Source organism: Klebsiella sp. A-Nf5 (assembly GCF_002810545.1).
GTDB classification, from domain to species: Bacteria; Pseudomonadota; Gammaproteobacteria; order Enterobacterales; family Enterobacteriaceae; genus Klebsiella; species Klebsiella variicola.
This window is the reverse complement of the sequence record NZ_PIOG01000155.1, coordinates 57672-112945: the sequence shown is the minus strand read 5'-3', so window position 1 is coordinate 112945 and position 55274 is coordinate 57672. Positions and strand designations below refer to the sequence as shown.

Annotated in this window: 59 protein-coding genes and 1 tRNA gene (2 of these 60 cut by a window edge); 38 read left to right on the top strand and 22 right to left on the bottom strand. The window is 56.8% G+C overall.

Annotated elements, in window-relative coordinates; translation table 11 throughout:
* Window positions 1-573: the end of an alpha-keto acid decarboxylase family protein gene (locus CWM53_RS16440; RefSeq protein WP_074387911.1), read on the top strand. 1089 nt of this gene lie to the left of the window's left edge; the window shows 573 of its 1662 coding nt (coding positions 1090-1662); its start codon lies off the left edge, out of view; it ends in the stop codon at window positions 571-573.
* Here the strand turns inward: CWM53_RS16440 and CWM53_RS16435 are convergent.
* Entirely contained in the window at window positions 570-1805 is a 1236-nt protein-coding gene (locus CWM53_RS16435; RefSeq protein WP_074388006.1) for an ion channel protein, read from the bottom strand. The two genes, CWM53_RS16440 and CWM53_RS16435, sit on opposite strands and share 4 nt — an antisense overlap.
* Before the next feature lie 263 nt (window positions 1806-2068).
* Here CWM53_RS16435 and glk point away from each other — a divergent pair, with 263 nt between their 5' ends.
* Window positions 2069-3034: a glucokinase gene (gene glk / locus CWM53_RS16430; protein ID WP_012540954.1), complete on the top strand. Its 966-nt coding sequence runs from the start codon at window positions 2069-2071 to the stop codon at window positions 3032-3034.
* A gap of 52 nt (window positions 3035-3086) precedes the next feature.
* Here glk and CWM53_RS16425 read toward each other — a convergent pair whose 3' ends face one another.
* Together CWM53_RS16425 and CWM53_RS16420 are read right to left on the bottom strand one after the other, a co-directional pair.
* Window positions 3087-3824, bottom strand: coding sequence for a LytR/AlgR family response regulator transcription factor (locus CWM53_RS16425; protein WP_012967486.1), 738 nt, complete (start codon window positions 3822-3824; stop codon window positions 3087-3089).
* 11 nt (window positions 3825-3835) lie between these two features.
* Window positions 3836-5533 (bottom strand): sensor histidine kinase, encoded by a 1698-nt coding sequence (locus CWM53_RS16420; RefSeq protein ID WP_061153743.1) that lies wholly within the window; start codon window positions 5531-5533, stop codon window positions 3836-3838.
* Here CWM53_RS16420 and CWM53_RS31150 point away from each other — a divergent pair.
* Window positions 5532-5648 (top strand): hypothetical protein, encoded by a 117-nt coding sequence (locus CWM53_RS31150; protein ID WP_162677109.1) that lies wholly within the window; start codon window positions 5532-5534, stop codon window positions 5646-5648. The genes CWM53_RS16420 and CWM53_RS31150 overlap by 2 nt on opposite strands.
* 267 nt (window positions 5649-5915) lie before the next feature.
* A complete protein-coding gene (alaC, locus tag CWM53_RS16410; protein WP_008803894.1) occupies window positions 5916-7130 on the top strand; it encodes an alanine transaminase in 1215 nt (404 codons plus the stop codon).
* A 70-nt stretch (window positions 7131-7200) separates the two neighbouring features.
* Here alaC and ypdK read toward each other — a convergent pair whose 3' ends face one another.
* The 3 genes from ypdK to CWM53_RS16395 form a co-directional block, all read right to left on the bottom strand.
* On the bottom strand, window positions 7201-7272 hold the full coding sequence (gene ypdK / locus CWM53_RS16405) for a membrane protein YpdK (RefSeq protein WP_099119320.1): 72 nt from the start codon (window positions 7270-7272) through the stop codon (window positions 7201-7203).
* 338 nt (window positions 7273-7610) lie between these two features.
* On the bottom strand, window positions 7611-8807 hold the full coding sequence (locus CWM53_RS16400; RefSeq protein ID WP_100631055.1) for a cyanate transporter: 1197 nt from the start codon (window positions 8805-8807) through the stop codon (window positions 7611-7613).
* Complete coding sequence (locus CWM53_RS16395; RefSeq protein WP_100631056.1) at window positions 8804-9262, bottom strand: nucleoside deaminase; 459 nt, start codon at window positions 9260-9262, stop codon at window positions 8804-8806. Before CWM53_RS16395 ends, CWM53_RS16400 begins: the two co-directional genes overlap by 4 nt.
* A 132-nt stretch (window positions 9263-9394) precedes the next feature.
* On the opposite strand from CWM53_RS16395, the gene cynR reads away from it, so the two are divergent.
* The gene (gene cynR, locus CWM53_RS16390) at window positions 9395-10303 is read left to right on the top strand and encodes a transcriptional regulator CynR (protein ID WP_100730102.1); all 909 of its coding nucleotides are present in this window, start codon (window positions 9395-9397) and stop codon (window positions 10301-10303) included.
* Window positions 10304-10333: 30 nt separating this feature from the next.
* On the opposite strand, the gene CWM53_RS16385 is transcribed toward cynR, so the two are convergent.
* The 4 genes from CWM53_RS16385 to CWM53_RS16370 all read right to left on the bottom strand — a co-directional run bounded on the left by CWM53_RS16385 (window position 10334) and on the right by CWM53_RS16370 (window position 13387).
* Window positions 10334-11191: a hypothetical protein gene (locus CWM53_RS16385; RefSeq protein WP_100750813.1), complete on the bottom strand. Its 858-nt coding sequence runs from the start codon at window positions 11189-11191 to the stop codon at window positions 10334-10336.
* A gap of 366 nt (window positions 11192-11557) precedes the next feature.
* Window positions 11558-12040, bottom strand: coding sequence for a WbuC family cupin fold metalloprotein (locus tag CWM53_RS16380; RefSeq protein ID WP_074387917.1), 483 nt, complete (start codon window positions 12038-12040; stop codon window positions 11558-11560).
* Window positions 12041-12294: 254 nt separating this feature from the next.
* Window positions 12295-12369 (bottom strand) — tRNA-Arg (locus CWM53_RS16375).
* Window positions 12370-12457: 88 nt separating this feature from the next.
* The gene (locus CWM53_RS16370; protein ID WP_074387918.1) at window positions 12458-13387 is read right to left on the bottom strand and encodes a formate/nitrite transporter family protein; all 930 of its coding nucleotides are present in this window, start codon (window positions 13385-13387) and stop codon (window positions 12458-12460) included.
* 289 nt (window positions 13388-13676) lie between these two features.
* On the opposite strand from CWM53_RS16370, the gene mlaA reads away from it, so the two are divergent.
* On the top strand, window positions 13677-14438 hold the full coding sequence (gene mlaA, locus CWM53_RS16365; protein ID WP_008803901.1) for a phospholipid-binding lipoprotein MlaA: 762 nt from the start codon (window positions 13677-13679) through the stop codon (window positions 14436-14438).
* Window positions 14439-14498: 60 nt separating this feature from the next.
* Here mlaA and fadL read toward each other — a convergent pair whose 3' ends face one another.
* Window positions 14499-15821, bottom strand: coding sequence for a long-chain fatty acid transporter FadL (fadL, locus tag CWM53_RS16360; protein ID WP_061153750.1), 1323 nt, complete (start codon window positions 15819-15821; stop codon window positions 14499-14501).
* Between the two features lie 373 nt (window positions 15822-16194).
* Here fadL and CWM53_RS16355 point away from each other — a divergent pair, with 373 nt between their 5' ends.
* The 4 genes from CWM53_RS16355 to sixA all read left to right on the top strand — a co-directional run bounded on the left by CWM53_RS16355 (window position 16195) and on the right by sixA (window position 20786).
* Window positions 16195-16479 carry a YfcZ/YiiS family protein gene (locus tag CWM53_RS16355; RefSeq protein ID WP_012967491.1) on the top strand — a complete coding sequence of 95 codons (285 nt, stop codon included), beginning with the start codon at window positions 16195-16197 and terminating at the stop codon, window positions 16477-16479.
* A 157-nt stretch (window positions 16480-16636) separates the two neighbouring features.
* Window positions 16637-17947: an acetyl-CoA C-acyltransferase FadI gene (fadI, locus tag CWM53_RS16350; RefSeq protein WP_008803904.1), complete on the top strand. Its 1311-nt coding sequence runs from the start codon at window positions 16637-16639 to the stop codon at window positions 17945-17947.
* On the top strand, window positions 17947-20091 hold the full coding sequence (fadJ, locus tag CWM53_RS16345) for a fatty acid oxidation complex subunit alpha FadJ (RefSeq protein ID WP_100730103.1): 2145 nt from the start codon (window positions 17947-17949) through the stop codon (window positions 20089-20091). Before fadI ends, fadJ begins: the two co-directional genes overlap by 1 nt.
* A 209-nt stretch (window positions 20092-20300) precedes the next feature.
* A complete protein-coding gene (gene sixA, locus CWM53_RS16340; protein WP_008803906.1) occupies window positions 20301-20786 on the top strand; it encodes a phosphohistidine phosphatase SixA in 486 nt (161 codons plus the stop codon).
* An 18-nt stretch (window positions 20787-20804) separates the two neighbouring features.
* Here the strand turns inward: sixA and smrB are convergent, their stop codons facing one another.
* Window positions 20805-21356 carry an endonuclease SmrB gene (smrB, locus tag CWM53_RS16335; RefSeq protein WP_100676072.1) on the bottom strand — a complete coding sequence of 184 codons (552 nt, stop codon included), beginning with the start codon at window positions 21354-21356 and terminating at the stop codon, window positions 20805-20807.
* 167 nt (window positions 21357-21523) lie between these two features.
* Here smrB and prmB point away from each other — a divergent pair, with 167 nt between their 5' ends.
* The 6 genes from prmB to CWM53_RS16305 are packed head-to-tail and all read left to right on the top strand — an operon-like array spanning window position 21524 to window position 26080.
* On the top strand, window positions 21524-22456 hold the full coding sequence (gene prmB / locus CWM53_RS16330; protein WP_074387921.1) for a 50S ribosomal protein L3 N(5)-glutamine methyltransferase: 933 nt from the start codon (window positions 21524-21526) through the stop codon (window positions 22454-22456).
* Between the two features lie 41 nt (window positions 22457-22497).
* Window positions 22498-23583, top strand: coding sequence for a chorismate synthase (gene aroC, locus CWM53_RS16325; protein ID WP_061153754.1), 1086 nt, complete (start codon window positions 22498-22500; stop codon window positions 23581-23583).
* A 2-nt stretch (window positions 23584-23585) separates the two neighbouring features.
* On the top strand, window positions 23586-24410 hold the full coding sequence (gene mepA / locus CWM53_RS16320) for a penicillin-insensitive murein endopeptidase (RefSeq protein WP_074387922.1): 825 nt from the start codon (window positions 23586-23588) through the stop codon (window positions 24408-24410).
* The gene (locus tag CWM53_RS16315) at window positions 24410-25219 is read left to right on the top strand and encodes a sulfite exporter TauE/SafE family protein (RefSeq protein ID WP_008803911.1); all 810 of its coding nucleotides are present in this window, start codon (window positions 24410-24412) and stop codon (window positions 25217-25219) included. The genes mepA and CWM53_RS16315 overlap by 1 nt, the downstream gene beginning before the upstream one ends.
* Window positions 25219-25767 (top strand): elongation factor P hydroxylase, encoded by a 549-nt coding sequence (locus CWM53_RS16310; RefSeq protein ID WP_100676073.1) that lies wholly within the window; start codon window positions 25219-25221, stop codon window positions 25765-25767. The genes CWM53_RS16315 and CWM53_RS16310 overlap by 1 nt, the downstream gene beginning before the upstream one ends.
* Window positions 25768-25798: 31 nt before the next feature.
* Entirely contained in the window at window positions 25799-26080 is a 282-nt protein-coding gene (locus tag CWM53_RS16305) for a YfcL family protein (RefSeq protein WP_008803913.1), read from the top strand.
* Between the two features lie 61 nt (window positions 26081-26141).
* Here CWM53_RS16305 and mnmC read toward each other — a convergent pair whose 3' ends face one another.
* The gene (mnmC, locus tag CWM53_RS16300) at window positions 26142-28130 is read right to left on the bottom strand and encodes a bifunctional tRNA (5-methylaminomethyl-2-thiouridine)(34)-methyltransferase MnmD/FAD-dependent 5-carboxymethylaminomethyl-2-thiouridine(34) oxidoreductase MnmC (RefSeq protein WP_100676074.1); all 1989 of its coding nucleotides are present in this window, start codon (window positions 28128-28130) and stop codon (window positions 26142-26144) included.
* A gap of 158 nt (window positions 28131-28288) precedes the next feature.
* Between mnmC and fabB the strand changes: the two genes are divergently transcribed.
* Both fabB and CWM53_RS16290 read left to right on the top strand, forming a co-directional pair.
* On the top strand, window positions 28289-29509 hold the full coding sequence (gene fabB / locus CWM53_RS16295; RefSeq protein WP_008803915.1) for a beta-ketoacyl-ACP synthase I: 1221 nt from the start codon (window positions 28289-28291) through the stop codon (window positions 29507-29509).
* A gap of 209 nt (window positions 29510-29718) precedes the next feature.
* Window positions 29719-30900, top strand: coding sequence for an MFS transporter (locus CWM53_RS16290; protein WP_100676075.1), 1182 nt, complete (start codon window positions 29719-29721; stop codon window positions 30898-30900).
* 1 nt (window position 30901) lies between these two features.
* Here the strand turns inward: CWM53_RS16290 and CWM53_RS16285 are convergent, their stop codons facing one another.
* On the bottom strand, window positions 30902-31639 hold the full coding sequence (locus CWM53_RS16285; protein WP_061153761.1) for a GntR family transcriptional regulator: 738 nt from the start codon (window positions 31637-31639) through the stop codon (window positions 30902-30904).
* Window positions 31640-31834: 195 nt separating this feature from the next.
* Between CWM53_RS16285 and CWM53_RS16280 the strand changes: the two genes are divergently transcribed.
* The 4 genes from CWM53_RS16280 to CWM53_RS16265 all read left to right on the top strand — a co-directional run bounded on the left by CWM53_RS16280 (window position 31835) and on the right by CWM53_RS16265 (window position 35636).
* A complete protein-coding gene (locus CWM53_RS16280; protein ID WP_100676076.1) occupies window positions 31835-32149 on the top strand; it encodes a PTS sugar transporter subunit IIB in 315 nt (104 codons plus the stop codon).
* 108 nt (window positions 32150-32257) lie between these two features.
* Window positions 32258-33604 (top strand): PTS sugar transporter subunit IIC, encoded by a 1347-nt coding sequence (locus tag CWM53_RS16275; protein WP_061153763.1) that lies wholly within the window; start codon window positions 32258-32260, stop codon window positions 33602-33604.
* On the top strand, window positions 33591-33902 hold the full coding sequence (locus CWM53_RS16270; protein WP_061153764.1) for a PTS lactose/cellobiose transporter subunit IIA: 312 nt from the start codon (window positions 33591-33593) through the stop codon (window positions 33900-33902). The genes CWM53_RS16275 and CWM53_RS16270 overlap by 14 nt, the downstream gene beginning before the upstream one ends.
* A gap of 60 nt (window positions 33903-33962) precedes the next feature.
* The gene (locus tag CWM53_RS16265) at window positions 33963-35636 is read left to right on the top strand and encodes a carbohydrate porin (RefSeq protein WP_100676077.1); all 1674 of its coding nucleotides are present in this window, start codon (window positions 33963-33965) and stop codon (window positions 35634-35636) included.
* A gap of 58 nt (window positions 35637-35694) precedes the next feature.
* Here CWM53_RS16265 and flk read toward each other — a convergent pair whose 3' ends face one another.
* Window positions 35695-36675 (bottom strand): flagella biosynthesis regulator Flk, encoded by a 981-nt coding sequence (gene flk, locus CWM53_RS16260; RefSeq protein WP_100676078.1) that lies wholly within the window; start codon window positions 36673-36675, stop codon window positions 35695-35697.
* Window positions 36676-36785: 110 nt separating this feature from the next.
* Here flk and pdxB point away from each other — a divergent pair, with 110 nt between their 5' ends.
* The 10 genes from pdxB to CWM53_RS16210 all read left to right on the top strand — a co-directional run bounded on the left by pdxB (window position 36786) and on the right by CWM53_RS16210 (window position 46613).
* The gene (gene pdxB, locus CWM53_RS16255) at window positions 36786-37922 is read left to right on the top strand and encodes a 4-phosphoerythronate dehydrogenase PdxB (protein ID WP_074387930.1); all 1137 of its coding nucleotides are present in this window, start codon (window positions 36786-36788) and stop codon (window positions 37920-37922) included.
* A gap of 63 nt (window positions 37923-37985) precedes the next feature.
* Window positions 37986-38999, top strand: coding sequence for an aspartate-semialdehyde dehydrogenase (locus CWM53_RS16250; RefSeq protein WP_100676079.1), 1014 nt, complete (start codon window positions 37986-37988; stop codon window positions 38997-38999).
* The gene (gene truA, locus CWM53_RS16245) at window positions 38999-39811 is read left to right on the top strand and encodes a tRNA pseudouridine(38-40) synthase TruA (protein ID WP_100631064.1); all 813 of its coding nucleotides are present in this window, start codon (window positions 38999-39001) and stop codon (window positions 39809-39811) included. The genes CWM53_RS16250 and truA overlap by 1 nt, the downstream gene beginning before the upstream one ends.
* Window positions 39812-39837: 26 nt before the next feature.
* Entirely contained in the window at window positions 39838-40497 is a 660-nt protein-coding gene (locus tag CWM53_RS16240) for a DedA family protein (RefSeq protein ID WP_061153770.1), read from the top strand.
* Window positions 40498-40683: 186 nt separating this feature from the next.
* Window positions 40684-41604, top strand: a complete 921-nt coding sequence (accD, locus tag CWM53_RS16235; RefSeq protein ID WP_061153771.1) for an acetyl-CoA carboxylase, carboxyltransferase subunit beta — start codon at window positions 40684-40686, stop codon at window positions 41602-41604.
* 75 nt (window positions 41605-41679) lie between these two features.
* Entirely contained in the window at window positions 41680-42948 is a 1269-nt protein-coding gene (gene folC, locus CWM53_RS16230) for a bifunctional tetrahydrofolate synthase/dihydrofolate synthase (protein ID WP_100631065.1), read from the top strand.
* Window positions 42938-43636, top strand: a complete 699-nt coding sequence (gene dedD / locus CWM53_RS16225) for a cell division protein DedD (protein WP_100631066.1) — start codon at window positions 42938-42940, stop codon at window positions 43634-43636. Before folC ends, dedD begins: the two co-directional genes overlap by 11 nt.
* Before the next feature lie 216 nt (window positions 43637-43852).
* Complete coding sequence (gene cvpA, locus CWM53_RS16220; RefSeq protein ID WP_002913214.1) at window positions 43853-44341, top strand: colicin V production protein; 489 nt, start codon at window positions 43853-43855, stop codon at window positions 44339-44341.
* Window positions 44342-44374: 33 nt separating this feature from the next.
* Window positions 44375-45892 carry an amidophosphoribosyltransferase gene (purF, locus tag CWM53_RS16215; protein ID WP_100631067.1) on the top strand — a complete coding sequence of 506 codons (1518 nt, stop codon included), beginning with the start codon at window positions 44375-44377 and terminating at the stop codon, window positions 45890-45892.
* 136 nt (window positions 45893-46028) lie between these two features.
* Entirely contained in the window at window positions 46029-46613 is a 585-nt protein-coding gene (locus CWM53_RS16210; protein WP_074387934.1) for a UbiX family flavin prenyltransferase, read from the top strand.
* Between the two features lie 65 nt (window positions 46614-46678).
* Here the strand turns inward: CWM53_RS16210 and CWM53_RS31145 are convergent, their stop codons facing one another.
* On the bottom strand, window positions 46679-46840 hold the full coding sequence (locus CWM53_RS31145; RefSeq protein WP_012540975.1) for a hypothetical protein: 162 nt from the start codon (window positions 46838-46840) through the stop codon (window positions 46679-46681).
* Between the two features lie 45 nt (window positions 46841-46885).
* Between CWM53_RS31145 and argT the strand changes: the two genes are divergently transcribed.
* The 5 genes from argT to hisP all read left to right on the top strand — a co-directional run bounded on the left by argT (window position 46886) and on the right by hisP (window position 50965).
* A complete protein-coding gene (gene argT / locus CWM53_RS16205) occupies window positions 46886-47668 on the top strand; it encodes a lysine/arginine/ornithine ABC transporter substrate-binding protein ArgT (protein WP_008803930.1) in 783 nt (260 codons plus the stop codon).
* Between the two features lie 267 nt (window positions 47669-47935).
* Window positions 47936-48718 (top strand): histidine ABC transporter substrate-binding protein HisJ, encoded by a 783-nt coding sequence (hisJ, locus tag CWM53_RS16200; RefSeq protein WP_002913209.1) that lies wholly within the window; start codon window positions 47936-47938, stop codon window positions 48716-48718.
* Window positions 48719-48784: 66 nt separating this feature from the next.
* Window positions 48785-49471 carry a histidine ABC transporter permease HisQ gene (locus CWM53_RS16195; protein WP_061153777.1) on the top strand — a complete coding sequence of 229 codons (687 nt, stop codon included), beginning with the start codon at window positions 48785-48787 and terminating at the stop codon, window positions 49469-49471.
* Window positions 49468-50184, top strand: a complete 717-nt coding sequence (locus CWM53_RS16190; protein ID WP_061153778.1) for an ABC transporter permease — start codon at window positions 49468-49470, stop codon at window positions 50182-50184. The genes CWM53_RS16195 and CWM53_RS16190 overlap by 4 nt, the downstream gene beginning before the upstream one ends.
* Before the next feature lie 7 nt (window positions 50185-50191).
* The gene (gene hisP / locus CWM53_RS16185; RefSeq protein ID WP_008803931.1) at window positions 50192-50965 is read left to right on the top strand and encodes a histidine ABC transporter ATP-binding protein HisP; all 774 of its coding nucleotides are present in this window, start codon (window positions 50192-50194) and stop codon (window positions 50963-50965) included.
* Between the two features lie 5 nt (window positions 50966-50970).
* Here the strand turns inward: hisP and CWM53_RS16180 are convergent, their stop codons facing one another.
* The 6 genes from CWM53_RS16180 to yfcG form a co-directional block, all read right to left on the bottom strand.
* The gene (locus CWM53_RS16180; RefSeq protein ID WP_074387935.1) at window positions 50971-51498 is read right to left on the bottom strand and encodes a GNAT family N-acetyltransferase; all 528 of its coding nucleotides are present in this window, start codon (window positions 51496-51498) and stop codon (window positions 50971-50973) included.
* A 75-nt stretch (window positions 51499-51573) separates the two neighbouring features.
* On the bottom strand, window positions 51574-52128 hold the full coding sequence (locus CWM53_RS16175) for a helix-turn-helix transcriptional regulator (protein ID WP_061153780.1): 555 nt from the start codon (window positions 52126-52128) through the stop codon (window positions 51574-51576).
* A gap of 3 nt (window positions 52129-52131) precedes the next feature.
* Complete coding sequence (locus tag CWM53_RS16170; protein WP_074387936.1) at window positions 52132-52392, bottom strand: hypothetical protein; 261 nt, start codon at window positions 52390-52392, stop codon at window positions 52132-52134.
* Window positions 52393-52601: 209 nt separating this feature from the next.
* Window positions 52602-53495: a TIGR01777 family oxidoreductase gene (locus CWM53_RS16165; RefSeq protein WP_074387937.1), complete on the bottom strand. Its 894-nt coding sequence runs from the start codon at window positions 53493-53495 to the stop codon at window positions 52602-52604.
* A gap of 18 nt (window positions 53496-53513) precedes the next feature.
* A complete protein-coding gene (gene folX / locus CWM53_RS16160; RefSeq protein WP_002913200.1) occupies window positions 53514-53876 on the bottom strand; it encodes a dihydroneopterin triphosphate 2'-epimerase in 363 nt (120 codons plus the stop codon).
* A 65-nt stretch (window positions 53877-53941) separates the two neighbouring features.
* Window positions 53942-54571 (bottom strand): GSH-dependent disulfide bond oxidoreductase, encoded by a 630-nt coding sequence (gene yfcG, locus CWM53_RS16155; protein WP_074387938.1) that lies wholly within the window; start codon window positions 54569-54571, stop codon window positions 53942-53944.
* A 190-nt stretch (window positions 54572-54761) separates the two neighbouring features.
* Here yfcG and yfcF point away from each other — a divergent pair, with 190 nt between their 5' ends.
* Window positions 54762-55274, top strand: the 5' portion of a protein-coding gene (gene yfcF, locus CWM53_RS16150) for a glutathione transferase (RefSeq protein WP_061153784.1). It continues 132 nt past the right edge of the window; only the first 513 of its 645 coding nucleotides appear in the window; it begins with the start codon at window positions 54762-54764; its stop codon lies off the right edge, out of view.

Genomic DNA, 55274 nt, shown 5'->3' with positions numbered 1-55274 from the left:
AATTTCTGGTCGACGGTGCAGGATGCGCTGCGCCCCGGCGATATTATCCTCGCCGATCAGGGGACGGCGGCGTTTGGCATCGCGGCGCTGAAGCTACCGTCAGAGGCGTCGCTGATCGTCCAGCCGCTGTGGGGGTCGATTGGTTTTACCCTCCCGGCCGCCTATGGCGCGCAAACCGCGGCGGCAGAGCGGCGGGTGGTGCTGATCGTCGGCGATGGCGCCGCCCAACTGACGATTCAGGAGATGGGCTCTATGCTTCGCGATAAGCAAAAACCGCTTATTCTGTTGCTGAATAACGAAGGGTATACCGTGGAGCGGGCGATTCACGGCCCTGAGCAGCGCTACAATGACATCGCCCTGTGGGACTGGCAGCGACTGCCGGAAGCCTTTGCCCCGGACGTTGTTTCTCGCTGCTGGCGGGTCACGCACACGGCTGAGTTACGGGAAGCGATGGCGGAAAGCATCACCTCTGATACCCTTACCCTGGTCGAAGTGATGCTACCGAAAATGGATATCCCCGATTTCCTGCGTGCGGTGACGCAGGCGCTGGAGGAGCGAAACAGCCGCGTTTAGTCGGTATGTCGTTTGGCAATCATCAACGGCCTCCCGGCCAGCAGCAGCCAGGCCGGGAGCATCACAATGCACAGCAGCGGTAGCAGCGTCGTATCCGGGACCACCACGGCGGCCATAAACAGGCTCAGCCAGCCGTCGCGGGTGACGACCAGCACCATGCCGAGGATCGCGCAGGAGACGGTGATCGCCGCTGGTACAGCTTCCACGTGGGCATGCAGCATCAGCCCCAGCGCCACCCCGACGAAGACCGCCGGGAAAATCCGCCCACCGCGGAAACCGCTGGCGGAGGCGAGCACCAGGGCAGCCAGTTTGACCAGCGCGATGAGCAGAAAATCCGCGGCGGTTAGCGTCTGGCTGAAAGCCAGCTGCTGCATCTCATCCAGCCCCTTAAACAGCGTTAAGGGCCCGCCAATAGTCCCGAGGATCCCCAGCAGCAGCCCGCCGATGCCCAGCGTCAGGATAGGATTTTTCAAACGATGCATCAGGGCGTGCAGGCGCGGCAAACACCAGACGGCCACCATACCGACGGCGATAGCAATCAGAGCGACGATCATGCCGCTGATGATATCGACGAAGCGCATCTGGCCATAATGGGGGATCGGCAGCGTGAAATGCGGGTGGAAAAACAGCCCGGTCGTCAGCGCGCCCGCGGCGGCGGCAAGCAGCGGCGCAAAAAGACGATCCCACAGCGGCGACTCGTTGCTGCTGTTGAGGGTTTGCGAAAAAATCAGCGCGGCGGCCACCGGGGTGCCGAAGAGGGCGCCGATGGTGCCTGAGGCCGCGAGGATGGTCCAGTCCAGCGAGCTGACGCGCGGAAACAGCCGTGAGCCGACGGCGACGGCCAGCGCAATATTCACCACCATAATCGGATGCTCCGGGCCGAGGCTGACGCCGCCGGCAAGGCCGAGGATCAGCGCGGCCAGCAGCCCGGGCAGCGCGCCGGTGGCAATGGGGGCGCCAATGAGCGATTCAGTGGCCGGATCCGGCCCGGCGTGTCCCGGGCTGTAGCGGACGACCAGGCCCACGGCGATCCCTGTCGCCGTGAGCATGGCGATAATCCATAGCGGGCTGTCAGCGCTCATCCCCAACTGGGTGGGCAGATTGCTCCACAGCACGCGCTGTAGCAGCGCGGCAACCTTCATCGCGCCGATCAGGATCAGACTGCAGGCGATACCTATCAGGATGGCCGGCACCGACAGGATCAGCATTGTTCTGGCGCGAGGATGGAGCATGAAAATGTCCTTGTCAAAGTTCTGAAGCACTACTTTGCCTTCGTCGGTAGGGGCCGTCGATGCAAATGGTGCTGAAACGATAAAGTTAAGGCGGCGTCTGATATCCGAGGCGTCGTTTACAGACTACCTTGCATAGATTACAAACTAAATGTGACCTGTGTCGCTAAACAAGGGGCGTCTGCGCGTTGGACGTTGTTGTTAAGCCGCCATGAATTTACAGTGTGCCAAAAGAATTATTTTGACTTTAGCGGAGCCGTAACGGAATGACAAAATTTGCTTTAGTAGGAGATGTCGGGGGGACCAACGCCCGCCTGGCGCTATGTGATCTGGCGAGCGGAGAGATCTCTCGTGCTAAGACCTATTCCGGGCTCGATTATCCCAGTCTGGAGGCGGTGGTGCGCGTCTATCTGGAGGAGCACCAGGTGACCGTCAACGAAGGCTGCATCGCCATTGCCTGCCCGATCACCGGCGACTGGGTAGCGATGACCAACCATACCTGGGCCTTCTCCATCGCTGAAATGAAGCGCAACCTTGGCTTTGCCCATCTGGAGATAATTAACGATTTTACCGCCGTTTCCATGGCCATCCCGATGCTGAAAGCCGAGCACCTCATTCAGTTTGGCGGCAGCGCTCCGGTAGCGGGCAAACCGATCGCCGTTTATGGCGCCGGAACCGGGCTTGGCGTGGCGCATCTGGTGCACGTTGACAAGCGCTGGGTCAGCCTGCCGGGCGAAGGCGGTCATGTCGATTTTGCGCCGAACAGCGAAGAAGAGGGGATTATTCTGGAGGAGCTGCGCGCCGAGCTGGGGCATGTTTCCGCAGAACGCGTGCTCTCGGGTCCCGGACTGGTCAATTTGTACCGCGCGATTGTGAAATCTGATGGCCGCCTGCCGGAAAACCTGCAGCCGCGCGAGGTCACCGAGCGAGCGCTGGCGGACAGTTGTACCGACTGTCGCCGGGCGCTATCGCTGTTCTGCGTCATTATGGGCCGCTTCGGCGGAAACCTGGCGCTGACTCTCGGGACCTTTGGCGGCGTGTATATCGCCGGGGGCATCGTGCCGCGCTTCCTGGAGTTCTTTAAAGCCTCCGGCTTCCGCGGCGGTTTTGAAGACAAAGGCCGTTTCAAAGCTTATGTTCAGGATATTCCGGTTTACCTGATCGTCCATGAAAACCCGGGCCTGCTGGGCTCCGGCGCGCATCTGCGTCAGACGCTGGGCCAGGTGTTATAAGCGCATCCCTCCCGGGCTACCGTCGTAGCCCGGATGGCGGGACTTCCCGCCTCTACAGATTCATCAGCTGGCGAAACTCTTTCACTTTACTGCGGCTCACCGGCACCTGAAATTCAAGGTCGCGCAGGCGCAGCACATAGGTATTGTTAAACCACGGCTCAATTTCGCGGATCTTGCTCAGATTCACGCAGTACGAGCGGTGGCAGCGAAAGAAATGTGCGGTGGGCAGTTTGCTGCAGAATTCGGTGATGTTCATCGGCATGACGAATGACTCCCGGCGGGTATAGACGAACGTCATCTTTTCATGCGCCTCAGCATAATAAATATCATGGATGCTGGTGACGATTATTCGTTCATCTTTTATCAGATTGATGGTGTCGTTTTCTCGTGGCGCCGCGCTGGTCGCTCCCGCAGCGACGTTATTTTGCTGCTGCCAGGCGGCGGTTAGCTTTTGTAGCATATTGATGATGCGTGACTCCTGGTAGGGCTTCAGGATGTAGTCAAACGCCTCCAGCTCAAAGGCTTCCACGGCGTGCTCTTTCCACGCGGTGATAAAGACGATAAAAGGCTTATGGGCAAACTGGCTGATGTTTTGCGCCAGCAAAACCCCGTCCAGCGACGGAATATTGATATCGAGAAAAATGGCATCGACCTTGTTGTGCTGGAGAAATTTCAGCACGTCCAGGCCATCGTCAAAGCTGCCGACGATCTCCATCTGGCTGTGGGTGTTGATAAGCCAGGAGAGCTCCTGCTGAGCCAGAAACTCATCTTCCACAATAATAACTTTCATCTTTTCTCCGCTCATGACAACAGAGACTCCGTCAGCGCCTGCGGCGTGTGGTGATTGGGGACATAAAAGGCGATTTCTGTTCCTGGCGTCAGGGTGCGGATATGCAACCCCTCGCCGTAGAGGAGCTTCACCCGGTGATGAACGTTAAGCAGGCCGATTTTATTTCCCGGCATTTCGTCGGCTTCCACGCGAGCGACGACGGCGGGATCGATGCCGTTGCCGGTGTCGCGAACGCTGATGCGTACCCGATTTCCGCACTCGTTAATGCCGATCGTCACCACCCCCTTGCCTTTACAGGGCTGGATACCATGAACGATGGCATTCTCCACCAGCGGCTGGATAAGCAGGCTCGGGATCACGCAGCTGACGTCGTCGTCAATATCATAGATGACCGTCAGCTTGTCGCCGAATCGCGCCTGTTCAATGGCGATATAATCTTTGATCTGATATAGCTCTCGTTTGATATCAATCTGCTCATCGTCTTTTAATTCGATGTTATAGCGCAGATAGCGCGACAGATTAAAAATGAGCTGGCGCGCGGTGTCCGGATTAAGGCGAATCGAGGAGGAGATCGCGTTCAGCGCATTAAATAAAAAATGCGGGTTAATCTTGCTTTGCAGGGCGCGCAGCTCCGCTTTATTGGCCATCTCCCGCAGCTGTTCGGCGCGGGAGACCTCCAGCTGGGTGGAGATAATTTGCGACAGGCCAATCGCCATCTCCTGCAGTGTCGAGGTGATGCGATGGGCGTGGCAGTAATAAATTTTTAGCGTGCCGGTCACCACGCCTTTTTCCCAGAGCGGAATGACCATCAAGGAGTGGATCTCCGGCGTGCGGTGGGCTTCATCATTGTTTTTTATGATGATTTTCCCATAACGAATCGCTTGCCGGGTGGTAGGGCTGATGACATCGTCGTGGTGTTGATAGTTGGCTTCCCCCACGCCCACGTAGGCCAGTACGTGTTCGGTGTTAGTGATCGCCACCGCGTCGGCGGTAATGTCGCGGCGGATAATCTCGCATACCTGGCGCAAAGAATCGCTGTTAACATGACGAAACAGCGGCAGGGTTTTGTTGGCGATATCGAGCGCCAGTTTTGCCTGCCGCGCCGCGCTGGCCTCCTTTTCCCCTTCCACGCTCTGTACCAGCAGCACGATAAAACCGATGCAGACGCTGCCGAGGATCATCGGGATACCAATTTTAGAGACGATATCCAGGCCGAGGTTCAGGGAAGGCGCCCAGACCACTACCAGGATCATGGTCAGGGTCTCACACACCATGCCGGCCAGAATACCGATTTTCCACCGTTGATCGCGGGCCACTTTACGGTTAATCAATCCTGACAGCAGGCCTGCGACAATGCTGGTGATAAAGCAGGGCACGGCGGTGACGCCATCGATATCAATCAGGTAGCGGTGTACGCCGGCAATTACCCCGACAATTGCCCCTACCCACGGACCAAACAGGATCCCGCCAGACATGACGGCGATAATGCGCACATTCACCAGCGAACCTTCCACCGGGACGCCGGACCAGGTGCTGAACAGGGCGAACAGCGAGAAAATGGCGGTCACGGCCAGCAGCTCTTTCGGCGTATGGGCCGACTTATGCAACAGTTCGCGGAACAGGCGCAGGCGAATGAGGAAAAACAGGCAAATAAGCATCAGGGCCGCACGATCATAGACCGCCAGCATCATCGTAAAAATTTCGTGCATGGGTGCGCCGCGTCAGTGGCCAGAAAAGAACATGATAAAAAACCTGACGGCAGAAGACCAGCCGCAGAAATATAATGAGGAAAAGGCATGCTTTTTAAAGGGGATTAATGGGTGAGTACCGCGATAGCCGCAGTCTTGCCTTTTAACGAAAAATATCTGTGATAAGAAAGATATCAATGTGTTATCACACTTATGCAACTCTGAATTATTCCGGCGACTCACAGCCGCATTTACTGCGGTCGATACCCGTTTTTTTCGCCAGAGAATATTTTTCATCATGCCTCTCGACAACATGATTTTTTTCAGGTTATTTTCTAAACGAGCCGCAACAGCGGCAGCGTCGCTCGGACGGTCCGGGCGCTAACGTTAATTAGAGGAACCTATGGCTGAATCCAGTCCTGAACGCCGTTTTACGCGTATCGATCGTCTCCCCCCGTACGTTTTTAATATTACTGCTGAACTGAAAATGGCTGCGCGCCGGCGCGGCGAAGATATTATTGATTTCAGCATGGGCAATCCCGATGGCGCGACGCCGCCGCATATCGTGGAAAAACTTTGCACCGTTGCTCAACGGCCTGACACCCATGGTTACTCTACCTCGCGGGGGATCCCGCGCCTGCGTCGCGCCATTTCACGCTGGTATGAAGAACGCTATAACGTTGACATCGATCCGGAATCGGAAGCGATCGTCACCATTGGTTCGAAAGAGGGGCTGGCACACCTGATGCTGGCGACTCTGGATCATGGCGACACGGTGCTGGTGCCAAACCCCAGCTATCCGATTCACATCTATGGCGCGGTGATTGCCGGGGCGCAGGTGCGCTCGGTGCCGCTGGTGGAAGGGGTGGATTTCTTTAACGAGCTGGAACGTGCCATCCGCGAGAGCTATCCGAAGCCGAAGATGATGATCCTTGGCTTTCCCTCGAATCCGACCGCGCAGTGCGTCGAGCTGGACTTCTTTGAAAAGGTCGTCGCCCTGGCGAAGCAGTATGACATCCTGGTCGTCCACGATCTGGCCTATGCCGATATCGTGTATGACGGCTGGAAAGCGCCCTCCATCATGCAGGTGCCCGGCGCGCGTGATGTCGCCGTCGAGTTCTTTACCCTGTCGAAAAGCTATAACATGGCCGGCTGGCGCATTGGCTTTATGGTCGGCAATAAGACCCTGGTGAATGCCCTCGCTCGCATCAAAAGCTATCACGACTATGGCACGTTCACGCCGCTGCAGGTGGCGGCGATCGCTGCCCTTGAGGGCGATCAGCAGTGCGTGCGTGAAATCGCCGAGCAATATAAGCGCCGTCGCGATGTGCTGGTGAAAGGGCTCCACGAAGCTGGCTGGATGGTGGAGTGTCCGAAAGCGTCCATGTACGTCTGGGCGAAAATACCGGAACCTTACGCCGCCATGGGCTCGCTGGAGTTTGCGAAAAAGTTGCTTAATGAAGCGAAGGTCTGCGTCTCGCCGGGGATAGGCTTTGGCGACTATGGCGATACTCACGTCCGCTTCGCGCTGATTGAAAACCGGGACCGTACGCGCCAGGCAATCCGCGGCATCAAGGCGATGTTCCGCGCAGATGGTTTGCTGCCCGCCGCGAGCTAGCGCTTCGGCGAATACGCCATAACAAAAACGGGAGCCAGTGGGCTCCCGTTTTTTTTGACACCGCTGCAGTCTAGATCATCAGGGCAAAAGTACCGGCCCAAACGATGACCATAAAAGAGAGGCCCATAAAGAAGTATTTCACGATTCATCACTCCACGCGCTTATGCGACGTTCAAATGAATTAATTGTTCTGTTTTTCCTGAGCTGTCGCGGGTGAAAAATCACGCTGCGGCAGCTCGCAATTCTGTGCGCTTTGTGCTCCAGATGGCGCTAATGTACGCCTAAAAAATGAGGGAAACAAGGGGCATTTTTTTATTAATTTTTAGTTACTTACGAGTGTCGTGATTCGGCGACACATTAATTTCACTCGGTAATAAATTTCACGCCAGCGACGCTGTCAAAACGGATTTTGGCGATGGGCAAAATGGAGGACGGCCAGCGAGGGCGCGCGCAAATTCTTTGCCACGCGCCGCCGCCGATTTAATGCTGGTCAGAGGCGCGCAGCCGCCACTCGGCCGGGTAGTGAGCCGGGATAAAGCGCAGTGTGAGCGCCATGAGTAGCAGGACGCAGAGCGCATGCCAGGACCAGTCAAGCGTGTAGTTCCCGCTCAGGCTACGCAACAGGCCGGAAAGCCAGGGGGAGAGGCCTGCGATGATAAATCCGATACCCTGCATAAACGCCACCAGCCGGCCGGCTACCGCCGGTTGTCCGGCGTGATCCAGCGCCAGCACCAGGCACAGGGGAAAGGCGCCACCCAGACCTACTCCACAGGCGATGGCCCACAGCGCTGGGACGTGCTGCGGCAGCCAGATGAAGCCGCAGAAGCCAATGAGCTGTAGCGCCAGAGCGAACAGCAGAAGCTGGCGTCGATCATCCTGACGAGCCAGTGCTGGTAGCAGTAGCGCCCCCGCGGTTTGCCCAACGGTCAGCAGCGCCAGCAGCGAGCCACTGTACTGGGCGCTGTCGCCAAGCTGGATATAGTAGGGCGGCAGCCAGGCGATCAGACTGGCGTAGCCGGCATTAATCAGTCCGAAATAGAGTCCCAGCGTCCAGGCGCGGCGCTGGCCAATAATCGCGACCCGGGGGGAAGCGCTGGTCTGATGCGGTGCGCGGGGCAATTGCCGGCAAATCGCCAGCCAGCCGAGCAGGGCCAGCAGGGCAGGGAGCGCCCACCAGGCCAGTGCCTGGTGCCAGGCCGCACTGTGCGACGCCAGCCACGGCGTGAACGCGGCGCCTAACCCGCCGCCGCCCATCAGCGCCGCCGACCATAGTCCCATCACCAGCGGCGTACGCCGGGCGAACAGACGCTTAATCACCGCCGGGATGGCGGCCTGAATAATGCCGATGCCAATTCCCCCCGCAAGGGCGCTGCTGAGCAGCAAACCACTATGTGGGGCGATTTCCCGCAGCAGGGCGCCCGCCGCGATAATCAGCAGGCTCAGCGCAATGCTGCGGTTTTGACCGACAGTGCGATCGACCCAGCCAGCGGCCAGCGCCAGCACGCCCATCGCGATGACCGGCAGGGCGGTGAGAAGCGCGGCCAGGGTATAGCTCATCCCGCTAGCGGCGCGGATATCAGGCAGCAAGGGGCCTATCGAGGTGAGCAGCGGACGCATGTTTATCCCGATGAGTACCAGGACACACAGCATTAGATTCTGTCGCCGCATGGGTTTCATGGCTGCTGTTCAGCCCAGCGCTGATAAAGTGCCGGCCCCTCCGGCTGCGGGCAGTGGTGGATCGGCAGCGTCTGCCGGGACAGCGGCTGCTGCAGCTGCTGATAAATCGCGGCGGTCGAGAGCTGAAAGGGTTCGCCATCCTGATTACTGTTGGCGAAAAATACTTCCCGCACGCCGGTTAGATAGAGTGCGCTCAGGCACATAGGACAAGGTTGCCCGCTGGCATAGATGACGCATTCGCGCAGCACCGCGCTTCCCAGTCTGGCGGCAAGATCGCGAACGGTGTTCAGTTCGGCATGCGCCGTTGGGTCACCGTTCAGATGAAAAGTATTGACGCCTTCGGCGACAATCTCATCATGCCGCACCAGCACGGCGCCGAAGGGGCGGCCACCGTCAGCGATGTTTTGGTTTGCCAGCGCTAATGCGCGCTGGAGATAGCGATCGTGAGCGGACATAATCACTCCTGCACAAGATGATGTTGATGGTGGAAAACGCAGAGGATGGTAGCCAGAGGGTACGTATCTTATTTCATAAGTTAAAAGACTTATTTATGATGAACCCTATTTGAATTACTTATAGGTAAGCAGATGCTCTTGCGCCATCTTTCCTACTTTATCGCCGTGGCAGAACATCGTGGATTTACCCGCGCCGCCGCGGCGCTCCATGTCTCCCAGCCTGCGCTGTCACAGCAAATCCGCCAGCTGGAAGCGATGCTGGAGGTTCAGCTCTTCGACCGCTCTGGTCGTTATACCCGCCTGACCGATGCCGGAGAGATCTGGCTGGAGTATGCCCGCCGCGCGTTACGCGATCTTGAGGAGGGGCGGCGCGCCCTGCATGACACAGAAGATCTGCAGCGTGGTAAACTCCGCATCGCCATGACGCCGACCTTTACCACTTACATGCTGGGGCCGCTGATGGAGGCGTACTATCGACGCTACCCCGGAGTGAAATTGCTTATCCAGGAGATGAACCAGGAGCGGATGGAAACGATGCTCCTGGAGGATGAACTGGATGTGGGAATTGCTTTTGACGAGAGCCTCTCGCGGGATATTGTGGTTCAGCCGCTGCTGACGGAAACCCTCGCGCTGGTGGTGAGCCGCGCGCATCCGCTGGCTCATGAGAGCCACCTGCAGCTACAGGCTCTCGACGCGCAGCCCCTGATCCTGCTGAGCAGCGAGTTTGCCACTCGGGAGCAGATCGACCGCTATTGTCGCCGTCATCGGCTCGAACCTGACGTGCGGATGGAGGCGAATTCGATCGGCGCCGTGCTAACGGTTATTCGCGGCACGCCGCTCGCGACGCTACTGCCGGCGGCGATCGCCGGACAGTATGATGACCTCGTGGCTATTGAGCTTAAACCCGCGCTGCTGCAGCGAACGGCCTGTTTGCTCCAGCGCCAGGGGGCGTGGCAGAGCGCTGCGGCGCGCGAATTCATCGCGCTGGCGCGGGAGATAGCGGTAACGCTTGAGCTGGAAAACCGCCAGGCCCCTGCATGAGGACCTGCGTCACTTGCCGGCGAGCCTGGACTAACGATCGGCTTCGCTGAGGATATCGGCCTCATCGGGCAGGGTATTCTCCCGGAGCATGCCCTCTTCTTTGAGCCTTTCCAGTACGTGATGAAAGAGCTGAGTCTTATCTGGCTCGGCCATATTCTGTAATTTCTCATTAAATACGGTATGGGACTGAATAAGGTAATGGATAAATTCCAGCAATACCTCATTTTGCGGCAGGACGGTTAATTCCTGATGGATGTAACTGGTTTGTTCCAGCAGCGAATTTTTTGTCACGTCCATAGGCCGGGCGCTAATACTGTGAGCATATATTTTCTCAATGGCCTGGCTGGTGATATAGATGCGGTTCAATGATATAGCAGTGTATTCGTCTTCATCCGGAATGAAATGACAATAGACAAACGGTTTGTCGGGCAGCATCATGCTGAGTCTGTTTTCGTTAAGAATATCATCAGGCGCCTCCAGCAGCGCCATTAAATTCCGACAATGTGGGTGCCAAAGTCCGGAGGCGGACACTTTTACGTTAAACTGCGTCACCGTATTTCCGCGTAATGTTTCCATCATCGGAATATCGCCATCAAGCCGCAGAATGCTGCGGATATGGGAGTGGGGTGACCAGAAAGTCTCCACAGCCTCGGCGGCAAGCGGATTCAGCGCGGCGGTCACGTCTTTTTCCTGGTGAGAAAGGACGGCTATTTTTAAGGTTCCCCGCGTCGGGTTGAGTTTCAGACAGAGATTGATCGCGCCAATATCATGCCAGTGAAGAATGTCTTCAAGTTCGCAGTTTAATAATTTTTGCGCCCGGGCAAGAGAGCAATACTCCATTGGCGGTAAATTATTTAGCTTCCAGATGTTCCGTTCTGTTATATTCATAAAGATTGTATGTCGATGAAAAATAAATTGTCATGGTCAGCAACAGTGAGCCGATTACAATGATTTATTCTTTCCGCTGACGTCCTTTAGCTGATTAATAAAATCCATTCACATTGAGAATAATATATCGATAAATTGACTACTGTTATTGTTCTGCCAGGTATTTACTTTATCCCGTTATCTTATCATCTCTTATTCGTAGAGAAAAATAGTTTACTGACTATAACCATTTCTCTCTTTTTAGCAGGAATGCGGAAGGTGAGTATGCGCGAAGTGTGAAGAAAGTAGCGGTCAATTCGACAAACTTTATGGCCGGCTGGGGAGAATCAAACAGACGACTGTGGCATCTGTTTGATATACCTGATGCTATTGCGGCGTTGGCAGGAAACGGTCACCCGGCTGCGCGATGGCATACCATGCCATCATCTCTGCGGTGCCCGGTTGGCCTTCGGCAGGCGCCCAGGCCATGGTGTCAACTTCGGCAAGCGGCTGATAAGCACCTTGCTTAACTTCAAAAACCATCCCGCCCGGGTCGAGTGAGAGCACCGTATGCCAGGTACCGGCTTCCATTTCCAGCGCTGTACAGGTTTCACCCAGCACCACCCGGCGGGTGACTACGCCATTATCATCAAAATTCAGTACCACAAAGCGTCCTTTCAGCGGCAGCAAAAGTTCGAAAGTATGTCTGTGCCGGTGCGGACGGATATAGGTGCCGGGTTCCATCGCAATAGCGAGGCGTTGTACCGGGTCATTTAGTTCGGGATGAAAATTGCGATGGGCACGCAAGCGCGGGGCACTGGCCGCCGCTTCGCTCTGCTGCTGCATATCGCTGAGGGTAATCTGTTTCATATCAACGCCTGGCTCCTGTATCGTCCAGAGAAGGTTGCAATGGGATAGTGGCTTATTAAGTAAGGCGTAAGCCAAAGGGTATTGTACGCAGAAAGCGCGTTCTTGTCGGTTTATTGTCTGTGTGATTGACTGGGGCGCCCCTTCCTGTCCTGGCTAATCCACACGTGGATAATTTCGGCAAATTATGATGGCGAGAAGAATATGCCATGGCTGGCGTTTAGGTAATGGTGGGGAAATAGCGGGCAACGTTTATATGGTGTCCCCTGCAGGAATCGAACCTGCAACTAGCCCTTAGGAGGGGCTCGTTATATCCATTTAACTAAGGGGACAAGGCGGTGCGAGTATAGCGTTTTTTGCCCGCCTGAGTAAGAGCCATACCGTCTGACTGCTTAAACCCTCGCCACTCAGGGCGCTTTTTTATGCCCGGTCGGCGTTTTTGGCGTTCTCCGCCGCCTGGGCGCGGGCTTCCGCTTTTCGCTTGCTGCTCATATCGTTACGGATCTGCGCATGGCTCAGCAGCGCGAAGATGAAGGTCCCGCCGCAGATATTTCCCGCCAGCGTCGGCAGGGCGAACGGCCAGATGAAGTCGCTCCAGGGCAGACTTCCGTTAAACACCAGATAAAAGATCTCGACCGATCCCACCACAATATGAGTCGTATCCGCCAGGGCGATAAGCCAGGTCATGAGAATAATCACCACGATCTTGGCCGCACCGGCGACAGGAAACATCCAGACCATAGTGGCGACCAGCCAGCCGGAAATAATCGCATTAGCGAACATCTCCGTCGGGCTGTTTTTCATTACGTCTTCGGCGATGCTGACAAAGGCCTGACGAGTGGGTTCATCAAAGACGGGCATAAAATTGAAGGCCCATGCGGCCACTGCGGTACCGATGAGGTTGCCAGCCAGCACCACCGACCATAACCGCATCAGCAAACCGACGTTACCTGGGGTGGGATTGTGCATCACCGGCAGTACGGCGGTAACCGTATTTTCCGTGAACAGCTGCTGGCGGGCCATGATCACGATAATAAAGCCGAAGGTATACCCGAGATTTTCCAGTAAAAACCCGCCCGGGAGCCCCTCTAGTTTGACGTGAAAAATGCCTTTTGCCAGCAGGGAGGCGCCCATCGACAGACCGGCCGCAATGGCTGACCACAGCAGTGCCAGCGCATCGCGCTCCATCTCTTTTTCCCCTTCCTGGCGAATATGTTCATGGATGGCCATCGCCCGCGAGGGCAGGCGATCTTCATCCACTTCTATTTCCTCTCCGCGCTGTTTTTCTTCACTTTCGACTTCTCGCTCGTCATCCGCTGGTTTTAATTTGTTATCGTCTAGTTCATCCATTTCGTGGCCCTCGCTATCAATCTATATAGTTATAGCGTAGCGGCTTTCCCTGCCGTCTGGCTGGGCATACTCTGAAATCGCAAAAATGGTAACGTCAGATTTTTGTTGCTCCGGTAGAATAGGAGCCCCGCGATCTCGTTATTCCCAGGCTATGATCAAATCAACAACTTGGGTGATATAGACATCGTTCAACGTGCTGTTACAATCGCTCACATCTATACGGGCGGAAACGTTGTCTTTCCGTCATGGATGGCAACTCGCGATAGCCATAAAAACCAGGGAGACACCTATGAATTATCGCCTGTCGGCGCTTGCGCTTGGCGCCACATTGCTGGTGGGATGTGCCAGTTCCAGCTCTGGCGATCAGCCGCAGGGGCGTTCAGACCCGTTAGAAGGGTTTAACCGCACGATGTTCAATTTCAACTTTAACGTGGTTGACCCTTACGTGCTTCGCCCGGTGGCAGTGGCATGGCGTGACTATGTTCCGCAGCCGGCGCGCAATGGTTTAAGCAACTTCACCAGCAACCTGGAAGAGCCGGCGGTAATGGTGAACTCCTTCCTGCAGGGCGACCCCTATAAAGGTATGGTGCACTTTACCCGTTTCTTCCTGAACACCATCCTCGGGATGGGCGGTCTGATCGATGTCGCGGGCATGGCGAATCCGCAGCTGCAGCGCGTTGAACCGCATCGTTTCGGCAGCACGCTCGGCCATTATGGCGTCGGCTATGGTCCGTATGTGCAACTGCCATTCTACGGTAGCTTTACGCTGCGCGATGAAGGCGGTGATATGGCCGATGGCCTGTACCCGGTGCTCTCCTGGTTGACCTGGCCGATGTCGATTGGCAAATGGGCTGTCGAAGGGATTGAGACGCGTGCTCAGCTGTTGGATTCCGACGGCCTGCTGCGTCAGTCTTCCGATCCTTACATTTTGGTGCGTGAAGCTTACTTCCAGCGTCATGACTTTATTGCCAACGGCGGTAAGCTGACCCCGGCGGACAACCCGAATGCCCAGGCTATTCAGGATGAACTGAAAGACATCGATTCACAGTAATCTGCGAACGATAAAAAAGGGTGAACATGTTGTTCACCCTTTTTTGTTGCGCGCGGCTTATCAGAAGCGGTAGTTGAAGTTGGCGCCGTACAGCCAGGCGGTCCCTTCGGAACGGAAGGTATACGGACCTTCCTTAATTTCAACGTGCTGGCCGTGCATATAGGAAAGACCGACGTCAACCGACGCATCCTTGTTGAACGCGTAAGTGGTACCCGCGCTCAGCCACAGGCGATCCTGGTCAGGAATGGAGATGGAGCGGTTGTTGGCCGGCACCGGGCTGTCATCGAAGGCGATACCGGTACGGAAGGTCCAGTTATCGTCGTAATAATAAGTGGTCCCCAGCGCGATGCGGTAGGCATCCTTAAAGCCTTCCTCTTTATAGAACAGCGTCTGGCCGTTGCTGCCGGTGGCTTTCAGCTCCTGGAACTGACTCCAGCTGGTGTAGGTCAGGCTATAGTGGACCGCCCACTGCGGCGCCACGCGGTTATAGCCCGACAGCTCCCACATTTCCGGCAGGTTAAGGGTCAGTGAACCGCCGGTGGTCTGGCCGTTAGTGCCCGCTGGCAGACCGAAGTTGCCGAGGATTTGGTTATAGGCCGCCGGCAGGCTGCTGCGGTAGTTACCGTCGAAGTCGATCTTCACCTCGGAACGGTAGGTAAAACCGTAGCGGTTGTTCTTATCCAGCTCATAGAGGATACCGGCGTTCCAGCCAAAGCCCCAGGCGTTGCCGTTAAGATGGGCGATCTGCGTGTCGGCAGGGATCTTCGCCACCTGGCCTGCCAGCGCCGGCGGCAGCGCGCCAGAGCCTGCAACAATCTGACCCAGGTCACCTGCATAGCGCTCGATCTTCGCCTTGGCGTAGACCGCGTCAAAACCTAAGCCAAAGCTCCAGTTGCTGTCGAGACGGTAGGCGCCGCTCAGGTTGAAGTTAGCGGTGGTCAGGTCGGTTTTACCGCCCATGCTGCCAGCCGCATAGTCGTCGTTGTATTCCGTTGCCAGGCCGTAGTTAGAGGTAATGGATGCCCCCCAACCGAATTGATCGTTAATCGGCGCGACAAAGTGGAAGTTGGGTACCCACGCCGTCGGGGCGATATTGTCCGCATTCAGGCTCTTGCCGGTGGGAGAGGTGCCGGAGACATTGACACCCGGGTCAACAAAAACGGCGCCCGCCGACATAGTTGGACGGTCAAACATCATAATCAATGCCGGGTTACGACTGGCATTGCCTGCATCGTCTGCGATAGCCCCTTCACCGGAATAGGCCCGACCCAGCCCTGATGAAGAGAATTCGTTGAGCTGGAAGCCTGCTGACCAGGCCTGGGTGGAAACAAGTGCTACAGCCACTGCAAGGGCAGATTGGGTAAAGCGGGTTTTCTGGCTCATGCCCATAACCTCATTGAGTTATTTTTTTTTAAACTATGTTACATGCCGTAACAGAAGCGCGGAAGTGTAGGGTCTGTGTTACAACAGAGAAATCAGACCAGTGCGCTGAGTATAGGTCTGACCAGATGAGTTGTTGCAAGTTTGTTTATGAAGTTTTTCAATTGTGATAACAGAAACGCGATCCAGCTGGCAAAATTGTCGGGGGGAGTAAGAGGCAGAAAAGGTGATTTTTGTTTTAGATCATTTTTAAGTGTGATTTCTGTCACTTAACGCGGTGATGGCGATTCTCGGCTGGAGGCTCACCGGGGGCAGGGCGTAAAATAGGCACATTATTTGTCTGGCGCCGAAGGTGCCTATACAGAGGAAATCTACGATGAGTAAATGTAGCGCTGATGAAACCCCGGTATGCTGCTGTATGGATGTTGGTACCATTGTGGACAACACCGACTGCACCGCCTCATACAGCCGCGTGTTCGCCAACCGCGCTGAAGCGGAGCAAACGCTCGCTGCGCTGAGCGAGAAAGCGCGTAATGTGCAATCTGAACCGTGCAAAATCAACCCGACCTTCACCGACGTTGACGGCGGCGTACAGCTGGATATCGATTTTATTTTTAGCTGCGAAGCCGAATCGCTGATCTTCCAGTTAGGATTACGTTAATCCCTCCGTTTAACGCCCCGTAGAAGGGGCGTTACCTTTCTGTTCAATGTGTTTTGGCTCGCAATTTTTCGCTTCCCCGATTGGCTTAATGTAAAAAATTAGTTAAGACTGTTATCAGGTCAGACCACTTGGTTGTTTTGCTTAACAGGGGAGCGTTATGAGTCAGGCATTACCGCTTATCACCCGTCAGGGCGATCGCATTGCCATTGTCAGGGGTTTACGCACGCCATTTGCGCGCCAGGCAACGGTTTTTCATGGCGTTCCGGCCGTTGATTTAGGAAAAATGGTCGTTGGCGAAATGCTCGCCCGCAGTGACATTCCCGCGGACGTCATTGAGCAACTGGTATTTGGTCAGGTGGTGCAGATGCCGGAAGCGCCGAATATCGCCCGGGAAATCGTGCTCGGCACCGGAATGAGCGTGCACACCGATGCCTACAGCGTCAGCCGCGCCTGCGCCACCAGCTTCCAGGCCGTGGCGAATGTCGCTGAAAGCCTGATGGCTGGCACCATCCGCGCCGGTATCGCCGGCGGCGCCGACTCCTCCTCTGTGTTGCCCATTGGGGTCAGTAAAACGCTGGCCCGCACGCTGGTGGATGCCAATAAGGCCCGCACGCTGAGCCAGAAACTGAAGCTATTTTCACGTCTGCGGCCGCGCGACCTGCTGCCGGTCCCCCCGGCAGTGGCGGAATATTCAACCGGTTTGCGGATGGGCGATACCGCCGAGCAGATGGCAAAAAGCTGGGGGATCACCCGGGAACAACAGGATGCGCTGGCGCATCGTTCGCACCAGCTGGCGGCCAAAGCCTGGGAAGAGGGAAAGTTGTCAGCCGAGGTGATGACCGCCTACGCACCCCCCTTCCGCGAACCGCTGGAGCAGGACAACAATATTCGTAAAAATTCAACCCTCGCAGATTACCAAAAATTACGCCCTGCCTTTGACCGCAAACATGGCACCGTCACCGCTGCCAACAGCACGCCGCTGACGGACGGCGCGGCGGCGGTGATCCTGATGACCGAGTCGAGGGCCAAAGAGCTGGGGCTGACGCCGCTGGGTTATCTGCGCAGCTATGCCTTTACCGCCATCGACGTCTGGCAGGATATGCTGCTGGGGCCCGCATGGTCCACGCCGCTGGCGCTGGAGCGGGCAGGTCTGACGCTGGCGGATCTGACGCTTATTGATATGCACGAAGCTTTTGCCGCGCAGACGCTGGCCAATCTCCAGTGTCTGGCAAGCGAGCGTTTTGCTCGTGAAGTGCTGGGACGCTCGCAGGCCACCGGTGAGGTGGATGAGAGCAAGTTTAACGTCCTCGGCGGATCTATTGCTTACGGTCATCCTTTTGCTGCCACCGGCGCGCGGATGATCACCCAGACGCTGCATGAGCTGCGGCGACGGGGCGGGGGATTCGGTCTGGTGACGGCCTGCGCGGCAGGTGGTCTGGGTGCGGCGATGATCGTGGAGGCTGAATAATGGATGCTGTTTCCGCTTTTAAGCTTGAGGTCCGTGCGGACAAGATCGCGGTGATCACCATCGATGCCCCGGGTGAGAAAATGAATACCCTGAAAGCCGAGTTCGGCAATCAGGTGCGGGGGCTGATACGCCAGATTCGTGATGATAAGTCGGTGCGCGGCGTGGTGTTTATTTCCGCCAAAGCGGATAACTTTATCGCCGGCGCAGACATTAACATGATTGCCCGCTGCCGCAGCGCGCAGGAAGCGGAAGCGCTGGCGCGCCAGGGACAGCAGATTATGGCTGAGATCCATGGCTTGTCGATCCCGGTGATTGCCGCCATCCACGGCGCCTGCCTTGGCGGCGGTCTGGAACTGGCGCTGGCCTGTCATGGCCGGATCTGTAGCGATGACGAAAAAACCCGTCTCGGTTTGCCGGAAGTGCAGCTTGGCCTGCTGCCGGGCTCCGGGGGAACGCAGCGTTTACCGCGGCTGATTGGCGTCAGTACAGCGCTGGATATGATGCTTACCGGCAGGCAGCTGCGTGCGCGCCAGGCGCTGAAGGCCGGTCTGGTAGACGAGGTGGTTCCGCAGGCGATTTTATTGCAGGCGGCGGTGGAGCTGGCGCTGAAGGGGCGACCGGCCAGTCGGGATATGCCCGTACGAGAACGCGTGCTGGCGGGGCCTTTGGGCCGTCATCTGTTATTCCATTTCGTCGGCAAACAAACGCAGCGCAAGACCCAGGGGAATTATCCGGCGGTGAAGCGAATTCTGCAGGTTGTCGAGAATGGCCTGGCCCACGGCTGCAGCAGCGGTTACGCCGAAGAAGCTCGCGCGTTTGGCGAACTGGCGATGACCCCGCAGTCGCAAGCGCTGCGTTCGATCTTTTTTGCCAGTACCGATCTGAAAAAAGACCGTGGCGCCGAAGCCGAGCCCGGACCGCTGACGAGCATTGCGGTGCTGGGCGGCGGCCTGATGGGCGGGGGGATCGCCTATGTGACCGCCTGTAAGGGCGGGCTGCCGGTGCGCATTAAAGATATCCAGTCGCGTGGCATTAACCATGCCTTAAAGTACAGCTGGGATCTGCTGAATAAACAGGTCCGCCAGCGTCGACTGCGTCCCAGCGAGCGCGATCGCCAGATGGCGCTGATCTCCGGCGCCACCGACTATCAGGGCTTTGCTCATCGCGACGTGGTGATCGAGGCGGTATTTGAGGACCTGGCCCTGAAGCAGCGGATGGTCAGCGAAGTGGAGCAATACAGTGGGCCGCAGACCATCTTTGCGTCGAACACCTCATCGTTACCGATAGGCGATATTGCCGCCCAGGCCCGTCGCCCCGAGCGGGTGATCGGCCTGCATTTCTTCAGTCCGGTGGAAAAAATGCCGCTGGTTGAAGTGATCCCGCATAAGGGAACCGATCCGCAGGCTATCGCCACCGTGGTGCAACTGGCTAAACGTCAGGGGAAAACGCCGATTGTGGTGGGGGATAAAGCGGGCTTCTATGTGAACCGCATCCTCGCGCCCTATATCAATGAAGCGATGCGCCTGCAGGTGGAGGGCGAACCGGTTGAAGAGATTGATAAGGCCTTGGTTAAATTCGGTTTCCCGGTAGGGCCAATCCAGCTACTGGATGAGGTTGGTATCGATACCGGCACCAAAATTATCCCCGTACTGGAGAGCGCGTTTGGAGAACGTTTTAGCCCACCTGCAAACATCATTGACGCGATTTTGAAGGACGATCGCAAAGGTAGAAAAAATAATCGTGGTTTCTATCTTTATGAGACAAAAGGGCGTAAAAGCAAAAAACGGCCCGACCCGGCAGTCTATCCGCTGCTCGGCATCGACCGCCCCCAGTCGCGGCTCTCCGCGCAGCAGGTGGCGGAACGCTGTGTGATGATGATGCTTAACGAGGCGGCGCGCTGCTTTGATGAGCAGATTATCCGTAGCGCGCGCGATGGCGATATCGGCGCCGTCTTTGGTATAGGGTTTCCGCCATTTCTTGGCGGCCCGTTCCGGTATATGGATACTATCGGCGCGGGTGAAGTAGCCGCGATCCTGCAGCGCCTGGCCGCCCAGTACGGCCCACGTTTTACACCCTGTGACACTTTATTACGCATGGCCGAACAGGGGACAACCTTTTGGCCAGCGGATGAACGGCTGACCTAAGTTGTGGTCAAAGAAGATAAATCCGGCTGCGGATGACGCTGTTGATTGGCTGTTTTGTAAACAATGATTGACTATACTTACGCCATTGAGGTAAAAAACAGCGTTTCATTCGTTGAATGGATCAGGCACAATGCCCGGCCACCGGGTCACCTGCGTATTGTCTTCGCAGGCCAAACTACGGTGCTTCTGGTTAACAAAAGCGGTGCAATATGCAAGTTTTTATTATGCGTCACGGCGACGCTGCCCTCGATGCAGCCAGCGACTCAGTTCGTCCATTAACCGTATGCGGTTGTGATGAGTCTCGTCAGATGGCAACCTGGCTGAAAGGTCAAAAAGTGGATATTGAGCGCGTTCTTGTCAGTCCCTATCTGCGTGCAGAACAGACGCTGGATATTGTTGGGGAGTGCATGAACCTGCCGAAACATGTCGACGTGATGCCGGAACTCACGCCGTGCGGCGACGTAGGCCTGGTTAGCGCCTATCTGCAGGCGCTGGCGAATGAAGGCGTGGCGACGGCGCTGGTCGTCTCCCACCTGCCGCTGGTGGGGTACCTGGTCTCAGAGCTGTGTCCGGGGGAAACGCCTCCGATGTTCACCACCTCGGCTATCGCCTGCGTGACGCTGGACGCCGACGGCAAGGGTGAATACCTCTGGCAGAAAAGCCCCTGCAATCTCAAGATGGCCAACGCCATCTGACGGCCCCGGAGCCCGCCGTTAAGGCAGCTCCGGCGGTTGCCACTCCTCTACCTCAATCAGTATCAGCAGTGCGGCGTCACCGCCGTACTCTTTTGGTGCCTGGTGAAACGCCATAATATGCGGGTGTTGCGCCAGCCACAGCGGGGTTTGCTGTTTGAGAATATGTTTTCCGTGCCCGTGCATCACACAGGCGCAAAACACATGTTCGCGGCGGCAGGCGGCAACCAGCGCGCCCAGCTCCTGTTTGGCCTGCTGCTGGGTGAGCCCATGCAGATCGAGAAACAGTTCCGGCGAATAATCCCCTCGGCGCAGCTTTTTCAGCTCAAAATGGCTGACGTCGGGGCGGACATATTTCGTTGAGCCTTCGGTATTCAGTAGCGGCTGAAACTCATCGGAGAAATAGTGGCTGTTATCGGCCTGTTCCTGCAGCAAACGCTTCGGGGCAACCTCGGTGATTTTCTTGCGCTGCGGGCGGTGAACGATGGTGTCCTGCTTGATCTTTCGCGTGCCGGTCATCAGCTGACGGAACAGCGCCTGATCCTCCTCGCTTAGCGATGTCTTCTTTTTCATTGTCCGCTCTCATTAATACTTTGCGCTAGTTTACCCGACTCAATATCCCTTCGGGCAAGGAAAACCTGTTTTTTCCCCAGCCACCCTACGCAAGAATGCTGATTTATCGCCGTCTTCATGGCACACTAGCCGCCGAATTTATAGCAGAGTGTGCCCTGGAGGTTGTCGTGGATAAAATTTTTGTTGATGAGGCAGTCAATGAGCTGCATACCATTCAGGACATGCTGCGCTGGGCGGTAAGCCGTTTCAGTGCTGCTAATATCTGGTACGGTCACGGCACTGATAACCCGTGGGACGAGGCAGTACAGCTGGTGCTGCCGTCGCTCTACCTGCCGCTGGATATCCCGGAAGATATGCGGACTGCGCGTCTGACCTCCAGCGAGAAACACCGCATCGTTGAGCGGGTGATCCGCCGCGTGAACGAGCGCATTCCCGTCGCCTATCTGACCAACAAAGCGTGGTTCTGCGGGCATGAGTTTTACGTCGATGAGCGGGTGCTGGTCCCGCGCTCCCCGATTGGCGAACTGATCAACAATCAGTTTGCCGGGCTGATTAACCATAAGCCGCAGCATATCCTTGATATGTGCACCGGCAGCGGCTGCATCGCCATCGCCTGCGCCTATGCTTTCCCGGAAGCCGAAGTCGACGCCGTGGATATTTCCCCGGACGCGCTGGCCGTCGCCGAGCACAATGTTGAGTCCCACGGGCTGATCCATCAGGTTACGCCGATCCGCTCCGACCTGTTCCGCGATCTGCCGAAGCTGCAGTACGATCTGATCGTCACCAATCCGCCGTACGTGGACGAAGAGGATATGGCCGATCTGCCGGAAGAGTATGAGCATGAGCCCGTGCTGGGTCTGGCCTCTGGTAGCGACGGCCTGAAGCTGACGCGCCGCATCCTCGGCAACGCGCCGGATTATCTCAGCGATGACGGGATTCTGATTTGTGAAGTCGGTAACAGCATGGTACATCTGATGGAGCAATATCCGGACGTGCCGTTTACCTGGCTTGAGTTTGATAACGGCGGCGACGGCGTCTTTATGCTGACCAAACAGCAGCTGATTGACGCCCGCGCGCACTTCGGTATTTATAAAGACTAAAAAAACAACACGCCAACATAACGAAAAAGATTGGAGCCGTGATGGCAGGAAATACAATTGGACAACTCTTTCGCGTCACTACCTTCGGCGAATCGCACGGCCTGGCGCTGGGCTGCATCGTCGACGGCGTGCCGCCGGGCATCCCGCTGACCGAAGCCGACCTGCAGCACGACCTCGATCGTCGTCGCCCGGGCACCTCGCGTTACACCACGCAGCGTCGCGAGCCGGATCAGGTCAAAATTCTTTCCGGCGTCTTCGAAGGCGTTACTACCGGGACCAGTATCGGTCTGCTGATTGAGAACACCGATCAGCGTTCGCAGGATTACGGCGCGATCAAAGATCTGTTCCGTCCGGGCCATGCCGATTACACCTACGAGCAAAAGTATGGTCTGCGTGACTATCGCGGCGGCGGTCGTTCCTCCGCCCGTGAAACGGCGATGCGCGTGGCGGCCGGGGCGATTGCCAAAAAATTCCTCGCCGCGAAGTTCGGCATTGTCATTCGCGGCTGCCTGACGCAGATGGGTGATATTCCGCTGGCCATCAAAGACTGGGATCAGGTCGAGCAGAATCCGTTCTTCTGCCCGGACCCGGATAAAATCGACGCTCTGGATGAACTGATGCGCGGCCTGAAAAAAGAGGGTGACTCCATTGGCGCGAAAGTGACGGTGGTGGCTGACGGCGTACCGCCGGGCCTCGGCGAGCCGGTCTTCGATCGCCTGGATGCCGATATCGCCCACGCGCTGATGAGTATCAACGCCGTGAAAGGGGTGGAAATTGGCGACGGCTTCGACGTGGTGAAGCTGCGCGGCAGCGAAAACCGCGATGAAATCACCAAAGATGGATTCCAGAGCAACCACGCCGGCGGCATTCTTGGCGGCATCAGCAGCGGACAGCAGATCGTTGCCCATATCGCGCTGAAACCTACCTCCAGTATTACCGTTCCCGGTCATACGATTAACCGCTTTGGCGAAGAAGTGGAGATGATCACTAAAGGGCGTCACGATCCGTGTGTCGGCATTCGCGCCGTACCGATCGCTGAGGCGATGCTGGCGATCGTCCTGATGGATCACTTTATGCGTCAGCGCGCGCAGAATGGCGATGTGACGACGACAATTCCACGCTGGTAACCATGAAAAACACCGTTATCGCACTGCTCGCGCTGCTGGCTAGCGCCGGTACCCTGGCCGCGACGCCGTGGCAGAAAATATCCCAGCCGATCGGCGGCAGTGCCCAGTCAATCGGCGCATTTTCCAATGGCTGTATCGTGGGCGCCGAGGCGCTCCCTCTGAGCGCCACCGGCTATCAGGTGATGCGTACCGATCAGCGTCGCTACTTCGGTCATCCGGATCTGGTTCAGTTTATTCAGCGCCTGAGTAATCAGGTGCACAATAAAGGAATGGGAACCGTGCTGATTGGCGACATGGGGATGCCGGCGGGCGGGCGCTTTAACGGCGGTCACGCCAGTCACCAGACGGGCCTGGATGTCGATATTTTCCTCCAGCTGCCGCAAACGCGCTGGACATCGTCTCAGCTGTTGAAGCCGCAGGCGCTGGATCTGGTCGCCAGCGACGGCAAGCACGTGGTGCCGTCGCTGTGGAGCCCGCAAATCAGCCAGCTGATCAAGCTGGCGGCGGAAGATAGCGAGGTCACCCGTATTTTCGTCAACCCGGCGATTAAACAGCAACTGTGCCTGGACGCGGGCAGCGACCGCCAGTGGCTGCGTAAAGTCCGTCCCTGGTTCCAGCATCGCGCTCATATGCACGTCCGACTGCGTTGCCCGGCGGGAAGTCTGGAGTGCGAGGATCAGGCGCCACCGCCGCCCGGCGATGGCTGCGGAGCGGAGCTGCAGAGCTGGTTCGAACCACCTAAACCCGGGTCTACCCCCCCTGTGAAGAAGACGCCGCCGCCGCTGCCGCCTTCCTGCCAGGCGCTACTGGATGAGCATGTGCTGTAATGGATAGTTTTATCGAGTTGTTTGCCGTATCGCCGTTGGTGCTGGTGGTACTCTTCTTTGTCGCCATCCTGGCCGGTTTTATTGACTCACTGGCCGGAGGCGGGGGGTTACTGACCGTTCCGGCGTTGATGGCGGCAGGCATGCCGCCGGCGCAGGCGCTGGCGACCAATAAGCTGCAGGCCTGCGGCGGGTCGCTATCGGCGACCCTCTATTTTGTCCGCCGTAAGGTAGTCAGCCTCGCCGATCAGAAGCTGAATATTCTGATGACCTTTATCGGCTCAACCGCTGGTGCGCTGCTGGTCCAGCACGTCCAGTCCGATATTCTTAAGCAGATCCTGCCGTTGCTGGTGATCGGCATCGGTCTCTATTTTCTGCTGATGCCGAAACTGGGCGAAGCGGACCGGCAGCGTCGGCTGTACGGTCTGCCGTTTGCGCTGGTTGCTGGCGGCAGCGTAGGATTCTACGACGGCTTTTTTGGCCCCGGCGCCGGTTCGTTTTATGCACTGGCTTTTGTCACCCTGGCCGGATTTAACCTGGCGAAGTCGACGGCCCATGCCAAGCTGCTGAACGCGACCTCAAACGTCGGCGGTCTGCTGCTGTTTATCATCGGCGGGAAGGTCATCTGGGCCACCGGCTTTGTGATGATGGCCGGCCAGTTTATTGGCGCTCGCGCCGGCTCCCGGCTGGTGCTGAGTAAAGGGCAGTCGCTGATCCGGCCGATGATCGTTATCGTCTCGGCGGTGATGAGCGCGAAGCTTCTCTATGACAGCCACGGGGCTGAGATTTTGCAGTGGTTGGGAATTCATTAATGCAACAGCAACACCATTATCAGCAGCTGATTGACCTCTTCGACAGCTGCTTTGCCGAAGATTTTAATACTCGCCTGGTAAAAGGCGACGATGAACCGATCTACCTTCCGGCCGATGACGACACGCTCTATCACCGTATCGTGTTTGCGCACGGTTTCTTTGCCAGCGCCCTGCACGAGATTTCTCACTGGTGTGTCGCCGGCAAAGCGCGCCGCGAACAAGTCGATTTTGGCTACTGGTACTGCCCGGACGGCCGCGATGCAATGACTCAAAGCCAGTTTGAGGACGTCGAGGTGAAACCGCAGGCCTATGAGTGGCTGTTCTGCGTGGCGGCGGGATTTCCGTTTAACGTCAGCTGTGACAATCTGGAAGGAGACGTTGAGCCCGATCGCATCGCCTTCCAGCGCCGGGTCCATGCTCGGGTGATGACTTTGCTTGAACAAGGGCTCCCCGAACGTCCGGCGCGTTTTATTCGCGCATTGCAACATTATTATCAAACGCCGACATTGACGGCGGAACACTTTCCGTGGCCGGAAGACCTGCACTAAGGCCACACATTACATGACAAGAGGTAAGATGATGATCGCGGAGTTTGAATCACGCATTCTGGCGCTGATTGACAACATGGTAGACCACGCCAGTGATGATGAACTGTTTGCCGGCGGTTATCTGCGCGGCCACCTGACGCTGGCGGTGGCTGAGCTGGAAGGGGAGGGCGAGCATTCTGCTGAAGCGGTAAACAGTAAGGTCAGCCAGAGCCTGGAGAAGGCCATCAGCGCTGGCGAATTGTCGCCGCCGGACCAAATTCTGGTGCAGGGGATGTGGCATAACCTGTATCAACAGGCGAAAAATCAGGCCTGAGCCATGTTGTAGCCCGGGTCAGGCGTCAGCCGTACCCGGGAAATTGCCTGCCCTCATGGTTTTATTTCACCGCTTTTCCCTTCAGCAGTTTTCTCACCCACAGACGATTCGGATTCAGCGCCGCCAGGGTATCGCTATCCAGCGGCAGCGGTTCAGCGCTCATCTGCGCCGCCAGCAGCTCAGCGCTTAACGGCGCGGTGCAGAGACCCCGCGATCCGAGCGCGCCAAGCATAAACAGGTTGTGACAGACCGGCGCGCGACCGGCGTTATCCTGCTGTTCGTGGAGGCTGGCGTATTGCGTCAATATTGCCTGATAGTCCGGCACGTTACCGACCATTGGCAGGTGATCGCGGGTGGCGCAGCGTACACCGCAGCGGGCATCATTGGCGCTGATATCCACGTCCTGCGTCCAGTCCGCGTCCGGGAAGCAGTCGATCAACCGTTGCCGGTTGTGCTGCTGATCTTCCTCGCTGAAGGTGGTGTCGGTCTTCCCGCGATGGTAGCTGGCGCCAATGCAGTGCTGCTGATTGTGCGGATTCTGCGGCGTCAGGTAGCCATCGTAGCACAGCACCTGGCACAGGGCGGAAAGCTGCGGGGTGGTAGGTATATGACTGACCTGGCCGCCAACAGGGTAGACCGGCAGCTGGGCGGTTTGCGCAAAATCCGCGATGCTGTGGCCGTTGGCCAGCACCACCGCCTGATGATGCTGCTGCTGATTGAGCAGCCAGCCATCGCCCTCCATGCTGAGCGTTTCGACGTGATAACCATAGCGCACGTGCAGGCCGCGAGTTGCCGCCAGCGCCAGCAGCTCGGCGGTGAGCTGCTGCGGGCACAGCCAGCCGCCGGCCGGATAGGTGATGCCGCCGCAGCCGGTATCGACGCCGGTCAGCCCGACAACCTGTTCCGCCGTCACCGCGCAGGCGATGTCCGGGGGTAAATTCAGCGCCAGCATCTGGGCGATTTTGTGCGCGCTTTTTTCATCCCAGCCGAGCTGGGTGACGCCGCACCATTGATGATCGAACATCACCGGCAGCGCGTCATACATTCGGCGGGCGAAAGTAAAGGCCGCAGGGAAAAAGCGCGCCAGCGCCGGATCGTGCTGGCTTAACAGCGGATACAGCGCACCCTGGCGATTGCCGGAGGCGCCCTGCGCCGGGGCGTCGTCGGCGCAGTAGAGGGTCACCTGCCAGCCTCGGCGCAGCAACGCGAGGGAGAGCAGGGCGCTGGCGATCCCTCCACCGATGATGGCTGCCTCGCGGGCATCGCTGCTCCTGCGAGCGAACCAGGGCGCGCGCGCAGAAAAGCTCAGCGCTTGCGCCATCTCTCCGGCCAACATCTCCCGTTTGCGGCCGAAGCCTTTGCTTTTACGCATGGTAAAGCCGGCCTCCTGCAAACCGCGACGGACAAAACCAGCGGAAGTGAAGGTAGCCAGTGTCCCGCCAGGCCGCGCCAGGCGTGCCATGGCGTTAAACAGATCCTGAGTCCACATATCGGGATTTTTGGCCGGGGCAAAGCCGTCAAGAAACCAGGCGTCCACCTGCTGGTTTAGTGAATCATCCAGTTCCCTGGTCAGCTCGTTGATATCGCCAAACCACAGATCGAGCGTCACCCGTCCACCGTCGAGCAGAAGACGATGGCATCCGGCGAAGGCCGACGGCCATTGCGCCTGCAGTTGCTCCGCCCACGGAGCCAGCTCTGGCCAGCGCTGGTGCGCCAGGCGGAGATCTTCAGCCTTCAGTGGATATTTTTCAAAACTGATGAAATGTAACCTTTGCAGGGTAACGTCCGGGTTATCACGAACAAAAACGTCAAACGCCTGCCAGAGGGTCAGGAAATTGAGACCGGTGCCGAAGCCGCTCTCCGCGACGATAAACAGTGGCCGAGAGTGGCTGGCGAAGCGCTCCGGCAGGTGATTTCCACCGAGAAAAACGTAGCGCGTCTCTTCCAGACCATTGTCATTGGAAAAGTAAACATCGTCGAAATCTCGGGAAACAGGTGTACCCTCAGCGTTGAATTCCAGGTTGGCTGGTTGTATGACGTTTTGTTTCACGTAAGTTACTCGAATTACAAGGCGTAGCACGATCTTAACGATGTGTGCCTGAGGGCGCAAATTTATACATAAATTGTCTGATCGGACTTGTTCGGCGTACAAGTGTACGCTATCGTGCGACACGAAACTTAAAATAGTGCGACTTACAGAGGTATTGAATGAAACGTGCAGTGATTACTGGCTTGGGCATCGTTTCCAGCATCGGTAATAACCAGCAGGAAGTCCTGGCATCTCTGCGTGAAGGACGTTCAGGGATCACTTTCTCTCAGGAGCTTAAAGATTCAGGGATGCGCAGCCACGTATGGGGCAACGTCAAACTGGATACCACTGGCCTCATTGACCGCAAAGTAGTGCGCTTTATGAGCGACGCTTCCATCTATGCTTACCTGTCCATGGAACAGGCCGTTGCCGACGCAGGTCTGGCGCCGGAAGCATACCAGAGCAACCCGCGTGTTGGCCTGATTGCAGGCTCCGGCGGCGGCTCCCCGAAATTCCAGGTCTTCGGCGCTGATGCCATGCGTAGCCCGCGTGGTCTGAAAGCCGTGGGCCCGTATGTGGTCACCAAAGCGATGGCTTCCGGCGTTTCCGCCTGCCTCGCCACGCCGTTCAAAATCCACGGCGTTAACTACTCCATCAGCTCGGCCTGCGCCACTTCCGCCCACTGCATCGGTAACGCGGTAGAGCAGATCCAACTGGGCAAACAGGATATCGTCTTTGCCGGCGGCGGCGAAGAGCTGTGCTGGGAAATGGCTTGTGAATTCGACGCCATGGGCGCACTGTCCACCAAATACAACGACACCCCGGAAAAAGCGTCCCGTACCTATGATGCGAACCGTGATGGCTTCGTTATCGCCGGCGGCGGCGGTATGGTCGTCGTGGAAGAACTGGAACACGCCCTGGCGCGTGGCGCGCACATTTATGCCGAAATCGTCGGCTACGGCGCAACCTCCGATGGCGCTGACATGGTAGCCCCGTCTGGCGAAGGCGCAGTGCGCTGCATGCAGATGGCGATGCACGGCGTTGATACCCCGATTGACTACCTGAACTCCCACGGTACGTCTACTCCGGTCGGCGACGTGAAAGAGCTGGGTGCTATCCGTGAAGTGTTCGGCGACAACAGCCCGGCTATCTCTGCAACTAAAGCGATGACCGGCCACTCGCTGGGCGCGGCGGGCGTACAGGAAGCCATCTACTCCCTGCTGATGCTGGAGCACGGCTTTATCGCGCCGAGCATCAACGTCGAAGAGCTGGACGAGCAGGCTGCCGGCCTGAACATCGTCACCAAACCGACTGACGCTAAGCTGACCACCGTGATGTCCAACAGCTTCGGCTTCGGCGGCACCAACGCCACGCTGGTGATGCGTAAATACAACGCCTAATCAGCATGCGAAGTGCAGAGGGGAGCCACCGGCTCCCCTTTTTTGTTATCTTGACAGGGTAAGGGCCTGCAGGCACACTGCTGGCGGATCCATTAGTCTCTCCACTAATGCGTAAGCGTTTAACGTCAACCAACGCGCCTTAACCCTGATAATCAGGTGGAGGGGGCGTGTCGCTTTGCTCGCCTTACTCTGCGAATCTGGAGTAATGCATGTCCGCAGTTACTGAAACAACATCCCATTCCTCAGCGAATTTTTCGCTTTTCCGTATTACGTTTGCTGTCTTTTTGACCTACATGACCGTTGGTTTGCCGCTGCCGGTGATCCCGCTGTTTGTCCATCAGGAGCTGGGATTTGGCAACACCGTGGTTGGCGTGGCAGTAGGGATCCAGTTCCTCGCCACCGTTCTGACCCGCGGCTACGCCGGGCGCCTGGCAGACCAGTACGGCGCCAAACGCTCCGTCCTGCAAGGGATGCTGGCCTGTGCCCTGGCGGGCGCAGCATGGCTGGCCGCTGCGCTACTGCCGCTGCCGGTGCTCGCCAGGCTTGGCCTGCTGCTGCTGGGGCGCTTGATCCTCGGATTTGGCGAAAGCCAGTTGCTGACCGGTAACCTGAGCTGGGGGATGGGGCTGGTGGGGCCGGCCCGCTCCGGCAAAGTGATGTCATGGAACGGCATGGCGATGTATGGCTCGCTGGCGGTGGGCGCCCCACTGGGATTATTGATCTATAGCCATTTCGGTGTGGCGGTGCTGGCCTGCGTCACCATGGGATTACCGCTCGTCGCCTGGCTTATTAACGGTACTGTGCGCAAAGTGGCGGCTCACGGTGGCGAGCGGCCTTCATTATGGAGCGTCATCGGCATGATCTGGCGGCCAGGCATTGGTCTGGGCCTGCAAGGCGTTGGTTTTGCGGTGATCGGCACCTTCGTTTCCCTCTATTTCGCCAGTCATAACTGGCCGATGGCCGGCTTTACCCTGACGGCGTTTGGCGGTGCCTTTGTGCTGATGCGTATTCTGTTTGGCTGGATGCCGGACCGGTTTGGCGGCGTCAGGGTGGCGATGGTCTCGTTACTGATAGAGGCGGTTGGTCTGACGCTGCTGGGGCTGGCGCCGAATGCCTGGCTGGCGCTGGCTGGCGCGGCGCTAACCGGATGCGGTTGCTCACTGATTTTCCCTTCACTCGGCGTGGAGGTGGTGAAGCGCGTCCCGGCGCAGGTGCGCGGCACCGCGCTCGGCGGCTATGCGGCCTTTCAGGATATCTCCTATGGCCTGACCGGGCCGCTAACCGGCCTGCTGGCGACCTCGCTGGGTTACTCGTCGGTGTTCCTTGCTGGTGCTCTCTGCGCGGCGCTGGGGATTATCGTCACCCTCGTCTCTTTCCGCCGCCAGGGTTAGGTTATTGTCCGGCCTTGCCCGCGGGCAGGCCGGGCGCCGTCTGCCGCGGCAGGTAATACTTCACCTGGAATTCGAACATATTAGTATACAGAATGGAGTAATCGATAGGCTGGTGGTGTTCATCAATCGCCTGCGTCTGCATGCGGATAATCGGATCTTTGGCGCTGATATGCAGGAGAGTTGCCAGCTCAGGCGTTGGGAGCACCGGCACTATTGATTCGTAACATCCATTTATTCTTACTCCGCATTCGTTTTCTATATATGAAAACTTCGATTTCTTCATATGCGCGATGGTCAGATCGGGAAAACGGGTCGCGGAGAGCCATGTTTCCTCTAATTGCATGGCGATATTATCGATAAAACGCAATCTTTTAGCATAATATACCGCTTCGCCATGCTGCAATTGCAGTCCACGGGCAATTTCCTCCGACGCTGGCTGTAACTCAAATTTGAGGATCTGGCTGGAGGGCGTTTTTCCCTGATTACGGGCAATTTCGGTAAAACTGTCTAAATGCGTCACCGACGCCTGGAAATGCTTATTTCTAATCCATGTGCCTGAGCCATGTCGGCGTTCGATTAAACCATCCTCTTCCAGCGTTTTCAGCGCTTTACGTAACGTATTGCGTGAAACATCATAAAGTTCTGCCAACTCTTTTTCGGCCGGCAGAAGATCGCCAATGTTGTAGAACGGGCTATTAATTTTGTTTTTAAGCAAATTGACGATATTTTTGTACACCACTTTTGAACCTCCATAATCCCTTTGGAAACATGGCCTTGCTATCGTATGTTGTTAAATACAGGGCAAGACGTTCATTTTTTGCTTTGCTTCTGCACCACTTCAGGATGGCTAACTGTGATCAAAACCGCGGTTAAGAAAATTAACAATTATTAAAGTGCTCGTCAATTGAGGTCATCAGTAAAACAGGAAGGGGTAATGCAAAATATATTGTTAGTGTGTGCGGCGGGAATGTCGACCAGTATGCTGGTGAAAAGAATGCAGGAGCAGGCTGAAAATATTCAGGCTCAGGTTAATATCAATGCGCTGGCTATTTCTGAAGCCAAAGAAAAGATTAAGGACAATGAAGTGGATGTCGTCCTTTTAGGGCCGCAGGTTCGTTTTCAAAAAAAAGAAATAGAAGAGGTGGCCCAGGGGAAAATGCCGGTGGCGGTGATTGACATGAAATATTATGGGCAAATGGACGGTAAAGCCGTTCTGGAAAGTGCGCTGGCATTATTGGCAAACCGATAGTTTTCTCATTTATCCCCGTTATCGTGTGGGTACTTTCGTTGCTGCCCTGGGCTGCTACGGCTAAAAAACACGATGACGTTAATAAATTATTATGAATAAGGGTTCGTCATGAGTTTCATGGATACCTTTGAGCGTGGCATGGAAAAAATCCTCGTGCCTGTCGCAATTAAGTTAAATTCTCAGATCCACGTTTCAGCGATTCGCGATGCGTTTATTCTTTCGTTTCCCATCGTCATGGCCAGTTCGCTGATTATTCTTATCAACTTTGCTATTTTGTCGCCTGACGGATTTATCGCCAGTATTCTGCATTTAGGGTCGATATTCCCCCATCTCGCGGAGGCGCAGCAGATTTTCACCCCGGTAATGAACGGTTCGGTCAATATCATGGCGATATTGATCACCTTTCTGGTGGCGCGCAATATGGCGATCAGCTATCAGCAGGACGATCTCCTGTGCGGCCTGACGGCGATCGGCGCCTTTTTTGTGGTGTACACGCCTTATACCATCATCGATGGTCAGGCCTATCTGGCGACCAAATATCTTGGCCCGCAGGGGTTGTTTGTGGCGATTATCGTCGCGCTGATTTCCAGCGAAGTCTTTTGCCGCCTGGCGCGCAACCCAAGGGTGACCATCACGATGCCGGCTGCGGTGCCGCCGGCGGTGGCGCGTTCCTTTAAGGTGTTGTTGCCGATTTTCTTCGTGATGATCTTCTTTTCGATCCTCAACTATCTGTTGACGCGTATTTCGCCGAATGGTCTTAACGATCTGATTTATACCCTTATTCAGGCTCCGCTGAAGGATATGGGGACCAACATTGTGACCGTTCTGGTGCTGGGACTGGTGGCGAATTTCCTCTGGGTGTTGGGGATCCATGGGCCGAATACCGTGGCCGCCATCCGCGAGACCATCTTCTCGGAAGCTAACCTCGAAAATCTCTCCTATGCCGCCTCGCATGGCAGCACCTGGGGAGCGCCGTACCCCATTACCTGGACCGGCATCAATGATGCGTTTGCTAACTGCGGCGGGTCGGGTATGACGCTGGGCCTGTTACTGGCCATCTTTATCGCCTCCCGACGCAAAGATTACCGTGACCTGGCAAAAATGGCCTTCGTGCCGGGCCTGTTTAACATCAATGAACCGGTGATGTTTGGCCTGCCGATTGTGCTTAACCCTATCCTGGTGATCCCGTTTATTCTGGTGCCATTTGTGAATTCACTGATCGGTTATTTCTTTATTAGCATGGAGTTTATTCCGCCGATTGCTTACGCCGTACCCTGGACCACGCCCGGGCCGCTTATCGCCTTCTTTGGCACCGGCGGCAACTGGCTGGCGCTGTTTGTCGGCATTCTGTGCCTCGCGGTTTCAACACTCATTTACTTACCGTTTGTGATTGCCGCTAACAAGGTCAATACCGCGGCGGCGACCGACCAGGAGGATGGCGATGTTTGCAGATGAAAGTACGGTCATGGAGTTGCTGATTTATGCCGGTCAGGCGCGCTCAGACGCCATGGAGGCGATTGCCGCCTCCCGGCAGCGGGAATGGGAGCGGGCAGCGGATTTGATGGCCAGCTCGGAAGCGGCCTGTCGGGCAGCGCATAAGATCCAAACGGCGTTGATAGGTCAGGACGAAGGCTGCGGAAAAATCACCGTTAACCTTATTCTGGTGCACGCCCAGGATCACTTAATGACCGCGATGCTGTGCCAGGATTTAGCCAAAGAAATTATTGCCCTGCGCCAGGAGCGCTCTGCCTGATTTACCCGCCTTCAGCCGTTCTGGCTGAAGGCCAATTATAACAATATGTAAAGGTACCCTATGTATTCAAGTCAATTGAAGGTGAGCTTATTGTCTTTATCGGTACTGCTGGCTATTTCGACAAGTGATGTGATGGCGGCTAAATTAACCATTGAACAGCGTCTGGAATTACTGGAGTCTGAACTGTCGGCGAATAAAAAAGAGCTACAAAAAACGCAATCACAATTATCGACCTATAAAGGTAAGGTGGCCGAATTACAAAAAAGTATTAAGGAGAATGAAAAACGTCATGTCACGACGGGTTATCCAACAACAACGTCGCCGGTGGCGGAAAATATAGCCAATGAAAATAATGAACTGAGTAAAAAAGCGGCCCCGGTGCAGGTGAAAGCCACTCAGCAGGTGGCGGTTATTGATACCGAAGGCCAGAAGCCGAAACTGGAAAGCGTCACCCTGAAGGACATCAGTAAATTTGTTAAAGATGATATTGGCTTTAGCTACCAGGGGTACTTCCGTTCCGGCTGGGGAACATCAAATCACGGATCGTCGCAGACCTACGCCCCCGGCTCGCTGGGTCGTTTCGGTAATGAAATGAGTGGCTGGTTCGACTTAACGTTGAATCAGCGGGTCTATAACCAGGATGGCAAAACGGCGAATGCCGTTGTGACGTACGACGGTAACGTCGGCGAGCAGTATAACGACGCCTGGTTTGGTGGCAAAGATAACGACAGCATTTTGCAGTTTAGTGATATTTATCTGACCACCAAAGGTTTCCTGCCGTTCGCGCCAAAGGCAGATTTCTGGGTCGGCAAACATAAACTGCCCGAGTATGAAATTCAGATGCTGGACTGGAAGTCGCTGACCACCGACGTTGCGGCCGGGGTCGGGATCCAGAACTGGGCGCTGGGGGTTGGCCAGCTGGATGCTTCCGTCAGCCGGAACGATGTCGACGTGTATTCTCGTGATTTTACGCAAACCACCCAGATGAACACCAACTCAGTCGACCTGCGCTATCGTAATATTCCCCTGTGGCAGTCGGGTTCTTTGTCGCTAATGGGCAAATATGCGTTCGCTAATAAAAATGACGAGCAGGAGCGAAACGAAGATAACAACAGCTACTTCCGGTTCAAAGATACCTGGATGGCCACCGCCATTATTCGTCAGGAGCTGGAACGCAAGGGCTTTAACGAATTTACGCTGCAGGTGGCGGACAACTCGTACGCCAGCAGTTTCGCCAACTTCTCCGGCGCCAGCAACTCCATGGCCAGCGGTCGCTATTACTACGGTGATCATACCAACGGCGTGGCCTGGCGCCTGATTTCACAGGGGGAAATGTACCTCGCCGATCGCATTATCATGGCGAATTCACTGGTGTGGGCCCATGGCAATGATGTGTATAGCTATGAAAGCGGGGCGCACAGCGATTTCGACAGCCTGCGCGCGGTGATCCGCCCAGCCTGGATATGGGACACCTGGAACCAGACCGGGGTCGAGCTGGGGTGGTTTACCCAGAAAAACAACACCCGTCAGGGCGACGATCTGAAGGAGTCAGCGTATAAAACGACGCTGTACCATGCGCTGAAGGTTGGGCCGAGCCTGCTGGGGTCACGTCCTGAAATTCGCTTCTATGGAACGTATATCAATATTCTCGATAACCAGTTGTCGCAGTTTGCGTTCAACGACGAAAGCAAAGATGAGTTTATGGTTGGCGTTCAGGCCGAGGTGTGGTGGTAACCGGCAAATCACTTAACGGGCGCCCGCATGAGGCGGGCGCGTTTTCCTGCGACGTGGGCTACAGCAGCCACCACAGCAGAAGGAGCAGGATCAATACACCGCCCAGCGCCAGCTGCCACGGCTTAGCGGCCCACGCTCGTTTCGGCGCGGGCTTTTCCTGCGGGATGGCCAACGTCTCCTGAGCGCGGGCTACCCGCAGCACAAACACCTTATTCAACAGCGCCAGGATCTGCGCTGGGCTCAGCGTCGTCTGCGGGGTGACCTGCCAGCTGCGACGCGCAAAGTCGACAATCTTTTGCCACTCTGCGGCCTCCAGCGGCTGCTTGAGCGCTCCCTGCAGCGAGGTGAGCGTGGGCGAGCTTTGTGCACTCAGCGTTTGCCGCGCCTGAAGCCAGTATGAAAGCGGCGTGAAGTGCGTCGCCGGGATCAGCTCTCCGGATTTGACACCGCAAAGTTCCAGCATGGACTGCCAAATCAGCTTGCTCGGTTCGCCGGTGGCAGCCGCCAGCTTAGTCACCAGCTGATTAAGCGTGTTGTGCTCCGCCGGCAAGAGCGGGCGCAGGGTCGCGGGACGCTGCTGCGGTTGCGGGATCGATAGCTGGCCGCGCTGCAGCAGGTGCAGAATGTTCTCCAGCTGCGGCTGGCTTAGCGCATGCAGCGCCGTTTGCCCATAATGTTGACGAATATAATCGCTGACCGCCTGACGGTTATTGCCTTGACCCAGCAGATCGCTGAGCTGTGCCAGCGTCTGGCGATGATGATGATTGTCCTGAGCCGTGGTTAAACGCTGATTGAGACTCGTCTCCGCGGCGTTGAAATGGCGGGCCAGCAGGGGGGTGTCGCCTTTCAGTCCGAGGTCATGCTTGACGCAGGCCCACACTTCCGCATTCTGCTGCGAGGTCAGCGCCACCAGGCGCGTGATCAGTCGCTCCAGGACGGTGCGTTGCTGCATGGAAAGCGAAGGTTCGCCGGTGGCGGCAGTGCCTGATGGACCTCGCCCCGGAGGACGGTCTGGCATATCTGCAAGGGGGTGCGTCATGATTCATCCTTTCGATATCGCGGTGCTGGAACCAGGTGATGAGTATGCCTGGCGGCCAGATTATGGCACACTTCCCCGGTTAACTCTCGTTCTCAGACAGGTACTGAACTGTGAAAATCCTCGTTGATGAAAATATGCCCTATGCCCGTGATCTTTTTAGCCGTTTAGGCGATGTGCAAGCGGTTCCAGGCCGTCCGGTTCCGGCCGATGCCCTGACCGATGCGGATGCCTTAATGGTGCGATCGGTCACCCGGGTCAATGAAGCATTGCTCTCCGGCAAGGCCATTAAGTTCGTCGGCACCGCTACCGCAGGCACCGATCACGTCGATCAGGCGTGGCTGCAGCAGGCAGGGATTGGTTTCTCCGCGGCGCCCGGCTGCAATGCCATTGCGGTGGTGGAGTACGTCTTTTCATCGCTGCTGATGCTGGCCGAACGCGACGGCTTCGCGCTGCGCGATCGCACCGTCGGGATCGTTGGCGTCGGCAACGTCGGCGGACGGTTGCAAAAACGGCTGGAAGCGCTGGGGATCAAAACCCTGCTCTGCGATCCGCCGCGCGCCGATCGCGGAGACGAAGGCGATTTCCGCTCCCTCGATGCCCTGGTCCAGGAAGCCGATGTACTGACCTTCCATACCCCGCTGTATAAAGAAGGGCCGTATAAAACCCTGCATCTGGCGGATGAAGCGCTGATTAGCCGACTGAAGCCTGGAACGATTTTAATTAACGCCTGCCGCGGGCCGGTGGTGGATAACGCCGCGCTGCTGAAACGGCTGGAAGCCGGCCAGCCACTGAGCGTGGTGCTGGACGTCTGGGAGCCGGAGCCGGATCTTAACGTTGCGCTTCTCAAGCGAGTGGATATCGGTACCGCGCATATTGCCGGCTACACCCTCGAAGGGAAAGCGCGCGGGACGACGCAGGTTTTTGAAGCCTACAGCGCCTTTATCGGCCATCCGCAGCAGGTGGCACTGGATACCCTGCTGCCGGCGCCGGAATTTGGCCGCATCACCCTGCATGGCCCGCTCGATCAGCCGACGCTGAAAAGACTGGTCCATTTGGTGTATGATGTGCGCCGCGATGATGCGCCGCTGCGGAAGGTGGCGGGCGTCGCCGGTGAATTCGACAAGCTGCGTAAAAACTATCAGGAACGCCGCGAATGGTCTTCGCTGTATGTACAGTGCAGCGATGCGCAGGCGGCGACGCTGTTGCGTCAGCTCGGTTTTAACGCTGTGCATCATTCTGTTCGTTAATGTCTTCTTAATGCCTCTGCCGGATACTCCGGCAGGGCCGCTTTATTTCTGGAGTAAACCACCATGTCTGAAGGCTGGAATATTGCCGTACTGGGCGCAACGGGCGCCGTAGGCGAAGCCCTGCTCGAAACTCTTGCTGAACGCCAGTTCCCGGTGGGGGAGATTTTTGCTCTGGCGCGCAATGAAAGCGCGGGCGAACATCTGCGTTTTGGTGGCAAGTCGGTGATCGTCAAGGACGCCGCCGAGTTTGACTGGACCCAGGCCCAGCTGGCCTTCTTCGCTGCCGGCGTCGAAGCCAGCGCGGCGTATATCGAAGACGCCACTAACGCCGGGTGTCTGGTTATCGATCTCAGCGGCCTGTTCGCGCTGGAGCCGGACGTGCCGCTGGTGGTGCCGGACGTGAACCCGTTCGTTCTGGGCGACTACCGCAATCGCAACCTGATCGCGGTGCCCAATAGTCTGACCAGCCAGCTGCTGACGGCACTCAAGCCGCTTATCGAGCAGGGCGGATTGTCGCGCATCAGCGTCACCAACCTGCTCTCCGCTTCGGGACACGGGAAAAAAGCGGTGGATGCGCTGGCAGGGCAGAGCGCCAAGCTGCTGAACGGGATCCCCGTTGATGAAGACGATTTCTTTGGCCGCCAGCTGGCATTTAATATGCTACCGCTGCTGCCGGATCGTGAAGGGAGCGTGCGCGAAGAGCGGCGTATCGTCGATGAAGCGCGCAAAATCCTTCAGGATGACGGGCTGATGATTTCCGCCAGCGTCGTTCAGTCGCCGGTCTTCTACGGCCATGCGCAGATGGTGAACTTTGAAGCGATGCGTCCGCTGGCAGCGGAAGAGGCGCGCGACGCCTTTACTCGCGGCGAAGAAATTGAGCTTTCTGAAGAGGGCGAATTCCCAACTCAGGTTGGCGACGCTTCCGGCAATGCCCGTCTCTCCATCGGCTGTGTGCATAACGATTACGGCATGCCGGAGCAGATTCAGTTCTGGTCCGTCGCGGATAACGTCCGCTTCGGTGGCGCGCTGATGGCGGTGAAGATCGCCGAGAAGCTGATTGAGGAGTACCTGTACTGATGTCTGAGATGGAGCAGCAGCCGATCTTTAAAATCGCGCTGGGCATCGAGTACGACGGCAGCAAATATTATGGCTGGCAGCGGCAAAACGAAGTGCGCAGCGTGCAGGAGAAGCTGGAAAAGGCGTTGTCGCAGGTGGCTAACGAACCGGTAAGCGTATTTTGCGCCGGTCGCACCGACGCCGGTGTCCATGGCACCGGCCAGGTGGTGCATTTCGAAACCCGGGCGCAGCGTAAAGATGCCGCCTGGACGCTGGGGGTAAATGCGAATTTACCTGGTGACATCGCGGTGCGTTGGGTTAAACATGTGCCGGCGGATTTTCACGCCCGGTTCAGCGCCACAGCGCGACGCTATCGTTACGTTATCTATAATCATCGCCTGCGCCCGGCGGTGTTGAGCCAGGGCGTCACGCATTTTCACCAACCGCTCGACGCCGAGCGTATGCAGCGCGCTGCGCAGTGTCTGCTGGGGGAGAATGACTTTACCTCGTTTCGCGCGGTGCAGTGTCAGTCGCGCACCCCGTGGCGAAACGTGATGCATATTAACGTTACCCGCTACGGTGCTTATGTGGTGGTGGATATCAAAGCAAACGCCTTTGTACATCATATGGTCAGGAATATTGTGGGCAGCCTGATGGAAGTCGGCGCCGGAAACCAGCCGGAGAGCTGGATGGCAGAACTGCTGGCAGCAAAAGACAGGACGCTCGCTGCGGCAACGGCAAAAGCGGAAGGGTTATATCTGGTGTCGGTTGATTACCCGGCCCACTATGATTTACCGGTGCTGCCAATGGGCCCGCTGTTTCTGGCGGACTAATAGGGTCATTAAGGGTAAAGACAAATATGGACTTGATTCACTTTTTAATTGATTTCATCCTGCATATTGATGTGCACCTTGCCGAACTGGTTGCCCAGTACGGCGTCTGGGTTTATGCCATTCTGTTTTTGATTCTGTTCTGCGAAACCGGGCTGGTGGTGACGCCGTTCCTGCCGGGCGATTCACTGCTGTTCGTGGCGGGCGCGCTCTCGGCGCTGCCGACCAACGATCTCAATGTTCACCTGATGGTATTGCTGATGATTATCGCGGCTATCGTCGGCGATGCGGTTAACTACACTATTGGCCGACTGTTCGGCGAGAAGCTGTTCAGTAATCCGAACTCGAAGATTTTCCGTCGTAGCTATCTGGATAAAACCCATAGCTTCTATGAACGTCACGGCGGAAAAACCATTATCCTGGCGCGCTTTGTGCCGATAGTCCGAACCTTCGCGCCGTTTGTGGCGGGAATGGGGCATATGTCCTATCGTCATTTTGCAGCCTATAACGTGGTCGGGGCGCTGCTGTGGGTGTTGTTGTTCACCTACGCCGGCTATCTGTTTGGCGATCTGCCGGTGGTGCAGGAGAACCTGAAGCTGCTGATTGTGGCGATCATCGTCCTCTCCGTCCTGCCCGGCGTGATTGAAATCATCCGCCATAAGCGGGCGGCGTCAAAGCAGGCGAAGTAGCTCGCCCTGCGCTGCGCGTGACGGCCATGTGTCGTCACGCGCAGCGGTTTGACCACTTTTTTATCCCATGTTCCGGGATGATATGATTTAATGTGCAACATTCATGGTCTGTAAGAGGCAAAAATGGCATTATGCGCCCCTTACGACAAAACTGGCATCGACCAGGTTCAGGCAGAAAGGTTATCAATGAGCTGGATTGAACGAATTAAAAGCAACATCACTCCCACCCGCAAGGCGAGCATTCCTGAGGGTGTATGGACCAAGTGCGACAGCTGCGGTCAGGTACTCTACCGCGCCGAGCTGGAGCGCAACCTGGAGGTTTGTCCTAAGTGCGATCACCATATGCGCATGTCGGCGCGTAATCGCCTGCATAGCCTGTTGGATGAAGGTTCTCTGGTAGAACTGGGTAGCGAACTTGAGCCAAAAGATGTGCTGAAGTTCCGCGATTCAAAAAAATACAAAGACCGCCTGGCGTCCGCTCAGAAAGAGACGGGCGAGAAAGACGCGCTGGTGGTGATGAAAGGTACGCTCTATGAGATGCCGGTGGTTGCCGCCGCCTTTGAGTTCTCCTTTATGGGGGGCTCGATGGGTTCCGTCGTCGGTGCACGCTTTGTGCGCGCGGTGGAGCAGGCGCTGGAAGACAACTGCCCGCTGATCTGTTTCTCCGCCTCCGGCGGTGCCCGTATGCAGGAAGCGCTGATGTCGCTGATGCAGATGGCGAAAACCTCCGCCGCGCTGGCAAAAATGCAGGAGCGCGGATTACCGTACATCTCCGTGCTGACCGACCCGACCATGGGCGGCGTATCGGCGAGCTTTGCGATGCTGGGCGATCTGAACATTGCCGAGCCGAAAGCGCTGATCGGCTTTGCCGGTCCTCGCGTGATTGAGCAGACCGTACGCGAGAAGCTGCCGCCGGGATTCCAGCGCAGCGAGTTCCTGATTGAAAAAGGGGCGATTGATATGATCGTTCGCCGCCCGGAAATGCGTCTCAAGCTGGCCAGCATTCTGGCGAAGCTGATGAACCTGCCGGCGCCGGTTCCCGCTTCGGAAGCGCCTAATGAAGGCGTGGTGGTGCCGCCGGCACCGGATCAGGAACCAGAGGCCTGATAAAGCAGAGGGCAGGGCCTGGCGGCGCTGCCCTTTTTTATTCATACGCGTTAACCGTCAATTCTTGCGGGCATCATGGAAAAAGATCCTATTCCTCAGGCCACGTCGCCCCTGGCTACGTGGCTTTCTTATCTGGAACATCTGCACAGTAAAACCATCGACCTGGGGCTGGCGCGCGTCAGCGAGGTCGCCGGGCAGATGGCTATCGTCAAACCGGCGCCGTTTGTCTTTACGGTTGCTGGCACCAATGGCAAAGGCACCACCTGCCGTACCCTGGAAACCGTCCTGATGGCGGCTGGCTATAAAGTGGGGGTTTACAGCTCCCCGCACCTGGTGCGCTACACCGAACGCGTGCGCATTCAGGGAGCTGAACTACCGGAGGCGGCGCATACGGCCTCGTTTGCTGAAATCGAAGCGGCGCGCGGTGACATATCGTTGACCTATTTTGAGTACGGCACGCTCTCGGCGCTGTGGCTGTTTAAGCAGGCGCAGCTGGACGTGGTGATCCTTGAGGTCGGGCTGGGTGGCCGTCTCGACGCCACTAACATCGTGGATGCTGACGTGGCGGTGGTCACCAGCATCGCCCTCGATCATACCGACTGGCTGGGGCCGGATCGCGAAAGTATCGGCCGGGAAAAAGCGGGTATCTTTCGTGCCGGTAAACCGGCGGTGGTGGGTGAGCCGGATATGCCGCACACCATTGCCGACGTGGCCAGCGAGAAAGGCGCGCTGCTCCAGCGCCGCGGCGTCGACTGGCGCTATGAGGTGGAGGGCGAAACATGGTCCTTCCACGACGGGGCCGGGGCGTTAAGCTGCCTGCCGCTGCCTCAGGTGCCGTTGCCGAATGCGGCGACGGCCGTGGCGGCGCTGCGCGCCAGCGGGCTTGCTGTCGATGAGACTATCCTCCGCGATGGGATCCGCGATGCGATGCTGCCGGGACGCTTTCAGATAATCAGCGACGCCCCGCGGGTGATCCTCGATGTAGCGCATAACCCACACGCGGCGGCCTATCTCGCCGGGCGTCTCAAAACGTTAGCGAAAACGGGACGCGTGCTGGCGGTTATTGGTATGCTGCATGATAAAGACATTGCCGGCACGCTGGCCAATCTGGCCCCGGAAGTCGATGCCTGGTACTGTGCGCCGCTGGAAGGCCCGCGCGGAGCGACGGCGGAGCAACTGGTGGAACATTTGCGTGGCGGCACAGTCTATACCAGCGTGGCGCAGGCGTGGCATGCGGCCATGGCTGACGCTAAAGTGGAAGATACCGTGCTGGTGTGTGGTTCATTTCACACCGTAGCGCAGGTAATGGAAGAGATAGACGCGGGGAGAATCGGTGGCGAGTAAGTTTCAGAACCGTTTAGTCGGGACAATCGTGCTGGTGGCTCTGGGGGTGATTATCCTGCCAGGGCTGCTGGACGGGCAGAAAAAGCATTACCAGGATGAGTTTGCCGCGATCCCACTGGTGCCGAAACCGGGCGATCGCGATGAACCGGATATGTTGCCAGCGGCGACCCAGGCGTTGCCTTCGCAACCGCCGGAAGGGGCGGCGGAAGAGGTGCGGGCGGGCGATGCCGCCGCGCCATCGTTAGATCCGTCGCGTATTCCGGTGAACAGCAACAGCTTCGATGACGTTCAGGAGCCGGTGGTGGCCGCGAAACCGCAACCCAAGCCGCAGCCGAAACCACAGCCACAGCCGCAACAGCAGGCCGCGACGCCAACGCCGCAGCCGGCTAAGCCGCAACAGCAACAGCCACAGCAGCAGCAGCAGGCGGCCCTGCCGGCGCCGACCGGCAAAGCCTATGTGGTTCAACTGGGCGCGTTGAAGAACGCCGATAAAGTGAATGAGATTGTCGGTAAACTACGGGCCTCGGGTTTCAAAGTCTATACGTCGCCTTCGACGCCGGTACAGGGTAAAATTACCCGCATCCTCGTCGGCCCGGATGCATCAAAAGACAAGCTGAAAGGCCAACTGGGCGATCTGCAACAGATCTCCGGACTCAGCGGGGTCGTGATGGGCTTCACCCCAAACTGATTGTTTTTTTCGCAATGCGGAGAGAACGTTGCGGGGAGAAACGCCCCGCAAACCCTGTCTCAGCCGCCCTGAAGAGGCGAAAGGCAGTCTGGCGTTGAATGTTTTTTCAGCGCCATTTTTATTTCTGTAGGGCATGGAAATCCCTACGCAAACGTTTTCTTTTTCTGTTAGAATGCGCCCCGAACTGGACGACAGGGCGTAAATCGTGGGACGTATATGGTCTGGATTGATTACGCCATTATGGCGGTGCTGGGTCTTTCTTGCCTGGTCAGCCTGATCCGCGGCTTTGTTCGCGAAGCTTTATCGTTAGTGACGTGGGGTTGCGCGTTTTATGTCGCCAGCCATTACTACGCTGACCTGTCTGTCTGGTTTACGGGCTTTGAGGATGAACGGGTTCGAAATGGGATTGCTATTGCGGCGCTGTTTATCGTGACGCTCATCGTTGGCGCTATCGTGAACTATGTGATAGGTCAGCTGGTGGAGAAGACCGGTTTGTCAGGTACCGACAGGGTATTGGGGATCTGCTTCGGCGCGCTACGTGGGGTGCTGATCATCGCCGCTATCTTGTTCTTCCTTGACACTTTTACCGGGATGGCGAAGAGCGATGACTGGCATCAGTCGCAGTTTATTCCCTATTTTACCCCCGTCATCAGATGGTTTTTTGAATACCTGCAAAGCTCGTCAAGTTTCTTGCCTAAAGTATAGACTTTGGGTCGTTGCTGAACGAGGAAAAGACGTATGTGCGGTATTGTCGGTATCGCCGGTGTTATGCCGGTTAACCAGTCGATTTATGATGCGCTAACGGTGCTCCAGCACCGTGGACAGGATGCCGCTGGCATCATCACCATTGATGCCAACAACTGCTTCCGGTTGCGTAAGGCTAACGGGCTGGTAAGCGACGTATTCGAAGCCCGCCACATGCAGCGTATGCAGGGCAATATGGGTATTGGCCACGTGCGTTATCCTACGGCGGGCAGCTCCAGCGCCTCCGAGGCGCAGCCGTTTTACGTTAACTCGCCGTATGGCATCACATTGGCGCATAACGGCAACCTGACTAACGCACACGAGCTGCGTAAAAAGCTGTTTGAAGAAAAACGCCGCCACATCAATACCACCTCTGATTCCGAAATCCTCCTCAATATTTTCGCCAGCGAGCTGGATAACTTCCGCCACTACCCGCTGGAAGCGGACAACATCTTCGCTGCGATTGCGGCGACCAACCGCCAGATCCGCGGCGCGTATGCGTGCGTGGCGATGATTATCGGTCATGGCATGGTGGCCTTCCGCGACCCCAACGGCATTCGTCCGCTGGTGCTGGGTAAACGTGACGTTGGCGACGGCCGCACCGAGTATATGGTGGCGTCTGAAAGCGTGGCGCTCGATACGCTTGGTTTTGAATTCCTGCGCGATGTCGCACCGGGCGAAGCGGTCTATATTACCGAGAAAGGCCAGCTGTTTACCCGTCAGTGTGCCGATAATCCGGTCAGCAACCCGTGCCTGTTCGAGTACGTCTATTTTGCCCGTCCGGACTCGTTTATCGACAAAATTTCCGTCTACAGCGCCCGCGTCAACATGGGGACTAAGCTGGGCGAAAAGATTGCCCGTGAGTGGGAAGATCTGGATATTGACGTCGTTATCCCGATCCCGGAGACCTCCTGCGATATCGCTCTGGAAATCGCCCGCATTCTCGACAAGCCTTATCGTCAGGGCTTCGTGAAGAACCGCTACGTCGGCCGGACGTTTATCATGCCGGGTCAGCAGCTGCGTCGTAAATCTGTTCGTCGTAAGCTCAACGCCAACCGTGCGGAATTCCGCGATAAGAACGTGCTGCTGGTCGATGATTCCATTGTACGCGGCACCACCTCTGAGCAGATCATTGAGATGGCGCGCGAAGCGGGGGCGAAAAAAGTTTATCTGGCCTCCGCTGCGCCGGAAATTCGTTTCCCGAACGTGTACGGTATCGATATGCCGACCGCCAACGAACTGATCGCCCATGGCCGCGAAGTGGATGAGATCCGCCAGATCATCGGCGCCGATGGCCTGATTTTCCAGGATCTCAACGATTTGATCGACGCGGTGCGCGCGGAGAACCCGGATATTCAACAGTTTGAATGCTCGGTGTTCAACGGCGTGTACGTCACCCGGGATGTCGACCAACAGTACCTCGACTACCTTGACTCCCTGCGTAACGATGATGCCAAAGCGGTACAGCTGCAGAACGAAGTCGAAAATCTGGAGATGCACAACGAGGGTTAACCCCTTCGCGCATCGCGGGCCTGCCGTTCCTGAGGGACGGCGGGCCTTTTTTTATCCCATTGGTGGTGCCTCAATGGTTGCGCCAGAGGCTATAATCCGGCAAAGTCTGCGGCACACGCGCAAGGGGTAACAGAACGTGAAACGACTGATTATTGGCATTTCTGGCGCCAGCGGCGCTATCTATGGCGTGCGGATGCTGCAGGTGCTGCGGGGTGTGCCGGAGATTGAAACCCATCTGATCCTCAGCCAGGCGGCGCGGCAAACGCTGGCCCTCGAGACCGACTTCAGCGTGCGCGACGTGCAGGCGCTGGCCGATGTGGTGCATGACGCCCGCGATATCGCCGCCAGTATCTCTTCCGGTTCGTTTAAAACCGCCGGGATGGTGATTTTACCCTGCTCAATGAAAACGCTCTCTGGCATTGTCCATAGCTATACGGATGGCCTGCTGACGCGGGCGGCCGATGTCGTGCTGAAGGAGCGTCGTCCGCTGGTGCTCTGCGTGCGGGAAACGCCGTTCCATCTCGGCCATCTGCGATTGCTGGTTCAGGCCGCGGAGCTCGGGGCGGTCATTATGCCACCGGTGCCGGCCTTTTATCACCGGCCGCAAAGCCTGGATGATGTCATCAACCAGACCGTCAATCGGGTGCTCGATCAGTTCGATATTAGCCTGTCTCAAGACCTGTTTACCCGCTGGCAGGGGACACTGGATTGCACTAAATAAGTGCATTCAATGTACGCTTGCGCCTCGGTGGTGCAAATTTGTCGTCCCGATCAAATCCTCGACATTTATTTCGTCTTTTTGCGCTGAGGCACTGCGGTTTCGCCAGTAATGCTGGTATCTTCCCTTCCAAGACAATCCTGCAACTTTATTTTAACAAATTTAACCCTGTTCCCGGCACGCACCGGGAAGATGGCACAAAAACTGCAGGATTGATCGGCAATCACCATAACAAGCAACGCACCACATCACGATACGACACTTAAGGGTACTGTATGAAGAAGACGATTCTGGCTCTCTCTTTACTCGTGGGAATGAGCAGCACGGCGAGCGTGTTTGCTGCTCTGCCGCAGAGCATTCGCATTGGCACTGACGCGACCTATGCGCCATTTTCGTCGAAAGACGCAAAAGGGGACTTTGTGGGTTTTGATATCGATTTAGGCAATGAGCTGTGCTCCCGAATTAAGGTGAAATGTACCTGGGTCGGCAGTGATTTTGACTCCCTGATCCCCTCCCTCAAAGCGAAGAAAATTGACGCCATCATCTCTTCGCTCTCCATCACCGAGAAGCGTCAGCAAGAGATCGCCTTCTCTGACAAGCTTTATGCCGCTGACTCGCGTCTGATCGCCGCCAAAGGGTCGCCGATCCAGCCGACGCTGGAGGCGCTGAAAGGCAAGCACGTCGGGGTGCTGCAAGGTTCTACTCAGGAAGCCTATGCCAACGACCGCTGGCGCAGCCAGGGCGTTGACGTGGTGGCCTACCAGAACCAGGATCTGATCTATTCAGACCTTGCTGCAGGCCGTCTGGATGCGGCGCTGCAGGATGAAGTCGCCGCCAGCGAAGGCTTCCTGAAACAGCCTGCCGGGAAAGATTTCGCCTTCGCCGGCCCGTCGGTGAAAGATAAAAAGTACTTTGGCGACGGTACCGGTATCGGTCTGCGTAAGGACGACGTCGAACTGAAAGCCGCGTTTGATAAAGCGCTGGGCGAGATACGTAAAGACGGCACCTACGACAAAATGGCGAAGAAATACTTCGATTTTAACGTTTACGGCGACTAAGACTGCTGCAGGCCCGCACGATAGTGTGGGCCTGACGCCATACTCGTGATCCTGCCCCAGAACGGTGCAACAAAAAACGCTGTGGATCATTTCAGTGCAAAAGCAGCCAGTTTTTTGGCTAAAAAATGCATAGTTAAGCGTTTCTGATGCAAAAAATCGGCCTTTCTGGTGCATAAATCTTTGCCCTCAAGGGGCGAATAATGGCACGATAACTGGCGTAAATAGTTCTAATAAACCCGTTAGAATGACAGTCTGTCGAGGATAGTTATGAAAAAACTGGCGTTGTCTCTCTCTTTAGCGCTGGCCCTTTCCAGCGTTTCCACGGTCTTTGCCGCCATTCCGCAAAAAATTCGTATTGGCACCGATCCGACTTATGCCCCCTTCGAATCGAAGAATGCGCAGGGGGAATTGGTGGGTTTTGATATCGATCTGGCAAAAGAGCTGTGTAAGCGTATTAATACCCAATGTACCTTTGTTGAAAACCCGCTGGATGCACTGATCCCCTCCTTAAAAGCCAAGAAAATCGACGCGATTATGTCTTCGCTGTCGATTACCGAAAAGCGCCAGCAGGAAATTGCCTTCACCGACAAGCTGTACGCGGCAGATTCGCGTCTGGTGGTGAAAAAGGGCAGCCCGGTAACGCCGGATCTGGCCACGCTGAAAGGTAAGCGCGTGGGCGTGCTGCAGGGGACGACTCAGGAAACCTATGGCAATGAGCACTGGGCGCCGAAAGGTATCGAAATTGTCTCCTATCAGGGGCAGGACAATATCTATTCCGACCTGACCGCCGGCCGTATCGACGCCGCGTTCCAGGATGAGGTCGCGGCCAGTGAAGGGTTCCTTAAACAGCCTATCGGTAAAGATTACCAGTTTGGCGGACCGTCGATTAAAGATGAGAAGCTGTTCGGCGTCGGCACCGGTATGGGGCTGCGTAAGGAAGACAACGAACTGCGTGAAGCGCTGAATAAGGCGTTTGCAGAGATGCGTAAGGACGGCACCTACGACAAACTGGCGAAAAAATACTTCGATTTTAACGTATACGGCGAATAATTCTCACGCCTCACCACTGCGCGTGCGTTTCACGCGCAGTGGTGAATGACAGACAGGGTAGGCAGCATGCTGTATGGGTTTTCACAGGTTATTTTGCAGGGTGCGCTCGTCACCCTGGAGCTTGCGCTCAGCTCGGTCGTTATTGCGATCCTGATCGGGCTGGCCGGCGCTGGCGCGAAGCTATCGAGCAATCGTCCTCTGGCGCTGGTGTTTGAAGGCTATACCACACTGATTCGCGGCGTCCCCGACCTGGTGCTGATGCTGCTGATTTTCTATGGCCTGCAGATTGCGCTAAACAGCGTCACTGATGCGCTGGGCATGACGCAGTTTGATATCGATCCGATGATCGCCGGGATTATCACCCTCGGCTTTATCTATGGCGCCTATTTTACGGAAACCTTCCGCGGCGCCTACCTTGCGGTGCCAAAGGGGCATATCGAAGCGGCTACCGCATTCGGCTTTAGCGGCGGGCAGACGTTCCGGCGTATTCTGTTCCCGGCGATGATGCGCTACGCGCTGCCGGGGATCGGCAACAACTGGCAGGTTATCCTCAAGGCAACGGCGCTGGTCTCGCTGCTGGGTCTGGAGGATGTGGTCAAAGCCACGCAGCTGGCCGGGAAAAGCACCTGGCAGCCGTTCTACTTTGCCATCGTCTGCGGCCTGATTTATCTGGTGTTTACCACCCTTTCTAATGGCGTACTGCTGCTGCTCGAACGCCGCTATACCGTTGGCGTGAAGAGGGCTGACCTGTGATTGAAATTATTCAGGAGTACTGGAAATCACTGCTGTGGACCGACGGCTATCGCTTTACCGGCGTGGCAATAACCTTATGGTTGCTGATCGCCTCGGTGGTGATGGGCGGCGTTATGGCGGTGTTTCTGGCGATCGGCCGCGTCTCAAGCAATAAATTTATCCAGTTCCCCATCTGGCTGTTCACTTACATCTTTCGCGGCACGCCGCTGTATGTGCAACTGCTGGTTTTTTACTCCGGCATGTATACCCTGGAAATCGTCAAAGGCACGGAACTGCTGAACGCTTTTTTCCGCAGCGGGCTAAACTGCACGGTGCTGGCGTTAACCCTGAATACCTGCGCCTATACCACTGAAATTTTCGCTGGGGCGATCCGCTCAGTACCTGCCGGGGAAATTGAAGCGGCGCGGGCCTACGGCTTCTCGTCCGTCAAACTGTACCGCTGCATTATTCTGCCTTCCGCGCTGCGCATTGCGCTACCGGCCTACAGTAACGAAGTGATCCTCATGCTGCACTCCACCGCGCTGGCGTTTACCGCTACGGTGCCCGATCTGCTGAAAATCGCTCGCGATATTAACTCCGCGACCTATCAGCCGTTCACTGCCTTTGGCATCGCCGCGGTGCTCTATTTAATTATCTCGTATGTGCTGATTAGCTTGTTCCGTAAAGCGGAAAAGCGCTGGTTGCAGCATATCAAACCTTCTTCGACGCATTGAGAACGCCATGTCCGACAATAAATTAAACGTTATCGATCTGCACAAACGCTATGGAGAACACGAGGTGCTGAAGGGCGTCTCCCTGCAGGCGAAAGCCGGGGACGTGATCAGTATCATCGGTTCATCGGGTTCCGGGAAAAGCACCTTTTTGCGCTGCATTAACTTCCTCGAAAAACCGAGCGAGGGCACGATCGTCGTCAGTGGCCAGAATATTGGCCTGGTGCGGGATAAAGACGGCCAGCTGAAGGTGGCTGACAAGAACCAACTGCGTCTGCTGCGTACTCGCCTGACCATGGTGTTCCAGCATTTCAATCTGTGGAGCCATATGACGGTGCTGGAGAACGTCATGGAGGCGCCGATTCAGGTGCTGGGCTTAAGCAAACAGGAAGCGCGCGATCGCGCGGTAAAATACCTGGCCAAGGTCGGGATTGACGAACGTCAGCAGGCGAAATACCCGGTACATCTCTCCGGCGGCCAGCAGCAGCGTGTCTCTATTGCCCGCGCGCTGGCGATGGAGCCGGAAGTGCTGCTGTTTGATGAGCCGACGTCAGCGCTGGATCCGGAACTGGTGGGCGAAGTGTTGCGTATCATGCAGCAACTGGCGGAAGAGGGAAAAACCATGGTGGTGGTGACCCACGAAATGGGCTTTGCCCGCCACGTCTCTTCGCATGTTATTTTCCTGCATCAGGGCAAAATTGAAGAAGAAGGGCATCCGGACGCGCTGTTTGGCGCGCCGAAAAGCCCGCGCCTGCAGCAGTTTCTGAAAGGTTCGCTGAAATAAATGCTTCACCCGGCGTCTGTGGGCGTCGGGTGAGATTCACGCTCCAGCCGATAGATCCAGTCATCGTAATCGACGCCGTTCAGATGATAGGCTTTCTCCAGCACCTGGGTGCGCACAAAGCCCTGTTTCTCCAGCAGACGCGATGAGCCACGATTTTCTCCCAGCACCCAGGCATTGATGGCCTGCACGCCCAGCGTGCTGAAACCATAATCGCAGATCGCACGCAGCGCTTCGCTGGCGTAGCCTTTTCCCTGAGCCTGCGGCAGCAGGGCGTAGCCGACGTCAGCCTCGTGCGGATTTTTCGGACTGATGCGTAGCCCAATATCGCCCAGTGCGTCGCCGCGTTTATCTCGCAAAACAAACACCCCGGGATCGGCACAGCGGCTGGCAAACACGCTGCGCAGCGCCGTCTCGCTTAACACTTCCCCCATGAAACGCATCACCTGCGGATCCTGACGCAGGCGCAGAAAAAAGGGCCAGTCGGCGGCAACAAAGTGGGTAAGCGAAAGGCGCAGCGTGGTTATTGTCGTCATAAAGCAGTCAATACGGAGAAAGGAAGGTCCACCTTACCACTTTGCTTCTTCTGATTACACCGGCGAACCGGCCAGTCAGCGGCCGGCTGGCGATGAACTCAGGAGTTTCAGGTGTCCCTGTACGCGCTGGTTGTCCGGGATACTACGAAGCTGCAGCGCCAGGTTGAGGCTATCCAGGAGTTGAGCATGAGCCACCAGCGTAGAATCGGCGGCGAGGCGCTTCTCCGCGACCAGCCAGTCAACGACGGTTTTCCAGCGCCATAGCGGGGAGTTGCCTGTAACCCGCTGGACCGGCCCGGGAAAACGCCCACTACCGCGAGTGCCTTCTTTTAGCATGGCGATAGCCTGGCGGGAGACGCCAGTGAGCTCGGCGATATCGCTCAGCCCCACCAGCGTTGAATCTACCGATTCCACACGGACCTGGGGTAGCGCGGCGGATTCAACGTCGCGGATCGCGGACAGTACCGCCTGTTCGAGAGATTCGCTATCGCGGTCAAATTCCAGGTAGACCGCAGTGCCGTAGAAGCAGATCAGCGCATCGCTACAGCCTGCGGCAAAGAGCGCATCTTCCAGTCCTGGCGTCTGGCTGGTGACGCCGGAAAGCGTCAGCGTAAAATTAAAAAGCGGCATCGTTTAGCGTTCCTTATGCGTGTGCGTGATACGGTCCGTCGCTGAAAGCGAGCAGCGTTCGATCATTCTGATGATCTGCCGGGCATGATTTTCAGGCGACGCAGGCGTCGACCATATGCTCATCATGTGCTGACGGTGTTCGGCTATCCCGCAAATCAGCCGCGCAAAGCAGTGGCTGCTTCTGCCCGCGGGTATCACTATCCAGCCCTCCGCCAACGCTCTGGCGATGGCGGCCCTGATATGTTTGTCCGGATGTTCCTTCATCGCGATGTCCTGCTCAGAATAAAAGGAGTGTTGACGTTCGTCAACATTTTTGGCGATAAAAGCATCGCCAGGACGTTATGGCAGAAGAAGTCATTTGACGTTGGAATACACTTCACAATCAACGCGGTGAAGGGAACAGAAGAAAAAACGTTGCGAGGCAGTGTCCAGTTGGAGGGAATCAGGGGAGCCAATGCTCCCCCGTTTAGCCATTATCCCAGCACATCCTTGAGCGCTTCGTCCAGATCGTACCAGCGGAAGGCGAAGCCAGCGGCTTCCAGACGCTTAGGCAGCGCGCGCTGGCCACCGAGCACCAGGACGGCGGATTCACCCATCAGCAGGCGGATAGCGGCGGCAGGAACGCGGAAAATGGCTGGTCGATTGAGCGCATGACCCAGCGCGTGGGCGAACTGTTCGTTATGCACCGGATAGGGAGAAACCATATTGAACGGGCCGCGTAGATCGTTATCCAGCAGCCACAGAATGCCGTTAACCATATCGTCGATATGGATCCAGGCCAGGTACTGTCTGCCGCTGCCGATGGGCCCGCCGAGGCCGAGCTTAAAGGCGGGCGTCATTTTGCCAAGAATACCACCCCGCGGGGCCAGTACCACACCGGTGCGCAGCAGGCAGACGCGGGTCTGTTCGCTTTGCGCTTCGCAGGCAATTTGCTCCCAGCGGGCGCAGAGCTTATGGGTAAACTCATTGTGCGGTGGCTCTTCTTCGGTCACCACCACCTCGCCGAGATCGCCATAGTAGCCGGTGGCGGACCCGCTGATCAGCACGGAGGGAGGCGTGTCGCTGGCGTGGATCAGGCCAACCAGCCGCTGAGTGAGATCCCAGCGGCTATGGCACAAGCGTTGTTTCTGCTCGGCCGTCCAGCGTTTATCAGCAATGGGCTCGCCTGCCAGATTGATGACGGCATCAATCTCGTTGAGGTGGTGATGGCCTTCGAAATCGCGCCACAGCGTGACGCGCGGATCGAGGCGGGCGCGGGCGGTATCTGGATGCCGTGTGGATACCGTGACGCTATGCCCCAGCTCCAGTAACCGGGGTATCAGATGTCGGCCAATCAGGCCCGTGCCACCCGTAAGCAGGATCTTCATACCACCTCCCTGACATCGTTATCGCCGCCAGCTCATGGTCATCGACACCGAGTCGGCATAGCGCAGCGCATGAAGTTTATCGATCTCCACTTCAGCATATGTGACCCAGTGATGTTCGCATGCGATATTCAGCACATCCTGAGTTAATTTTTCCAGTAGCGAGAAACGGCCATTCTCAAGATGACTGATGATGCGCTTGGTAATGGTGCGGTAGTTCAGCGCATCATTGATGTCTTCGCTGTCGCGTGCCTTATCGGCGGGATAGTGAATCGCAACATTCACCACCACGTCCTGGCGGTTGGCGATCTCTTCCTCTTTAATTCCAATAAAAGTACGCAGGCGCAGGTTCTTAATACGAATAATGGCGTCTGGTTGAGACATTGCAGGCTTCCTCCGTGTTGTAAGTCCTGCAATCATACAACAAAGCGCGACGGGCGAGCAGGGGGTTAATAAGGCTGAATTTTTAGCATTGCTTCAACCGTCGCCGGCCGCTGCTTAATGCGCTCATACCAGTTGTGTACCGCCGGATAGTTCGCCAGATCGATACGCTGTCGGACATGGCTGTTGACCCAGGGCCAGGCGGCAATATCGGCGATGCTGTAATGGTCGCCGCCAAGCCATGGACTGGCTTCGAGGCGGTGATTGAGAACCCGGTACAGTCGCTGGGTTTCCACCTGAAAACGTTCAATGGCGTAGGGCACTGTTTGCGGCGCCGAGTGGGTAAAATGCTGATTTTGCCCCAGCATCGGCCCAAGACCGGCGACCTGCCAGAATAGCCATTGCAGAGTAATATAGCGCTCCCGCAGTTCACCGCTCAGCAGCTTGCCGCTTTTCTCCGCCAGATAGAGCAGGATGGCACCGGATTCGAAGACGCTCAACGGCGCTCCACCATCGGCAGGCATGTGGTCGACAATCGCCGGGATTTTGTTATTCGGCGAAATCGCCAGAAACTGCGGATGAAACTGTTCCCCTTTGCCGATATCGACCCGAATTAGCCGATAGGCCAGCTGCGCCTCTTCGAGAAACAGGGTGATTTTGTGGCCGTTTGGGGTGGGTGCATAGTAGAGATCGATCATAATATTTCCCGCCGTCGTGGGTCGCAAACTGTTCGAGTATAGGTGAAGCTGCGCAACCCGGGAGGAAATCCGCGAGCGGCGCGTCGCTCTGGAGGCAGCCACTTGATGCTGACGCGCGGACGAGCAGTGACATCGCCGGCAAGCCAGGCTATGTTGGCTTATTGTCCTGTTTACCACCCTTGAGGAAGCCATGAGCCAGCCTGTGATTACCCTGTGGTCCGATGCCGATTTTTTCTCACCGTATGTGATGTCTGTCTATGTCGCTCTGCAGGAAAAAAGCCTGCCTTTTAGCCTTAAAACCGTCGATCTGAACCGCGGCGAACATCTGCAGGCTGGCTGGACGGGCTATGCCGCCACCCGTCGCGTACCGCTGCTGGAGGTTGATGATTTCGCGCTGAGCGAGTCCTCGGCGATTACCGAGTATCTGGATGAGCGTTTCGCCCCGCCGGAGTGGGAGCGCATTTACCCGCATGACCTGCAAAAACGCGCCCGCGCCCGGCAGATCCAGGCCTGGCTGCGCAGCGATCTGGTGCCGATTCGTGAAGAGCGATCCACCGCCGTGGTGTTTGGCGGGGTGAAAATGCCGGCCCTCAGCGAGGCAGGCAAGCAATCTGCGGAAAAACTGTTTGCTACCGCCGCTACGCTACTGGCCCACGGCGGGCAAAATTTATTTGGCGAATGGTCTATTGCCGACGCCGACCTG

Bases quoted from the DNA above. Each gene is read 5' to 3' on its own strand.
- CWM53_RS16435 (WP_074388006.1), bottom strand. From the start codon at position 1,805: ATGCTCCATCCTCGCGCCAGAACAATGCTGATCCTGTCGGTGCCGGCC.
- glk (WP_012540954.1), top strand. From the start codon at position 2,069: ATGACAAAATTTGCTTTAGTAGGAGATGTCGGGGGGACCAACGCCCGC.
- CWM53_RS16425 (WP_012967486.1), bottom strand. From the start codon at position 3,824: ATGAAAGTTATTATTGTGGAAGATGAGTTTCTGGCTCAGCAGGAGCTC.
- CWM53_RS31150 (WP_162677109.1), top strand. From the start codon at position 5,532: ATGGGTGCGCCGCGTCAGTGGCCAGAAAAGAACATGATAAAAAACCTG.
- CWM53_RS16420 (WP_061153743.1), bottom strand. From the start codon at position 5,533: ATGCACGAAATTTTTACGATGATGCTGGCGGTCTATGATCGTGCGGCC.
- alaC (WP_008803894.1), top strand. From the start codon at position 5,916: ATGGCTGAATCCAGTCCTGAACGCCGTTTTACGCGTATCGATCGTCTC.
- CWM53_RS16400 (WP_100631055.1), bottom strand. From the start codon at position 8,807: ATGAAACCCATGCGGCGACAGAATCTAATGCTGTGTGTCCTGGTACTC.
- CWM53_RS16395 (WP_100631056.1), bottom strand. From the start codon at position 9,262: ATGTCCGCTCACGATCGCTATCTCCAGCGCGCATTAGCGCTGGCAAAC.
- cynR (WP_100730102.1), top strand. From the start codon at position 9,395: ATGCTCTTGCGCCATCTTTCCTACTTTATCGCCGTGGCAGAACATCGT.
- CWM53_RS16385 (WP_100750813.1), bottom strand. From the start codon at position 11,191: ATGAATATAACAGAACGGAACATCTGGAAGCTAAATAATTTACCGCCA.
- CWM53_RS16380 (WP_074387917.1), bottom strand. From the start codon at position 12,040: ATGAAACAGATTACCCTCAGCGATATGCAGCAGCAGAGCGAAGCGGCG.
- CWM53_RS16370 (WP_074387918.1), bottom strand. From the start codon at position 13,387: ATGGATGAACTAGACGATAACAAATTAAAACCAGCGGATGACGAGCGA.
- mlaA (WP_008803901.1), top strand. From the start codon at position 13,677: ATGAATTATCGCCTGTCGGCGCTTGCGCTTGGCGCCACATTGCTGGTG.
- fadL (WP_061153750.1), bottom strand. From the start codon at position 15,821: ATGAGCCAGAAAACCCGCTTTACCCAATCTGCCCTTGCAGTGGCTGTA.
- CWM53_RS16355 (WP_012967491.1), top strand. From the start codon at position 16,195: ATGAGTAAATGTAGCGCTGATGAAACCCCGGTATGCTGCTGTATGGAT.
- fadI (WP_008803904.1), top strand. From the start codon at position 16,637: ATGAGTCAGGCATTACCGCTTATCACCCGTCAGGGCGATCGCATTGCC.
- fadJ (WP_100730103.1), top strand. From the start codon at position 17,947: ATGGATGCTGTTTCCGCTTTTAAGCTTGAGGTCCGTGCGGACAAGATC.
- sixA (WP_008803906.1), top strand. From the start codon at position 20,301: ATGCAAGTTTTTATTATGCGTCACGGCGACGCTGCCCTCGATGCAGCC.
- smrB (WP_100676072.1), bottom strand. From the start codon at position 21,356: ATGAAAAAGAAGACATCGCTAAGCGAGGAGGATCAGGCGCTGTTCCGT.
- aroC (WP_061153754.1), top strand. From the start codon at position 22,498: ATGGCAGGAAATACAATTGGACAACTCTTTCGCGTCACTACCTTCGGC.
- mepA (WP_074387922.1), top strand. From the start codon at position 23,586: ATGAAAAACACCGTTATCGCACTGCTCGCGCTGCTGGCTAGCGCCGGT.
- CWM53_RS16315 (WP_008803911.1), top strand. From the start codon at position 24,410: ATGGATAGTTTTATCGAGTTGTTTGCCGTATCGCCGTTGGTGCTGGTG.
- CWM53_RS16310 (WP_100676073.1), top strand. From the start codon at position 25,219: ATGCAACAGCAACACCATTATCAGCAGCTGATTGACCTCTTCGACAGC.
- CWM53_RS16305 (WP_008803913.1), top strand. From the start codon at position 25,799: ATGATCGCGGAGTTTGAATCACGCATTCTGGCGCTGATTGACAACATG.
- fabB (WP_008803915.1), top strand. From the start codon at position 28,289: ATGAAACGTGCAGTGATTACTGGCTTGGGCATCGTTTCCAGCATCGGT.
- CWM53_RS16290 (WP_100676075.1), top strand. From the start codon at position 29,719: ATGTCCGCAGTTACTGAAACAACATCCCATTCCTCAGCGAATTTTTCG.
- CWM53_RS16280 (WP_100676076.1), top strand. From the start codon at position 31,835: ATGCAAAATATATTGTTAGTGTGTGCGGCGGGAATGTCGACCAGTATG.
- CWM53_RS16275 (WP_061153763.1), top strand. From the start codon at position 32,258: ATGAGTTTCATGGATACCTTTGAGCGTGGCATGGAAAAAATCCTCGTG.
- CWM53_RS16270 (WP_061153764.1), top strand. From the start codon at position 33,591: ATGTTTGCAGATGAAAGTACGGTCATGGAGTTGCTGATTTATGCCGGT.
- CWM53_RS16265 (WP_100676077.1), top strand. From the start codon at position 33,963: ATGTATTCAAGTCAATTGAAGGTGAGCTTATTGTCTTTATCGGTACTG.
- flk (WP_100676078.1), bottom strand. From the start codon at position 36,675: ATGACGCACCCCCTTGCAGATATGCCAGACCGTCCTCCGGGGCGAGGT.
- CWM53_RS16250 (WP_100676079.1), top strand. From the start codon at position 37,986: ATGTCTGAAGGCTGGAATATTGCCGTACTGGGCGCAACGGGCGCCGTA.
- truA (WP_100631064.1), top strand. From the start codon at position 38,999: ATGTCTGAGATGGAGCAGCAGCCGATCTTTAAAATCGCGCTGGGCATC.
- CWM53_RS16240 (WP_061153770.1), top strand. From the start codon at position 39,838: ATGGACTTGATTCACTTTTTAATTGATTTCATCCTGCATATTGATGTG.
- accD (WP_061153771.1), top strand. From the start codon at position 40,684: ATGAGCTGGATTGAACGAATTAAAAGCAACATCACTCCCACCCGCAAG.
- folC (WP_100631065.1), top strand. From the start codon at position 41,680: ATGGAAAAAGATCCTATTCCTCAGGCCACGTCGCCCCTGGCTACGTGG.
- cvpA (WP_002913214.1), top strand. From the start codon at position 43,853: ATGGTCTGGATTGATTACGCCATTATGGCGGTGCTGGGTCTTTCTTGC.
- purF (WP_100631067.1), top strand. From the start codon at position 44,375: ATGTGCGGTATTGTCGGTATCGCCGGTGTTATGCCGGTTAACCAGTCG.
- CWM53_RS31145 (WP_012540975.1), bottom strand. From the start codon at position 46,840: ATGGTGATTGCCGATCAATCCTGCAGTTTTTGTGCCATCTTCCCGGTG.
- argT (WP_008803930.1), top strand. From the start codon at position 46,886: ATGAAGAAGACGATTCTGGCTCTCTCTTTACTCGTGGGAATGAGCAGC.
- hisJ (WP_002913209.1), top strand. From the start codon at position 47,936: ATGAAAAAACTGGCGTTGTCTCTCTCTTTAGCGCTGGCCCTTTCCAGC.
- CWM53_RS16195 (WP_061153777.1), top strand. From the start codon at position 48,785: ATGCTGTATGGGTTTTCACAGGTTATTTTGCAGGGTGCGCTCGTCACC.
- hisP (WP_008803931.1), top strand. From the start codon at position 50,192: ATGTCCGACAATAAATTAAACGTTATCGATCTGCACAAACGCTATGGA.
- CWM53_RS16180 (WP_074387935.1), bottom strand. From the start codon at position 51,498: ATGACGACAATAACCACGCTGCGCCTTTCGCTTACCCACTTTGTTGCC.
- CWM53_RS16175 (WP_061153780.1), bottom strand. From the start codon at position 52,128: ATGCCGCTTTTTAATTTTACGCTGACGCTTTCCGGCGTCACCAGCCAG.
- CWM53_RS16170 (WP_074387936.1), bottom strand. From the start codon at position 52,392: ATGAAGGAACATCCGGACAAACATATCAGGGCCGCCATCGCCAGAGCG.
- CWM53_RS16165 (WP_074387937.1), bottom strand. From the start codon at position 53,495: ATGAAGATCCTGCTTACGGGTGGCACGGGCCTGATTGGCCGACATCTG.
- folX (WP_002913200.1), bottom strand. From the start codon at position 53,876: ATGTCTCAACCAGACGCCATTATTCGTATTAAGAACCTGCGCCTGCGT.
- yfcG (WP_074387938.1), bottom strand. From the start codon at position 54,571: ATGATCGATCTCTACTATGCACCCACCCCAAACGGCCACAAAATCACC.